General features: G+C 58.6%; 51 protein-coding genes and 1 other annotated feature (1 of these 52 cut by a window edge). Of the genes, 19 read left to right on the top strand and 32 right to left on the bottom strand.

Annotated features, from left to right (window positions below):
• The 5 genes in view from ispH to ribF are tightly spaced (at most 24 nt apart) and all read right to left on the bottom strand, a layout consistent with a single transcriptional unit that may run on beyond the window.
• Window positions 1-286, bottom strand: partial view of a 4-hydroxy-3-methylbut-2-enyl diphosphate reductase gene (ispH, locus tag ACCW71_RS11375; protein WP_436371650.1) — the 5' portion only. It extends 668 nt beyond the left edge of the window; the window shows 286 of its 954 coding nt (coding positions 1-286); the start codon lies at window positions 284-286; the stop codon falls past the left edge of the window.
• Window positions 267-737, bottom strand: a complete 471-nt coding sequence (gene fkpB, locus ACCW71_RS11370; protein WP_436371378.1) for an FKBP-type peptidyl-prolyl cis-trans isomerase — start codon at window positions 735-737, stop codon at window positions 267-269. The genes ispH and fkpB overlap by 20 nt, the downstream gene beginning before the upstream one ends.
• A 3-nt stretch (window positions 738-740) precedes the next feature.
• Window positions 741-1,247 (bottom strand): signal peptidase II, encoded by a 507-nt coding sequence (gene lspA, locus ACCW71_RS11365; RefSeq protein WP_436371376.1) that lies wholly within the window; start codon window positions 1,245-1,247, stop codon window positions 741-743.
• The gene (ileS, locus tag ACCW71_RS11360) at window positions 1,247-4,063 is read right to left on the bottom strand and encodes an isoleucine--tRNA ligase (protein WP_436371374.1); all 2,817 of its coding nucleotides are present in this window, start codon (window positions 4,061-4,063) and stop codon (window positions 1,247-1,249) included. The genes lspA and ileS overlap by 1 nt, the downstream gene beginning before the upstream one ends.
• 24 nt (window positions 4,064-4,087) lie before the next feature.
• Window positions 4,088-5,023 (bottom strand): bifunctional riboflavin kinase/FAD synthetase, encoded by a 936-nt coding sequence (gene ribF, locus ACCW71_RS11355; RefSeq protein WP_436371372.1) that lies wholly within the window; start codon window positions 5,021-5,023, stop codon window positions 4,088-4,090.
• Between the two features lie 306 nt (window positions 5,024-5,329).
• On the opposite strand from ribF, the gene rpsT reads away from it, so the two are divergent.
• Window positions 5,330-5,593, top strand: coding sequence for a 30S ribosomal protein S20 (gene rpsT, locus ACCW71_RS11350; RefSeq protein ID WP_006117633.1), 264 nt, complete (start codon window positions 5,330-5,332; stop codon window positions 5,591-5,593).
• Window positions 5,594-5,631: 38 nt separating this feature from the next.
• Here the strand turns inward: rpsT and nhaR are convergent, their stop codons facing one another.
• From nhaR to dnaK, 4 genes are all read right to left on the bottom strand, one after another.
• Entirely contained in the window at window positions 5,632-6,549 is a 918-nt protein-coding gene (gene nhaR, locus ACCW71_RS11345; protein ID WP_436371370.1) for a transcriptional activator NhaR, read from the bottom strand.
• A gap of 31 nt (window positions 6,550-6,580) precedes the next feature.
• Window positions 6,581-7,759: a Na+/H+ antiporter NhaA gene (nhaA, locus tag ACCW71_RS11340; protein ID WP_436371368.1), complete on the bottom strand. Its 1,179-nt coding sequence runs from the start codon at window positions 7,757-7,759 to the stop codon at window positions 6,581-6,583.
• 217 nt (window positions 7,760-7,976) lie between these two features.
• Window positions 7,977-9,122 (bottom strand): molecular chaperone DnaJ, encoded by a 1,146-nt coding sequence (gene dnaJ / locus ACCW71_RS11335; RefSeq protein ID WP_436371366.1) that lies wholly within the window; start codon window positions 9,120-9,122, stop codon window positions 7,977-7,979.
• A 104-nt stretch (window positions 9,123-9,226) separates the two neighbouring features.
• Window positions 9,227-11,137, bottom strand: a complete 1,911-nt coding sequence (dnaK, locus tag ACCW71_RS11330) for a molecular chaperone DnaK (protein ID WP_436371364.1) — start codon at window positions 11,135-11,137, stop codon at window positions 9,227-9,229.
• 304 nt (window positions 11,138-11,441) lie between these two features.
• Here dnaK and satP point away from each other — a divergent pair, with 304 nt between their 5' ends.
• Complete coding sequence (gene satP / locus ACCW71_RS11325) at window positions 11,442-12,011, top strand: acetate uptake transporter (protein WP_436371362.1); 570 nt, start codon at window positions 11,442-11,444, stop codon at window positions 12,009-12,011.
• A gap of 32 nt (window positions 12,012-12,043) precedes the next feature.
• Here satP and ACCW71_RS11320 read toward each other — a convergent pair whose 3' ends face one another.
• From ACCW71_RS11320 to tal, 3 genes are all read right to left on the bottom strand, one after another.
• Window positions 12,044-13,357 (bottom strand): MFS transporter, encoded by a 1,314-nt coding sequence (locus ACCW71_RS11320; protein WP_436371360.1) that lies wholly within the window; start codon window positions 13,355-13,357, stop codon window positions 12,044-12,046.
• Window positions 13,358-13,463: 106 nt separating this feature from the next.
• Window positions 13,464-14,051 (bottom strand): molybdopterin adenylyltransferase, encoded by a 588-nt coding sequence (gene mog / locus ACCW71_RS11315; protein WP_436371358.1) that lies wholly within the window; start codon window positions 14,049-14,051, stop codon window positions 13,464-13,466.
• A 125-nt stretch (window positions 14,052-14,176) separates the two neighbouring features.
• The gene (tal, locus tag ACCW71_RS11310; protein WP_436371357.1) at window positions 14,177-15,130 is read right to left on the bottom strand and encodes a transaldolase; all 954 of its coding nucleotides are present in this window, start codon (window positions 15,128-15,130) and stop codon (window positions 14,177-14,179) included.
• A gap of 209 nt (window positions 15,131-15,339) precedes the next feature.
• Between tal and yaaA the strand changes: the two genes are divergently transcribed.
• A complete protein-coding gene (yaaA, locus tag ACCW71_RS11305; protein WP_436371355.1) occupies window positions 15,340-16,113 on the top strand; it encodes a peroxide stress protein YaaA in 774 nt (257 codons plus the stop codon).
• A 50-nt stretch (window positions 16,114-16,163) separates the two neighbouring features.
• Here yaaA and thrC read toward each other — a convergent pair whose 3' ends face one another.
• From thrC to ACCW71_RS11280, 5 genes are all read right to left on the bottom strand, one after another.
• Window positions 16,164-17,447: a threonine synthase gene (gene thrC, locus ACCW71_RS11300; protein ID WP_436371353.1), complete on the bottom strand. Its 1,284-nt coding sequence runs from the start codon at window positions 17,445-17,447 to the stop codon at window positions 16,164-16,166.
• Window positions 17,448-17,450: 3 nt separating this feature from the next.
• Window positions 17,451-18,380, bottom strand: a complete 930-nt coding sequence (gene thrB / locus ACCW71_RS11295) for a homoserine kinase (RefSeq protein ID WP_436371351.1) — start codon at window positions 18,378-18,380, stop codon at window positions 17,451-17,453.
• A 2-nt stretch (window positions 18,381-18,382) separates the two neighbouring features.
• Window positions 18,383-20,845, bottom strand: a complete 2,463-nt coding sequence (gene thrA, locus ACCW71_RS11290; RefSeq protein ID WP_436371349.1) for a bifunctional aspartate kinase/homoserine dehydrogenase I — start codon at window positions 20,843-20,845, stop codon at window positions 18,383-18,385.
• A 26-nt stretch (window positions 20,846-20,871) separates the two neighbouring features.
• Window positions 20,872-20,989 (bottom strand) — a sequence feature (Thr leader region).
• Window positions 20,928-20,996 (bottom strand): thr operon leader peptide, encoded by a 69-nt coding sequence (gene thrL / locus ACCW71_RS11285; RefSeq protein WP_071591720.1) that lies wholly within the window; start codon window positions 20,994-20,996, stop codon window positions 20,928-20,930. It overlaps the preceding feature by 62 nt.
• Before the next feature lie 188 nt (window positions 20,997-21,184).
• Complete coding sequence (locus tag ACCW71_RS11280; RefSeq protein WP_436371347.1) at window positions 21,185-21,889, bottom strand: tRNA/rRNA methyltransferase; 705 nt, start codon at window positions 21,887-21,889, stop codon at window positions 21,185-21,187.
• Between the two features lie 609 nt (window positions 21,890-22,498).
• On the opposite strand from ACCW71_RS11280, the gene arcA reads away from it, so the two are divergent.
• Window positions 22,499-23,215: a two-component system response regulator ArcA gene (gene arcA, locus ACCW71_RS11275; RefSeq protein ID WP_010253677.1), complete on the top strand. Its 717-nt coding sequence runs from the start codon at window positions 22,499-22,501 to the stop codon at window positions 23,213-23,215.
• Between the two features lie 60 nt (window positions 23,216-23,275).
• Here the strand turns inward: arcA and creA are convergent, their stop codons facing one another.
• On the bottom strand, window positions 23,276-23,749 hold the full coding sequence (gene creA, locus ACCW71_RS11270) for a protein CreA (RefSeq protein WP_436371344.1): 474 nt from the start codon (window positions 23,747-23,749) through the stop codon (window positions 23,276-23,278).
• A gap of 195 nt (window positions 23,750-23,944) precedes the next feature.
• Between creA and robA the strand changes: the two genes are divergently transcribed.
• Window positions 23,945-24,823 (top strand): MDR efflux pump AcrAB transcriptional activator RobA, encoded by an 879-nt coding sequence (robA, locus tag ACCW71_RS11265; protein WP_436371342.1) that lies wholly within the window; start codon window positions 23,945-23,947, stop codon window positions 24,821-24,823.
• A 41-nt stretch (window positions 24,824-24,864) separates the two neighbouring features.
• Here robA and gpmB read toward each other — a convergent pair whose 3' ends face one another.
• Complete coding sequence (gene gpmB / locus ACCW71_RS11260; protein ID WP_436371340.1) at window positions 24,865-25,512, bottom strand: 2,3-diphosphoglycerate-dependent phosphoglycerate mutase GpmB; 648 nt, start codon at window positions 25,510-25,512, stop codon at window positions 24,865-24,867.
• 206 nt (window positions 25,513-25,718) lie between these two features.
• Between gpmB and yjjX the strand changes: the two genes are divergently transcribed.
• Entirely contained in the window at window positions 25,719-26,237 is a 519-nt protein-coding gene (yjjX, locus tag ACCW71_RS11255) for an inosine/xanthosine triphosphatase (RefSeq protein WP_436371339.1), read from the top strand.
• Here the strand turns inward: yjjX and trpR are convergent, their stop codons facing one another.
• Both trpR and sltY read right to left on the bottom strand, forming a co-directional pair.
• On the bottom strand, window positions 26,238-26,558 hold the full coding sequence (gene trpR, locus ACCW71_RS11250; protein WP_436371337.1) for a trp operon repressor: 321 nt from the start codon (window positions 26,556-26,558) through the stop codon (window positions 26,238-26,240).
• A gap of 45 nt (window positions 26,559-26,603) precedes the next feature.
• Complete coding sequence (gene sltY, locus ACCW71_RS11245; protein WP_436371335.1) at window positions 26,604-28,523, bottom strand: murein transglycosylase; 1,920 nt, start codon at window positions 28,521-28,523, stop codon at window positions 26,604-26,606.
• A gap of 270 nt (window positions 28,524-28,793) precedes the next feature.
• Between sltY and atzF the strand changes: the two genes are divergently transcribed.
• From atzF to urtE, 8 genes are all read left to right on the top strand, one after another.
• Window positions 28,794-30,590 (top strand): allophanate hydrolase, encoded by a 1,797-nt coding sequence (gene atzF, locus ACCW71_RS11240; protein WP_436371333.1) that lies wholly within the window; start codon window positions 28,794-28,796, stop codon window positions 30,588-30,590.
• 2 nt (window positions 30,591-30,592) lie between these two features.
• Window positions 30,593-34,207 carry an urea carboxylase gene (gene uca / locus ACCW71_RS11235; RefSeq protein ID WP_436371331.1) on the top strand — a complete coding sequence of 1,205 codons (3,615 nt, stop codon included), beginning with the start codon at window positions 30,593-30,595 and terminating at the stop codon, window positions 34,205-34,207.
• 9 nt (window positions 34,208-34,216) lie between these two features.
• Complete coding sequence (locus ACCW71_RS11230; protein WP_436371330.1) at window positions 34,217-34,942, top strand: GntR family transcriptional regulator; 726 nt, start codon at window positions 34,217-34,219, stop codon at window positions 34,940-34,942.
• A 4-nt stretch (window positions 34,943-34,946) separates the two neighbouring features.
• Window positions 34,947-36,215 (top strand): urea ABC transporter substrate-binding protein, encoded by a 1,269-nt coding sequence (urtA, locus tag ACCW71_RS11225; protein ID WP_436371329.1) that lies wholly within the window; start codon window positions 34,947-34,949, stop codon window positions 36,213-36,215.
• A gap of 101 nt (window positions 36,216-36,316) precedes the next feature.
• Complete coding sequence (gene urtB, locus ACCW71_RS11220; protein WP_436371327.1) at window positions 36,317-37,882, top strand: urea ABC transporter permease subunit UrtB; 1,566 nt, start codon at window positions 36,317-36,319, stop codon at window positions 37,880-37,882.
• Window positions 37,882-38,958 (top strand): urea ABC transporter permease subunit UrtC, encoded by a 1,077-nt coding sequence (gene urtC, locus ACCW71_RS11215; RefSeq protein ID WP_436371324.1) that lies wholly within the window; start codon window positions 37,882-37,884, stop codon window positions 38,956-38,958. Before urtB ends, urtC begins: the two co-directional genes overlap by 1 nt.
• Window positions 38,951-39,742: an urea ABC transporter ATP-binding protein UrtD gene (gene urtD, locus ACCW71_RS11210; protein ID WP_436371322.1), complete on the top strand. Its 792-nt coding sequence runs from the start codon at window positions 38,951-38,953 to the stop codon at window positions 39,740-39,742. Before urtC ends, urtD begins: the two co-directional genes overlap by 8 nt.
• A gap of 1 nt (window position 39,743) precedes the next feature.
• Window positions 39,744-40,442: an urea ABC transporter ATP-binding subunit UrtE gene (gene urtE / locus ACCW71_RS11205; RefSeq protein WP_436371320.1), complete on the top strand. Its 699-nt coding sequence runs from the start codon at window positions 39,744-39,746 to the stop codon at window positions 40,440-40,442.
• Between the two features lie 7 nt (window positions 40,443-40,449).
• Here urtE and ACCW71_RS11200 read toward each other — a convergent pair whose 3' ends face one another.
• From ACCW71_RS11200 to rbsK, 3 genes are read right to left on the bottom strand one after another with little or no spacing between them, the layout of a single operon-like run.
• Entirely contained in the window at window positions 40,450-41,463 is a 1,014-nt protein-coding gene (locus ACCW71_RS11200; RefSeq protein WP_436371319.1) for an aldose 1-epimerase family protein, read from the bottom strand.
• Window positions 41,460-42,785, bottom strand: coding sequence for an L-fucose:H+ symporter permease (fucP, locus tag ACCW71_RS11195; protein WP_436371317.1), 1,326 nt, complete (start codon window positions 42,783-42,785; stop codon window positions 41,460-41,462). The genes ACCW71_RS11200 and fucP overlap by 4 nt, the downstream gene beginning before the upstream one ends.
• Window positions 42,786-42,794: 9 nt before the next feature.
• Complete coding sequence (gene rbsK, locus ACCW71_RS11190; RefSeq protein ID WP_436371316.1) at window positions 42,795-43,712, bottom strand: ribokinase; 918 nt, start codon at window positions 43,710-43,712, stop codon at window positions 42,795-42,797.
• Window positions 43,713-44,116: 404 nt separating this feature from the next.
• Between rbsK and deoR the strand changes: the two genes are divergently transcribed.
• Together deoR and ettA are read left to right on the top strand one after the other, a co-directional pair.
• Window positions 44,117-44,881, top strand: a complete 765-nt coding sequence (gene deoR, locus ACCW71_RS11185) for a DNA-binding transcriptional repressor DeoR (protein WP_436371648.1) — start codon at window positions 44,117-44,119, stop codon at window positions 44,879-44,881.
• Window positions 44,882-45,069: 188 nt separating this feature from the next.
• A complete protein-coding gene (ettA, locus tag ACCW71_RS11180) occupies window positions 45,070-46,737 on the top strand; it encodes an energy-dependent translational throttle protein EttA (protein ID WP_436371314.1) in 1,668 nt (555 codons plus the stop codon).
• A 50-nt stretch (window positions 46,738-46,787) separates the two neighbouring features.
• Here the strand turns inward: ettA and ACCW71_RS11175 are convergent, their stop codons facing one another.
• Together ACCW71_RS11175 and ACCW71_RS11170 are read right to left on the bottom strand one after the other, a co-directional pair.
• Complete coding sequence (locus ACCW71_RS11175) at window positions 46,788-47,168, bottom strand: type II restriction endonuclease (protein WP_436371312.1); 381 nt, start codon at window positions 47,166-47,168, stop codon at window positions 46,788-46,790.
• A gap of 111 nt (window positions 47,169-47,279) precedes the next feature.
• Window positions 47,280-48,176: a LysR family transcriptional regulator gene (locus tag ACCW71_RS11170; RefSeq protein WP_436371311.1), complete on the bottom strand. Its 897-nt coding sequence runs from the start codon at window positions 48,174-48,176 to the stop codon at window positions 47,280-47,282.
• Window positions 48,177-48,359: 183 nt separating this feature from the next.
• On the opposite strand from ACCW71_RS11170, the gene ACCW71_RS11165 reads away from it, so the two are divergent.
• Window positions 48,360-49,361, top strand: a complete 1,002-nt coding sequence (locus ACCW71_RS11165) for a zinc-binding alcohol dehydrogenase family protein (RefSeq protein ID WP_436371309.1) — start codon at window positions 48,360-48,362, stop codon at window positions 49,359-49,361.
• Window positions 49,362-49,406: 45 nt separating this feature from the next.
• Here ACCW71_RS11165 and nadR read toward each other — a convergent pair whose 3' ends face one another.
• The 3 genes from nadR to serB all read right to left on the bottom strand — a co-directional run bounded on the left by nadR (window position 49,407) and on the right by serB (window position 53,097).
• Window positions 49,407-50,648, bottom strand: coding sequence for a multifunctional transcriptional regulator/nicotinamide-nucleotide adenylyltransferase/ribosylnicotinamide kinase NadR (gene nadR / locus ACCW71_RS11160; protein WP_436371307.1), 1,242 nt, complete (start codon window positions 50,646-50,648; stop codon window positions 49,407-49,409).
• 75 nt (window positions 50,649-50,723) lie between these two features.
• Window positions 50,724-52,106, bottom strand: coding sequence for a DNA repair protein RadA (gene radA, locus ACCW71_RS11155; protein WP_003854897.1), 1,383 nt, complete (start codon window positions 52,104-52,106; stop codon window positions 50,724-50,726).
• Window positions 52,107-52,119: 13 nt separating this feature from the next.
• Window positions 52,120-53,097: a phosphoserine phosphatase gene (serB, locus tag ACCW71_RS11150; RefSeq protein ID WP_436371305.1), complete on the bottom strand. Its 978-nt coding sequence runs from the start codon at window positions 53,095-53,097 to the stop codon at window positions 52,120-52,122.
• 107 nt (window positions 53,098-53,204) lie between these two features.
• Here serB and ACCW71_RS11145 point away from each other — a divergent pair, with 107 nt between their 5' ends.
• Window positions 53,205-53,849 (top strand): YtjB family periplasmic protein, encoded by a 645-nt coding sequence (locus ACCW71_RS11145; RefSeq protein ID WP_436371303.1) that lies wholly within the window; start codon window positions 53,205-53,207, stop codon window positions 53,847-53,849.
• 88 nt (window positions 53,850-53,937) lie between these two features.
• On the opposite strand, the gene yjjG is transcribed toward ACCW71_RS11145, so the two are convergent.
• From yjjG to ACCW71_RS11130, 3 genes are read right to left on the bottom strand one after another with little or no spacing between them, the layout of a single operon-like run.
• On the bottom strand, window positions 53,938-54,618 hold the full coding sequence (gene yjjG, locus ACCW71_RS11140; RefSeq protein ID WP_436371301.1) for a pyrimidine 5'-nucleotidase: 681 nt from the start codon (window positions 54,616-54,618) through the stop codon (window positions 53,938-53,940).
• Between the two features lie 18 nt (window positions 54,619-54,636).
• Window positions 54,637-55,077 carry a ribosomal protein S18-alanine N-acetyltransferase gene (gene rimI / locus ACCW71_RS11135; protein WP_436371299.1) on the bottom strand — a complete coding sequence of 147 codons (441 nt, stop codon included), beginning with the start codon at window positions 55,075-55,077 and terminating at the stop codon, window positions 54,637-54,639.
• On the bottom strand, window positions 55,049-55,459 hold the full coding sequence (locus tag ACCW71_RS11130; RefSeq protein ID WP_436371297.1) for a DNA polymerase III subunit psi: 411 nt from the start codon (window positions 55,457-55,459) through the stop codon (window positions 55,049-55,051). Before ACCW71_RS11130 ends, rimI begins: the two co-directional genes overlap by 29 nt.
• 106 nt (window positions 55,460-55,565) lie before the next feature.
• Between ACCW71_RS11130 and rsmC the strand changes: the two genes are divergently transcribed.
• A complete protein-coding gene (gene rsmC / locus ACCW71_RS11125) occupies window positions 55,566-56,597 on the top strand; it encodes a 16S rRNA (guanine(1207)-N(2))-methyltransferase RsmC (RefSeq protein ID WP_436371295.1) in 1,032 nt (343 codons plus the stop codon).
• Window positions 56,598-56,812 lie beyond the last annotated feature (215 nt).

Genomic DNA, 56,812 nt, shown 5'->3' with positions numbered 1-56,812 from the left:
TGGCATCAAACAGCATGGTCAGGTTGCGCGATTTGGCTTCTGCCCGCACCGCCTGAGAGACGCCGTGCGCCGAGAAGATCAGGATGGCGTTATCCGGCACTTCACTGATCTGCTCAATAAAAATAGCGCCGCGCTCGCGCAGGCTGTTCACCACGTAACGGTTATGCACCACTTCGTGACGGACGTAGATCGGTGCGCCATACATCTCCAGCGCCCGTTCAACAATGCTGATCGCCCGATCAACGCCAGCGCAGAATCCGCGTGGATTAGCTAACAGGATTTGCATCATTCGCCTCCAGCGCCGGATCAATCTCCAGCACCTCTACGTCAAACTGAATGCGATGACCTGCCAGCGGATGGTTGAAATCAACGGTGATAGAGTCACCGGAGACCTCACGGATCACCCCTGGCATTTCACTGCCGCCCATGCCGCTGAACAGCATGATCGCACCCACTTCAGGTTCGCCTGCGTCGATAAAATCGCGCCGCGAGAAATACTGGATCAGATCCGGGCTGACGCCGCCAAAGGCCTCTTCCGGTGCCAGCGTAAACTGTCTGGTCTCGCCGGCTTTCAGTCCCAGCAGCGCCTGCTCCAGAGCCGCAGAGAGGCTGCCATCACCGAGACGGAACAGCGCAGGCTTGCCGTTTGCACGGGTCGATTCCGCCGTCGAGCCATCTTCCAGCTTCAGCGTAAAATGCACCAACACCGCGCTGTCGCGCTGTACGGACTCAGTCATTACTTACCCTTTCTGTTTAGCCTGTTTGCCGTTCGGGCTGAAGAAGCCCTCCAGCACCACCAGTGCGGCACCAATACAGATGCCGCAGTCAGCGATATTAAATGTAGCGAAGTGCCAGTTACCGACATAAAAATCGATAAAGTCGACCACAAAGCCATGATATGAGCGATCGAACAGGTTGCCGACCGCGCCGCCGATAATCAGGGCATACGCGATGTTGGCGATCTTCTGGCTGGCCCGGTTGCGATACATCATTACCAGCAGCGAGATCACAATCGCCAGCGCGATACCGGCAAAGAACCAGCGCTGCCAGCCACCTTTATCCGCCAGGAAACTGAACGCCGCGCCATAGTTATGGGCGTAGAACAGGTTCAGAAACGGGATCAGCGGCTGCGTTTCATGCAGCATCATGTTGTTCATCACCCACTGCTTACTGGCGAAGTCGACAACAATTACCACCAGCACCAGCCACAGCCAGCGCAATCCGGTTGAAAGAATAGGTTTACGCATCAGGCAAATTCACGCTGTTCGCCTTCACCGGCTACGTTAGTGTAACAACGACCACAGACCGCAGCGTGCTCCGGGTTCTGTCCGACATCGGTAGTGTAATGCCAGCAGCGCTGACATTTCTCGCCTTCCGCCTTGTGCAGCGCGATTTTCAGACCTTTCAGCAGCTCGCTCTGCTGCGCTTCGTCATTCGCCAGCGCGTAATCCGTCACCTGCGCGCCCGAGGTCAGCAGCACAAAGCGTAGCTCATTACCCAGCGCCTGGAGTTTAGCCGCCAGTTCAGGATCGGCGTAGAGCGTCACCGTGGCTTCCAGCGCGCCACCGATACGTTTATCCGCGCGCGCCTGCTCAATCACCTTGTTGACTTCGCCACGCACTTTCAGCAGCTCGGCCCAGTAGGCGTCATTCAGCGCTTCATCTTCAGCCAGGCCAAACAGTCCCTGATACCACTCTTCAGTAAAGACATACTGCGCGCGTTCACCTGGCAGGTAGCCCCAGATCTCATCCGCGGTAAAGGACATGATCGGCGCCATCCAGCGCACCAGCGCTTCAACGATATGCCACAGCGCGGTCTGGCAGCTGCGACGCGCCAGGCTATCCCCTTTGGCGGTGTACTGGCGATCCTTGATGATGTCGAGATAGAAGCTGCCCATCTCAATCGAGCAGAACTGCATCAGACGCTGGATCACTTCGTGGAAATCGTAGTTTTCATAGGAGGCGACAATATCCGCCTGCGCCGCCTGCGCACGGCCCACAGCCCAGCGATCCACCACCACCATCTCTTCCGGTTTCACCAGATCGGTGGCCGGATTGAAGCCGCTGAGGTTAGCCAGCAGGAAACGGGCGGTGTTACGGATACGGCGATAGGCATCGGCGGAACGCTTGAGGATCTCATCCGAGACCGCCATTTCGCCGGAGTAGTCGGTTGAAGCCACCCACAGGCGCAGAATATCGGCACCCAGCTTGTTCATCACATCCTGCGGCGACACGGTGTTGCCGATCGATTTCGACATTTTGCGGCCCTGACCATCGACGGTGAAACCGTGCGTCAGTACCTGACGATAAGGCGCTTTGCCCTTCATCGCCGTCGAGATCATCAGCGAGGACATAAACCAGCCGCGATGCTGATCGGAGCCTTCCAGGTAAAGGTCAGGCGCATGGCCGCCAAACTCCGGGCGCGCGTCTACGACAGAGTAGCTGGTTGAGCCGGAGTCGAACCAGACATCCAGCGTATCCGGCACTTTAACGTAGTGATCGGCGTCGTCGCCCATCAGCTCGCGCGGGTCGAGATCCCACCACGCCTGAATACCCTCCTGCTCCACGCGCTGCGCCACTTTTTCCATCAGCGCCAGCGTATCCGGGTGCAGCTCTTCGCTCTCTTTATGCACGAACAGCGCCATTGGCACGCCCCAGGTACGCTGACGTGAGATACACCAGTCGGGACGGTTTGCCACCATGGACTCAATACGCGCCTGGCCCCAGTCCGGGATCCACTGCACGCCTTTGATCTCCTGCAACGACTGGGCACGCAGACCTTTCTGATCCATGCTGATGAACCACTGCGGTGTGGCACGGAAGATGATCGGCGTTTTATGACGCCAGCAGTGCGGGTAGCTGTGCAGCAGTTTCTCAACGTGCAGCAGCGCGCCCTTCTCTTTCAGCAGCTCAACGATCATGTCGTTGGCTTTAAAGACGTTAACTCCATCCAGCGTCGGATAAGTGCCTGGCAGATAAGCACCATCCGGTCCCACCGGATTGGCGGTTTCGATGCCATATTTCTGGCCGATCACATAGTCATCCGGGCCGTGGCCAGGCGCGGTGTGCACCGCACCGGTACCCGCGTCCAGCGTGACGTGATCGCCCAGCACCACCAGCGACTCAATCGCCAGGAACGGATGCTGGAATTTTTGCAGCTCCAGCGCCGCGCCTTTGCATTCGCCCAGCACCTGCCATTCGCTGACACCGGCGCGCTTCATCACGCTTTCCACCAGCTCTTTCGCCAGGATCAGGGCACGGCCCTCGATCTGGATCAGCTGATACTCAAATTCAGGATGCAGGGAGATAGCGCGGTTAGCTGGCAGTGTCCACGGCGTGGTAGTCCAGATCACCAGTGAAATCGGGCCGTTCACCTGCGTCACGCCAAACGCCTGACGCACCGCGTCGGCATCAATGGCGTTGAACATCACATCAATTGACGGGGAGGTTTTGTCGTAATATTCGACTTCCGCTTCCGCCAGGGCAGAGCGGCAATCCAGGCACCAGTGCACCGGCTTCGCGCCTTTATGCAGGTGGCCGTTGCCGATGATTTTGCCCAGCGCACGAATGATGTTGGCTTCAGTGCCGAAGTCCATGGTCAGGTAAGGACGATCCCAGTCGCCCAGCACGCCCAGACGGATAAAGTCCGCCTTCTGGCCTTCAACCTGTTCAGCGGCGTATTTACGGCACGCTTCGCGGAACTCAGCGGGGGTGACTTTCTCACCTGGCTTGCCGATCATCTGCTCAACTTTGTGTTCGATAGGCAGACCGTGGCAATCCCAGCCCGGCACATACGGCGCGTCATAACCCGCCATGCCTTTCGACTTGACGATAATGTCTTTCAGAATCTTGTTAACTGAGTGACCAATATGAATGCTGCCGTTCGCATAGGGAGGGCCATCATGCAGGATAAAGGTTTTTTTCCCTTTTTTGGCTTCACGGATAACGCGGTACAGATTGTCGGCATACCAGCGTTGCAACATTCCCGGTTCGCGTTTGGCCAGATCGCCACGCATCGGGAATCCCGTTTCCGGCAAATTCAGGGTAGATTTATAGTCACTCATCAGATTCTCGATTCCGTTTTTCGCTCAGGGTAATTGCAGCCCGAAGAACTGCCGGGCCGTTACCACATCATTCGCAATTTGTTCTTTCAACGCCTCCAGTGAGGCAAAGCGCTGCTCGTTTCGTATTTTCTGTTTCAGCACCACATCAATGTGACGACCATAGAGATCCATATTGATGTCGAGCAGGTGAACTTCAAGCTGCTGGCGTAAACCTTTTACCGTCGGGCGGGTGCCGATATTGGCGACACCTGGTAGCGGCGTGGACGTCAGACCATGTACTTCCACCGCATAGACCCCTTTCACCGGCGAAACGCTGCGGCGTAGAGGAAGGTTGGCGGTCGGAAAACCCAGAGTACGGCCCAGCGCATCACCGTGCACCACGCGACCGGAAATAGTGAAAGGGTGACCTAACAGCGACTGCGCCAGCGCTAAATCATCGGCGGCCAGCGCCTGACGAACGGCGGTGCTGCTGATTCGCTTACCGCCGTCACAGAAGGTTTCCGTGCTGACGACCTCGAAGCCATACTCCGCACCGGCTTTCTCTAATAACAGGAAATCGCCCTGGCGACCAGCGCCGAAGCGGAAATCATCGCCCACCGCGAGATACTTCACATCCAGTTTTTCGACCAGCAACTCGCTGATAAAACGCTGCGCGGAGAGCGCCGCGAAGCGACAGTCGAACCGGACGCAGAGCACTTTATCGACACCCGCTTTTTCCAGGTAACGCAGTTTATCACGCAGTCGCGTCAGACGAGCCGGGGCTTTATCACCGGCAAACAGCTCCAGCGGTTGCGGCTCAAAAACCATCACCACTACCGGTAACTGGCGCTTACGCCCCTCTTCACACAGCCGGGCCATCAGCGCCTGATGCCCCCGGTGCACACCATCAAAATTACCAATGGTCAGAACGCAGCCGCGATGCTGCTCGTTAAGATTATGAATGCCGCGGATAAACTTCATGGCTGACCCAAACCGGTGGAAATCGGCGGATTATACCCTTGAAACTGGCTGAGGTTAACCCGTCAGCACGCCTTTCATGCTTAACAAGCCGCATTTACTGGTGCAGAGGCGTCGGTTGAGAATTTTGTCGCGAAATACTGTATTCAGGGAGGCGAAGCTGGTAGAATCTTGCGCCATCAAATACGTAACCGAGTGCTGCTCATAGAGCGACGCTTATTTGCACAAATCCATTGACAAAATCAGGTTAGAAGGGCATAGTCCTCGGCCTTTGATTTGTCTCTATAGAACACATTTGGGAGTTGGACCTTGGCTAATATCAAATCAGCTAAGAAACGCGCCGTAACATCTGAGAAACGCCGTAAGCATAACGCTAGCCGCCGCTCTATGATGCGTACCTTCGTTAAGAAAGTATACGCGGCGATCGCTTCAGGCGACAAAGCTGCTGCGCAGAACGCATTCAATGAAATGCAACCAATCGTGGATCGTCAGGCTGCTAAAGGTCTGATCCACAAAAACAAAGCTGCACGTTATAAAGCAAACCTGACTGCACAGATCAACAAACTGGCTTAATCGCCCGTTGTTCATCGCTTTGTTGAAAGAACCGGCGCTTACGCCGGTTTTTTTTCGTCTGCGATATGGCGGGGAAACAGACCGCTGAAATCGGCGTGGCAGATACGCTGAACCGCCGGATGCTGAATCATCCGTTCCGCAAAGATAATATGATACTCCTCTAACACCGCGTCGAGCCGGCCAATCTCAGCGATGGCATCCCGCTGCCAGAGATCCTGCCGGTCAAGGGCCGGGGCGACAAAGATCGCATGATGCTGCGCACCAAAGGCTTTCATTAACGCCGCGTCGTCAAACTCGCCGAGAATATTTACCTGCAAGCCCTGGCTGCTGATCCAGTTGAGGATTTTACGTCCCAGCATTGAGCGGCGCCCCGGGATCAGCAGCTGCCGTGTCTCCAGACAGGCTGGAAAAGGGAATTCCGGCAGCGGTTGGGTTGACCAGAAGCTGACCGGACACTCGCCCAGCTTGACGGAAAACAGCCCCTCCTGCTGAGTCGAATCGATGGAGCAGTCAGAGATAATCATATCCAGCTTGTGCTGGCTGAGCTGCTCCAGCAGCATTTCGTGAGTCGACTCAAAACAGCGCAGATGGATCTTCTCCTCCGCCACCACCGCCGTCTCCAGCACTTTGCTGACCAGCTGCTTAGAGAGCGCGTCTGCTACCCCCACATCCAGCAGCAGATTGGCCTCTTTGCGGTAGTTCACAATATCCAGCATCTCCTGGCCCAGCATAAACATCCGGTCGGCGTAGCGGAAAACCAGCTGCCCCAGTTCGGTCGGCACCACGCCCCGCCCCTGCCGCCGCAACAACTTGCCCTGCAAACGCTCCTCCAGCGCTTTAATCTGCCCGGTAATGGTCTGCGGCGTCAGATACAACGCCTCCGCCGCGCCCGCCACCGAGCCGCTTTTACAGACCTGCCAGAAGTAGTAGAGATGGTTGAAGTTGAGCTGATTCATCGAAAAAAAGGAGGCTTTCGCCTCCTCTCCATTAACGCAGTTTAATCCGCAACAGGGTGTAGCCGATAACGGCTGACAGCAGAGAACCGGTCAGAATCCCCAGTTTGGAGAAGGTCACCAGCTGTTCATGGGCGGCGTCAAAGGCCAGCGAACTGATAAATATCGACATGGTGAAGCCGATACCACACAGCACGCCAATCGCCATAATATCTCGCAGGGTGGTGCCATGCGGCAGCACAGCCAGCCGCAGCTTGACCGCCAGCCAGCAGAACAGCGTGATCCCGACGGGCTTACCAATTAACAGGCCGAGGATGATGCCGGTAGGTTCAGGCGAAAGGATGTCACCCAGGGTGATGCCCGCGAGCGAGATACCGGCGTTAGCGAATGCGAACAGCGGCAGAATCAGCCAGTTCACCCACGGCATTAAACCGTGCGCCAGATGTTCAGCGGGCGAGTGCCCCTCTTTCTTTTCCAGCGGCACAAAGAAACCGACAATCACACCCGCCAGGGTGGCATGTACGCCCGACTTCAGCACCGCGGTCCACAGCACAATCCCGACCAGCATATAGATGGCGATATTCCGCACATTGCAGCGGTTCAGAATCGCCAGTACCACAATCGCCCCGGCGGCGACGCAGAGCGACAGCACCGACAGATCGCTGGTGTAAAACAGCGCGATAATAACGATCGCGCCGAGGTCATCGATAATCGCCAGCGCCATCAGAAATACTTTCAGCGCGGTCGGCACGCGGCTGCCGAGCAGGGCCAGCACCCCCAGCGCAAAGGCAATATCGGTGGCGGTGGGGATCGCCCAGCCGTTACGCGCAATCTCATTGTCGTGGTTAAAAAACAGGAAGATCAGGGCCGGTATCGCCATGCCGCCCAGCGCAGCGATAACCGGGAAGATGGCGCGATCGCGACTGGCCAGCTCGCCGACCATCAGTTCACGCTTCACTTCCAGGCCGATTAACAGGAAAAACAGCGCCATCAGTGCATCATTGATCCACAGCAGCAGGTTTTTACTGATATCCAGCGCACCAAAGCGGATCTGTACCGGTTCATTCAGCAACGCCTGATAGCCCTGGGCAGTGGCGGCGTTGTTAGCGAGGATCATGGCAGCGACCGCCGCCAGGATTAATACGACGCCATTGCTGGCGTCACTCTCAATAAAGCTTTTAAGCAGGTTTTTGAGTTTGCGCGGCTTGTTCAACGTTCTTCTTCCTAAACAGAGACAGAATGTTAAACAGTGTAACCGCGGATATACTTCGTTAAAAGTAGCTTATTCCGCGCTATCTGTTCGGTTTAACCGAGCATTAATGAAAAAGGTGAGCAGGAAATGGCGGCCTGGCATCCGGCTGAAAAGCCCAGGCCCGCAGCAGGGAGGCCAAAAAAAACGGAGCACGCGGCTCCGTTTTTCATCAGCTGACTTAGCGGGTCAGATCGTCAAAGAACTTTTTTACACCGTCAAAGAAGCTCTTGGAACGCGGGCTGTTATGCTCACCGCTCGGACCGCCAAAGCTCTCTTCCAGCTCACGCAGCAGCGCTTTCTGTTTCTCATTGAGGCTGACAGGCGTCTCCACCACCACACGGCAGAGTAAATCACCCACCGCGCCGCCGCGCACCGATTTCACACCGCGTCCACGCATACGGAACAGCTTGCCGGTCTGCGTCTCAGACGGCACTTTCAGCTTCACGCGACCATCCAGCGTCGGCACTTCAATCTCACCGCCCAGCGCCGCCATTGCAAAGTTGATCGGCACTTCACAGTAGAGGTTGTTCTCTTCACGCTCGAAGATCGGGTGTTTCTTCACCGACACCTGAACATAGAGATCGCCCGCCGGTGCGCCCTGCTCGCCCGCTTCACCTTCACCGCTCAGACGAATACGATCGCCGGTATCGACCCCTGCCGGGATTTTTACTGACAGCGTTTTCGACTTCTCAACCCGGCCATGACCATGACAGGCGTTGCACGGATCTTTAATCACCGAGCCGCGACCATGACAGGTCGGACAGGGTTGCTGCACGGTGAAGAAGCCCTGGCGCATCTGCACCTGACCGGCACCGTGACAGGTAGAACAGGTTTGTGGCTGGGTGCCCGCTTTCGCGCCGCTGCCGTGGCAGACGTCACACTCTTCCAGCGTCGGAATGCGGATCTCTTTGGTCACGCCGCGTACCGCTTCTTCCAGCGACAGCTCCATGTTGTAGCGTAAATCGGCGCCACGGGAGGCGCGCTGACGGCGTCCACCACCAAAGATGTCACCGAATACGTCGCCAAAGATATCGCTGAAGTCTGCACCGCCGCCACCAAAGCCGCCGCCGCCGAATCCACCACCGCCCATGCCGCCCTGTTCAAAGGCTGCATGACCATATTGATCGTAGGCCGCACGCTTCTGCGCATCGGTCAGAATTTCGTAGGCTTCCTTGGCCTCTTTGAATTTGGCTTCGGCCTCTTTATCCCCGGGGTTACGGTCTGGGTGAAATTTCATTGCCAGGCGTTTATAAGCCTTTTTGATTTCACGCTCGTCCGCGGATTTGGCGACGCCTAAAATCTCGTAGTAATCACTCTTCGCCATATTTATTTAGCCCTTAACATGATCGCACGGGCGTGGAGAGATCTCCTACGCCCGTGCTGGTTTCAACGGCTGTCAGGCCAGCCGTCGCGCCCGGTCAGGGGCAATTATTTCTTGTTGTCTTTCACTTCTTCGAATTCAGCGTCGACAACGTCGTCATCTTTCTTCGCTGACGCATCACCGGCATCCGCTGCACCCGCCTGAGACTGCTGTGCCGCTTCCATCAGCTTGCCGGAGACTTCCATCAGCGCCTGCATTTTGGCGTCGATTTCCGCTTTATCTTCGCCTTTCAGCGCAGTTTCCAGCGCGGCCAGTGCGGCTTCGATTGGCGCTTTGTCATCAGCGGAGAGTTTGTCACCCGCTTCTTCCAGCTGCTTGCGCGTGCTGTGGGCAATCTGATCGCCCTGGTTGCGCGTCTGTACCAGCTCTTCGAACTTGCGGTCAGACTCTGCGTTCGCTTCCGCGTCGCGCACCATTTTTTCGATCTCTTCATCGTTCAGACCAGAAGAGGCTTTGATGGTGATTTTCTGCTCTTTACCGCTGTTCTTATCTTTCGCTGACACGTGCAGGATACCATCCGCATCGATGTCGAAGGTGACTTCGATCTGCGGCATACCGCGCGGCGCAGCCTGGATACCGTCGAGGTTGAACTGGCCCAGTGATTTGTTATCCCCTGCGCGTTTACGCTCACCCTGCAACACGTGAATGGTCACGGCTGACTGGTTATCTTCCGCAGTCGAGAAGACCTGGCTGTGCTTGGTTGGGATGGTGGTGTTCTTGCTGATCAGCGAAGTCATCACGCCACCCATGGTTTCGATACCCAGTGACAGCGGAGTCACGTCCAGCAGCAGCACGTCTTTCACGTCGCCACCCAGTACGCCCCCCTGAACCGCCGCACCCACTGCTACCGCTTCGTCCGGGTTCACATCTTTACGTGGCTCTTTACCAAAGAACTCGGTCACTTTGGCCTGAACCAGTGGCATACGAGTCTGACCACCCACCAGGATAACGTCGTTAATGTCTGATACCGACAGACCCGCATCCTGTAACGCCACTTTCAGTGGTGCGATTGAACGGGCAACCAGATCTTCAACCAGTGACTCCAGTTTCGCACGGGTCACTTTGATGTTCAGGTGCTTAGGACCGGTCGCGTCTGCCGTGATGTATGGCAGGTTAACGTCGGTCTGCTGCGCAGAAGAGAGTTCGATTTTCGCTTTCTCTGCCGCTTCTTTCAGACGCTGCATCGCCAGCGGATCGTTGTGCAGATCGATGCCCTGGTCTTTCTTGAATTCAGCAACCAGATAGTTAATCAGGCGGCTATCGAAGTCTTCACCACCCAGGTGGGTGTCACCGTTGGTCGCCAGTACTTCAAAGGTTTTTTCGCCGTCAACTTCGTCGATCTCAATGATTGAGATGTCGAAAGTACCGCCACCCAGGTCATAAACCGCGATGGTGCGGTTGCCCTGGCCTTTGTCCAGACCATAAGCCAGCGCCGCAGCGGTCGGTTCGTTGATGATACGCTTCACTTCCAGACCGGCGATGCGGCCTGCATCTTTGGTCGCCTGACGCTGTGCATCGTTAAAGTAAGCAGGTACGGTAATTACCGCTTCAGTCACCGGCTCACCAAGATAATCTTCGGCGGTCTTTTTCATTTTTTTCAGCACTTCAGCAGAGATCTGCGGAGGCGCCATTTTCTGACCTTTCACTTCCAGCCAGGCGTCGCCATTGTCAGCGCTGGTGATTTTGTATGGCATGATTTTAATATCACGCTGCACTTCTTCATCCTGGAAGCGGCGACCGATCAGACGCTTAATCGCAAACAGGGTGTTCTGCGGGTTGGTCACTGCCTGACGTTTAGCCGGTTGACCGACCAGCGTTTCGCCATCCTGCGTGTAAGCAATAATTGAAGGCGTGGTGCGATCGCCCTCGGCATTTTCCAGCACACGTGCTTTAGTGCCATCCATGATCGCAACACAAGAGTTGGTTGTACCCAGGTCAATACCAATAATCTTACCCATCTAAACATCTCCCACTTAAATTCGTTACCAGTTTGGGTTGTGAACCTTTTATGTGGGCGAGTTGTTTGCATTCAACCTGCCAGCACACGCTTTTTTTTCAACGTTCACAACGCTCGATGAGAAGTAAATGGGGACCGCTTCGATGCGCATCAAGGGTTAAATTAAAAAAAATTTTTCCACATTGGCCCGGTCGGGATCAAAGACCGGCAGCATGACGCTGAATATGATGCGGCGCTCTCTTTGCCTCCCGGATTGAAACGGGGGCCTTTTTCTCATTAACGACGACTTTTACCGCCGAGGAACTATGGCAAATTCTACGCTGGCTAACCCCGCCCCATTGGGATTAATGGGGTTTGGCATGACAACTATTTTGCTGAATCTGTACAACACAGGCTTATTCGCGATGGACGTGACCATTTTAGCGATGGGCATTTTTTATGGCGGCATCGCGCAGCTGCTGGCTGGCCTGCTTGAGTTCAAAAAGGGGAATACCTTCGGGCTGACCGCCTTTACCTCGTACGGCATGTTCTGGCTGAGCTTTGTGGCGATCCTGCTGCTGCCGGAAACGGGTCTGGCGAAGGCCAGCGACCCGCGCTTTCTCGGTGCCTGGCTGGCCCTGTGGGGAATTTTCACGCTGTTCATGTTTGTCGGGACGCTGAAGGGCGCACGGATGTTGCAGTTTGTCTTTGCCTCACTGACGCTGCTGTTTGCGCTGCTGGCGGTGGCACACCTTTGCGCTCTGCCGACGCTGGTGCCAGTCGCCGGCTGGGTGGGCATAATCTGCGGTGCCAGCGCCTGTTATCTGGCGATGGGTGAAGTGCTGAACGAAACCTTTGGTCGCACCATTCTGCCGATTGGCGCAAAAGCGATCTGATCTGAGTCAAACGCGGAGCCCGCCTCCGCGTTCTATCCCTGCGCCTGTTTCACTTCTTTACGCTCTTCAGGGGCATGGCTGATGTCACGTCGCAGCCAGATCCCCGTCACCAGCCCGACCAGCGCCAGCGCCATCACATACCAGCAGGGAGCCATCTTTGAGATCGGCATCAGCAGGGAGACAAAGACAGGCGTCAGCCCACCGAAGATCGCATAGGAAAGATTGTAGGAAAAAGAGAGCCCGGTGAAACGCACTTCGGCAGGAAAGGCGCGCACCATCACGAACGGCACCGTGCCCACAACGCCGACGCTGAGACCGGCCAGCCCATAGAGCAGAAACAGCTGCTGCGGATAGAGGGCGGTCAGATGATAAAACTGCCAGCTACAGAGCGCCAGCAGCAGGCTACCGACACACAGCGTCCGGCTGGCACCAAAGCGATCGGCGGCCAGCCCGGCAACGATGCAGCCCAGGCAGAGCATGACGGTCGCGATGCTGTTGGCCTGCAACGTCAGCGCTGGCGCAAAGCCTTGCTGCTTTTGCAGCCAGACCGGCGACATCAGGATCACCACCACAATGCAGGCCGAGAGCAGCCAGGTCAGCAGCATGGAGATCACCACCGACTTTTTATGATCGGCCAGCACGGTTTTCAGCGGCAGCGTCTGCGCCAGCGCCTTTCGCTGTTGCATCTCAACAAACACCGGCGTTTCATGCAGCCAGCGACGCAGAACCATCGCGCCAAGCCCAAACAGGCCACCGAGGAAAAAGGGAATACGCCAGCCGCCATCATGAATCGCCTGCTGCGACATCGAGCTATTGATCAGCGTCGCCACCAGCGAACCCAGCAGAATGCCGACGGTCAACCCGGCCGTCAGCGTGCCGCAGGCGATGCCAATCCGTTTATAGGGCACATGCTCAGCGACAAACACCCAGGCGCCTGGCACTTCACCGCCAATCGCCGCCCCCTGCAACATGCGCAGCAGCAACATCAGCAGCGGCGCGGCAAGGCCAATCGTCTGCCAGGTGGGCAGCGCGCCCATCATTAAGGTCGGCAGCGCCATCAGCAGAATACTCAGGCTGAACATCTTCTTGCGCCCCAGCTTATCGCCAAAGTGCGCCATGATAATGCCGCCCAGCGGACGGGCCAGATAGCCTGCGGCAAAAATGGCGAAGGTCTGCAACTGACGCAGCCATTCCGGGATGTCAGCGGGGAAAAAGAGTTCGCCGATTACCGCGGCAAAAAAGACAAAGATGATGAAGTCGTAGAATTCCAGCGCGCCGCCCAGCGCGGCCAGCGCCAGGGTTTTGTAATCCTTACCGGTCAGACGCTGCGTAGGAGTCAGGTTCATAATAGTCCAGAGGCAAAAGAGACAAAGTTGTAAAGCTGGGCTTACTATACCGTCAATCTTTTGCCACACCAGCAAGGCTGTAGCTTATGCCTGAAATGGGGAATATTCAGTTATTTATCTCACGTATCGCGCTTTTAGGCCGAAATGCTGCTACCACCGCCGGATGCGTTTCGACGTATGGCCCTTCCAGCAGCTGTAAACAATAAGGTACAGAGGCGAAGATGCCGTGGACTATCACTTTGCCCTGCTCATCTTTCAGCCCTTCCAGCGTCTCTTTAATCGACTTCGGCTGACCCGGCAGATTGAGGATCAGCGACTGTTTGCGGATCACCCCCACCTGGCGCGATAGAATCGCTGTCGGCACAAATTGCAGGCTGATCTGGCGCATCTGCTCACCAAACCCTGGCATCTCGCGGTCGGCGACCGCTAAGGTCGCATCGGGCGTAACGTCGCGTCGCGCCGGACCGGTGCCGCCGGTGGTTAACACCAGATGGCAAAAGCGTTCATCGACCAGTTCACAAATCGCCTGCTCGATCATCGGCTGTTCGTCGGGCACCAGCCGGGACTCAATTTCAAACGGACTGCTGATGGCGCTGCTGAGCCAGCTCTCCAGCGCGGGAATACCCTGATCCTGATAGATGCCGTTCGCGGCGCGGTCAGATACCGAGATCAGGCCAATGCGTAATGTGTTCATGATGAGCTTCGCTGTGGTTTACCGCGGTGCGGTAGCGTCAAAAGGGGAATAGCAGAAAGGATAATATAAAGTGAAAGTGTGGCAAAAGGGAAAACCGTGACGGCCTGCGCCGCCACGGTAAGCGATTACAGCAGTTCTGCCAGCATCTTCTCAAGTTTGCCCTGATCGACGGCAAAATTGCGGATACCTTCCGCCAGCTTGGCCACCGCCATCGGATCCTGGTTGTGCTGCCACAGGAACTCAGACTCGGTCATACGGGCCGGACGCGCTTTCACTTCACCGCTGTAGCTCAGTTTACGCTCCAGGCTGCCTTCGCTCTCTGCCAGCTCTTTCAGCAGCGCAGGCGAAATGGTCAGGCGGTCGCAGCCCGCCAGCTCGATGATTTCGCCGGTGTTACGGAAGCTGGCGCCCATCACCACGGTTTCATAGCCGTGCTGCTTGTAGTAGTTGTAGATTTCAGAGACAGAAATCACGCCCGGATCTTCATGCGCGGCATACTCTTTTTTGTCGGTATTGGCTTTGTACCAGTCGAGGATACGGCCAACAAACGGCGAAATCAGATAGACGCCCGCTTCGGCACAGGCACGCGCCTGCGCAAAGGAGAACAGCAGCGTCAGGTTACAGTTGATACCCTCTTTTTCCAGCTGCTCCGCCGCACGGATGCCCTGCCAGGTTGAAGCCAGTTTGATCAGGATGCGGTCGTTGCTGATACCGGCGTCGTTGTAGAGTTTGATCAGGCTACGGGCTTTAGCGATGCTGCCTTCGGTGTCATAAGAGAGACGGGCATCCACTTCAGTCGAGATACGACCTGGGATCAGCTTAAGAATTTCCAGACCAATGTTCACAGCCAGCTTGTCAGAAACCAGCTGTAACTGCTCTTCTTTGTTGCTGCTCTGCTCACGCGCCCAGCCGATCGCTTCATCGATCAGTTTGCGGTATTCAGGGATTTGTGCGGCGTTGAGGATCAGAGAAGGGTTGGTGGTGGCATCCTGCGGCTGATAGAGCTTCATGGCCGCAATATCACCGGTGTCAGCGACCACGGTAGTGAGCTGACGCAGGGAGGTAAGTTTGTCCGTCATGTTCTTTTCTCTTAGTTAACTGTCAGGGTGAAAAAAGGCTGTTGCGATAATATCACGCGCCAACGGTGGCGCAAGGTCAGGGAATGCCGTTTACCATAGCGGCAACAAATCGGTGTGATTCGTCATTCTTTGCGGCTTTTTTGTTACACTGCCAGGCCAGATAAGCAGCCAACGCCCTGTAAAACCAGGTATTAACCGAGGAAGCAACTATGTTGATGGTGATCTCGCCCGCCAAGACGCTGGATTATGAAAGCCCGCTGGCGACAACCCGTTTCACTCAGCCTGCGCTGTTAGAAAAATCACAACAGCTGATTGAGATTGCGCGTGAACTGTCGCCCGCCAGCCTCGCCTCGTTAATGAGCATCAGTGACAAACTGGCGCACCTGAATGCTGAGCGGTTTAACAGCTGGCAGCCTGACTTTTCACCGCACAACTCCCGTCAGGCGATCCTGGCGTTTAAAGGCGATGTCTACACCGGTTTGCAGGCAGAGACCTTCAGCGAGGGCGATTTTGATTTTGCTCAGCAGCATCTGCGCATGCTCTCCGGGCTGTATGGCGTGCTGCGCCCGCTCGATTTGATGCAGCCCTACCGGCTGGAGATGGGCATTCGTCTGGCGAACCCAGCGGGCAACGATCTCTACAGCTTCTGGGGCGATGTGATCACCGACACCCTGAATGCGGCGCTGGCGCAACAGGGCGATGAGGTGCTGATTAACCTCGCCTCAGATGAATATTTCAAAGCGGTCAGGCCGAAGAAATTACAGGCGCGGCTGATTAAGCCGGTGTTTCTTGATGAGAAGAACGGCAGCTACAAAGTGATTAGCTTCTATGCCAAAAAGGCGCGTGGGTTGATGAGTCGCTACATCATTCAGCAGCAGCTGACAGAGCCGGAGCAGCTGAAAGCGTTTGATTGCGATGGCTATCGCTTTGACGCCGCCAGCAGCAGCGAGAATGAACTGGTCTACAGGCGCGCAGCGCAGTAAGCGCCACGCGCACTGAACCGGCTTCCCGCCGTCGGGAAGCCAGTACCCCACTACTTCAGCAGAAACGCCCGCAGCTGAGCGAAGTCAGCCGGCATCAGGTGCGACAGCAGCGGCAGGTCAGCGCGCTCCGCTAACTCTGGTGGCAGCGTCAGCGTCTGCTTCAGGATCGCTTCCACGCTTTCGCGGAATTTCGCCGGATGCGCGGTGCCGAGGAACAGACCATACTCCCCCTCCTGCAACTGATCGCGCAGCAGACGCCAGGCGATCGCCGCATGTGGCTCAGAAATATAACCAATCTCCGCCAGCTCACGCATCGCCGCGCGCGTGGTTTCATCAGAAACCGCCCCATAGGCGAGATCGGTTAAGCGCCAGGTTTTACGGCGGAACAGCTCTTCCACCCGCGGCCAGTTGTTAGGCTGGCTCACATCCATCGCGTTCGACAGCGTAGAGACGGTGAGATTTGGCTGCCACTCGCCGTTGCCGAGAAAGCGCGGCACCGTGTCGTTGGCGTTGGTGGCGGCGATAAAGCGTTTGATCGGCAGGCCGAGGGATTTCGCCAGCAGACCGGCGGTTAAATCACCGAAGTTCCCGCTGGGAACCGACACCACCAGCTGATTGCGTTTTTCCTGTGGCAGCTGCGCCACCGCTTCAAAGTAGTAACAGATCTGCGCCAGCAGACGGCTGATATTGATGGAGTTGGCCGAGTTCAGGCCGATGGTGCGCTTCAGCTCCTCATCATCAAACGCCTGCTTCACCAGCGACTGACAGGCATCAAAATCGCCGTCGATCGCGATGGTTTCGATGTTGCCGCCCAGGGTACAGAAGAGTTTCTCCTGCAACGGGCTGATTTTGCCCTGCGGGTAGAGGATCACCACGCGCACGTTCTTCATGCCGTAGAAAGCGTGGGCCACAGCCGCACCGGTATCGCCCGAGGTGGCGGTCAGGATGGTGATCTGCTCATCGGAACCGGAGACGTAAGAGAGCATCTGCGCCATAAAACGGCCGCCGAAATCTTTGAACGCCAGCGTCGGGCCGTGGAACAGCTCCAGACAGGCCACATCTTCGCTGACGGCTTTCACCGGAGCCGGAAAAGCAAACGCGGCTTTCACCCGCTCATGCAGCTGCTGGGCCGGGATCTCGTCGCCAATGTAAGCCGAGAGAATTTTGCTGCTGCGGCTGACAAAATCCATCTCCAGCATCGCGTCGATGTCGGTCAGTTCAAACTCCGGCAGTTCCAGCGGAAAGAAGAGACCCTGCTGCGACCCCAGACCCTGTTTCACCGCCTGGGCGAAGCTGACCTGCTCGTTGTGATCCTTAAGATTATAGAGTTTCATGCGTTATCCCAGTTGTCGTGCGCCAGCCGTGTCGAGACGGCAGATATGGACGAAGCCTTCATCATTTTGCAGATAGTGCTGGCTCAGCCAGTCAGCCATCCGCTGTGCCGTTTCCATCTGGTTGCAAACGGCGAAAAGTGTCGGACCGGAGCCAGAGATACCACAGGCCAGTGCGCCGGTATCTTTAGCCGCCTGCCGCGCCTCCGCGAAGCCTGGCAGCAGCCGGGTGCGGTAGGGTTCGGCAATCACATCCTGCATCAGTTTAGCGGCCAGCAGCGGCTGACGGGTATGACAGGCGTGAACAAAGCCGGCCAGCAGGCGGCCATGCTTGATGCAATCCTCTTTGCGGTACTGCGCCGGTAAAATGGCGCGGGCTTCCGCGGTCGAGACTTTGATGCCCGGATAGGCCATCACCCACAGCCAGTCGTCAAAGCCCGGCACCGCCTGACTGATAATGTCGTTCTCCTCCAGCATCAGCTGAATCCCGCCGAGGAAGCAGGGAGCCACGTTATCATAATGCACGCTGCCGGAGATCCGCCCTTCCAGCTCGCCCATCAGCGTCAGTAAGGCGCTGTCGCTGAGCGGCTTGCCGCAGAACTCGTTCATCGCCATTAAACCAGCCACCACCGAGCAGGCGCTGGAACCGAGGCCGGAGCCGATCGGCATGTTCTTCTCCAGCGTCATCGCCACCGGGATCTCTTTACCAACCGCTTCGCAGAACCGCTGCCAGCACTGATAGACGATGTTGTCCTGCGGATTAGCGGGCAGCTTACTGACGAAACGTCCGGCGTTGGTCAGTGAAAAACGATCGGCCGCTTCCACCGAGACGCAGTCACCCAGCAATGAACCATCCACCGGCGACACCGCCGCGCCCAGCACATCGAAGCCGACGCTGACGTTACCAATTGAGGCCGGTGCGTAAATTTTTACCATTATTAAACTCCCAACTTCCATGACAGCGTGCGCAGCAGGTCGGCAAACACACCGGCCGCCGTCACATCATTTCCTGCACCGTATCCGCGCAGCACCAGCGGAATCGGCTGATAGTAGCGGCTGTAAAACGCCAGCGCGTTCTCGCCGTTTTTCACTTTATAGAGCGGATCGTTGCTGTCTACGGCGTCGATCTTCACTTTGCAGAGACCGCCCTCTTCAATCACGCCGACGTAGCGCAACACTTTATCTTCATCACGCGCCTGCGCCACCCGGGCGGCAAAGGCGTTATCCAGCTCCGGCAGACGTTGCATAAACTGCTCTACATCCTGGATGCCGGTCAGGCTGGCGGGCAGCAGCGGCTCAATCTCAATATCACTCAGCTCCAGCTGATAACCCGCTTCACGCGCCAGAATCAGCAGCTTACGCGCCACATCGGTGCCGGCGAGGTCGTCACGCGGATCGGGCTCGGTAAAGCCCATTTCGCGTGCCATCTTCGTCGCCTGTGACAGCGACATCCCTTCATCCAGCTTGCCGAAGATAAACGACAGCGATCCCGACAGGATGCCGGAGAAGCGCAGCAGTTCATCCCCTGCGCTCATCAGGTTTTGCAGGTTTTCGATCACCGGCAGTCCGGCGCCGACGTTGGTATCATAAAGGAATTTGCGCCGCGATTTAGCGGCGGCGGCCCGCATCTGCTGATAGTAATTCCAGGGGGATGTGTTGGCCTTTTTATTCGGCGTCACCACGTGGAAGCCTTCGCTGAGGAAATCCGCATACTGGTCGGCCACCGCCTGGCTCGAAGTACAATCGACAATCACCGGATTCAGCAGATGATACTCTTTCACCAGTCGGGTCAGCCGTCCCAGGTTAAACGGCTCTTTGGCTTCGCTGAGTTCAGACTGCCAGTTGCTGAGATCGATGCCGTGCACATGGGTTAACAGCGCCCGTGAGTTGGCGATACCACAGACCCGCAGATCAATATGCTTCTTCTTAAGCCACGCCTGCTGACGGTGTAACTGATCCAGCAGCGCGCCGCCGACGCCGCCGACGCCGACCACAAACACTTCAATCACCTGATCGGTGGCGAACAGCATCTGATGCACCACGCGCACGCCGGTGATCACCTCGTCGTTGTTCACCACCACCGAGATCGAACGCTCAGAGGAGCCCTGGGCAATCGCCACAATATTGATATTGGCGCGCGCCAGCGCCGAGAAGAATTTGGCTGAGATGCCGCGCAGCGTGCGCATGCCATCGCCCACCACCGAGATCACCGCGAGGTTTTCAATGATGTCCAGCGGGTCGAGCAGGCCATCTTTCAGCTCCAGATAGAACTCCTCTTCCAGCACCTGACGCGCCCGCGCCAGCTCGCTCTGCGGCACGCAGAAGCTGATGCTGTATTCAGAAGAGGACTGGGTGATCAGCACCACAGAGATGCCGGTGCGTGACATCGCCGCAAAGACTCTGGCCGCCATCCCCACCATCCCTTTCATGCCGGGACCGGAGACGTTGACCATCGCCATATTATTCAGGTTGGTGATGCCTTTCACCGGGCTCTCATCCGGCTCACTTTCGGCCCCAATCAGGGTGCCGGGTGCCTGCGGATTGGCGGTGTTTTTGATCAGGCACGGGATCTGGAACTGGGCAATGGGCGCGATGGTGCGGGGATGCAGCACTTTCGCGCCAAAATAGGAGAGTTCCATCGCCTCCTGATAGGACATTGACTTCAGCAGACGCGCATCCGGTACCTGGCGCGGGTCACAGGTATAGACGCCATCGACGTCGGTCCAGATTTCACAGCAGTCGGCGCGCAGACAGGCGGCCAGCACCGCCGCCGAGTAGTCGGAGCCATTACGTCCCAGCACCACCAGCTCACCGCGTTCGTTACCGGCGGTGAAGCCGGCCATCAGGATCATATTCTGCGGCGGGATCTGACTGGCTTCAATGCGGCGGGTTGATTCAGCAATATCCACGGTCGATTCGAGGTAGTGGCCCACCGCCAGCAATTTTTCCACCGGGTCGATCACGCTTACCTCATGGCCGCGCGCCTGCAACAGCGCTTCCATGATCGCAATGGAGAGTTTCTCACCGCGGCAGATAATCGCCGCGTTGACGCTGTCCGGGCACTGTCCCAGCAGGCTGATGCCGTGCAGCACCTGTTTCAGCTGGGCAAACTCCAGCGCCACGCGGGTGGTCAGCCGGTCATACTCAAAGCCTGGCTGCGCTTCCGCCAGTCCGTGCAGCAGTTCGCTGAAGATGCGTTCGGCGTCGCTGATATTCGGCAAAGCATCCTGACCACTGATGGTTTTTTCGATCATCGCCACCAGATGGTTAGTGATCTTTGCTGGCGCAGAGAGCACGGTTGCAACCTGTCCTTGTTGCGCATTACTTTCCAGAATATCGGCGACGCGAAGAAACCGTTCCGCATTCGCCACCGAGGTCCCGCCGAATTTCAGCACTCGCATAATATCAACTCTCCTGAATTTAAGCCGAAAAAAAAGCCCGCACTGTTTAGGTGCGGGCTTATTTCTGTTTTTCCTGTATGCGTCAGCCCGCACCGTTACCTGTGGTAATGGTGGTGGTAATAATTGTGGTGTTCAGGCTGATTTTACGCATTGAGATTTATTTTCTGTCTGTTTTTGTCTGTCCGTCTGGCTCTCAGAAGTAAAGCAAAGCGCACATTAAGTCAACCCGATTTGTCCGGTGGACAGATTTTCACCACTGCGCACAGCCACCGGGGAACAGGCAAAAGGGTGTTCGATCGTTTGCGATGCGGAAACTCTCTGCGATCTGTTGCTGGAAAATCAGATTTTTGCCGAGGATTTATCTGCGAGTTTTTTTTCAATATCGTGCAGCAGACGATGCAGCATCGCACTGTCGCGCTGCTCCAGCAGACCGACCCGCTGATCGATCCAGTCTGCCAGCTTCTCATCATCACTGACTTCAAGCTGCGCCAGCAGCTGGTGGAAACGCTGACGCAGCGCCTGCAACTGTTGCCCATCGGCAGCAGAGGCGACCGGCGCCTCAACCTGATTCAGCGCCGACAGCTGATAGCAGTAAACCATCACCGCCTGACCGAGATTCAGCGAAGGATAGTCATTCGCCATCGGAATGCCGGTCAGCAGGTCGACCTGCTCCAGCTCCTCATTGGTCAATCCGCTATCCTCGCGGCCAAACACCAGCGCCATGCTGTTGACCCACTGACGCTTCTCCCGCAGCTGTGTTTCAACCTGCTGCGGCGTGGCGTAGTAGCGAAACTTCGCCCGGCTGCGCGCGGTGGTCGCCACGGAAAAGTCGATGTCCGCCAGCGCCTCAGCCAGAGTGTCAAAGGTCTGGAGGTTATCGAGGATCTCACCCGCGCCATGCGCCACCCGGCGCGCAGCCGGATCGCGCCAGGCGTCGCTGGCGACGATCCGCAGCTGGCTGAACCCCATGGTTTTCATGGCGCGGGCCGCCGCGCCGATATTTTCTGGCCGTGCTGGCGAGACAAGAATCAGGGGAAAAAGCATATTTAGTCCATTGAGCTATTTATATAACGCCATATTAACACGCCTGTTAATGATTCATTGGCAACATGGCAATAAGAAAACAGCATGTTATTGATGTTAAAACCCGTGAAAAGCGGTAGCCGGAATCTTTTTATCACCGAAGCGAGCCTTATTAAAGAAAATATTATAAAACCATTTATTTTCAATAAGATAAAATGTAATTTCGTGCTGATTTTACTTTGCCCGATCGCGGCAGAATTTGTAACTAAAATGATGCTTTTTGTGAGCTAAGCAGGCAATCTGCGAGAAGTTTTTCACAAAAGTGTTAACGTGCTACAATTGCACTTGATGTAAGTCAACGAAGCGTTGTTTTTATGCTTATCGGTTGTAGTTGGTGCTGTTAGGTTGCTGTTAATGCAGTTAGGATATGCGCCATAATCATTCTCGCCTGGGGCATGCAATTTTCATCCTGACTGGCTGAGCTAAACCTGTTGTTGACACTGATAGTTCGCTTATCAAAATATGATTTTGTACAACGGTTCAGCGCGGTCCGCCGCTCTCGATGATGGAGAATGCCACACCGCTGTACGCCCTGTTTTCAATTTGTTGGCAAATTTTAGGTAGCTAAACATGCAGACCCCGCACATTCTTATCGTTGAAGATGAACTGGTCACGCGAAATACCCTCAAAAGCATTTTTGAGGCGGAAGGTTATGTGGTGTATGAGGCGACTGATGGTGCTGAAATGCATCAGGTGCTGACTGACAACGACGTTAACCTGGTCATCATGGACATCAACCTGCCAGGTAAAAATGGCCTGTTGCTGGCCCGTGAACTGCGCGAGCAGGCCAATGTCGCACTGATGTTCCTGACCGGCCGTGACAACGAAGTCGATAAAATTCTTGGTCTGGAAATTGGCGCTGACGACTACATCACCAAACCTTTTAATCCGCGTGAGCTGACCATTCGTGCCCGCAACCTGCTGTCGCGCACCATGAATCTGGCGATGCCAGGTGAAGAGCGTCGTCAGGTTGAGAGCTACAAGTTCAACGGCTGGGAGCTGGATATTAACAGCCGCTCGCTGATCAACCCGAACGGTGAGCACTATAAACTGCCCCGCAGTGAGTTCCGCGCCATGCTGCACTTCTGCGAAAATCCGGGCAAGATCCAGACCCGCGCCGATCTGCTGAAAAAGATGACCGGCCGTGACCTGAAACCGCACGACCGTACCGTCGACGTGACCATCCGCCGCATTCGTAAACATTTCGAATCCACGCCGGACACGCCAGAGATCATCGCCACCATCCATGGTGAAGGCTATCGCTTCTGCGGCGACCTACAGGACTGACCTGGCAGCAGAGACTTCCGGCCAGTAAAAAAAAACGCCCCGAGGGGCGTTTTTTTATGGTTAATGCCACGGCATAATCGGCACCGCGCTCAGCGCGTTTTTCGGCGAGCCGTCGACCACCTTATCGGAGTAGGTCAGATAGACCAGGGCGTTGCGCTTTTGGTCGAAGAAGCGTACAACCTGGAGCTTCTTGAAGATCAACGACGTGCGCTGGCGGAAAACCACTTCGCCCTGCGCTTTGCCCTGCGCAATTTTCTCGCTCAGCTCGACCGGACCAATCTGCTGACAGGAAATGGCCGCATCAGAGGTATCTTCTGCCAGGCCCAGCCCACCTTTAATACCACCGGTTTTTGCCCGGCTGATATAACAGGTTACATTTTTAACGTCGGGGTCGTCGAACGCCTCAACCACAATCTTGTGGTCGGGTCCGAATATCTTGAACACCGTATCCACCGAGCCTATCTGCTCCGCAAGCAGCGGTGTGGAGAAGGTCAGTGTGGTCAGCGCGGCGATCATAAGGCGGGATATTGTCATGGAGTTACCATTGCAAATTGAATAGATGAGAATGTAATGTACTGTTAATCGATATAATGACCAAACCAAAAACGGGATTAAACCCGCCCAGATTTAGCACAATCTTCCCAGGAAAGCTGCCCACGTATTTTGAGCAATCAGTGCTAATATCCTTCGAATGCGTTTAGCTGCGCCACCAGAGTATGAGGATGTTTTATGGACCAAGCCGGTATCATTCGCGATTTGCTTGTCTGGCTGGAGAGCCATCTGGATCAACCGCTTTCACTGGACCACGTTGCCCTGAAAGCGGGTTACTCCAAGTGGCATCTGCAAAGGATGTTTAAGGACGTAACCGGACATGCGATCGGCGCCTATATTCGTGCGCGGCGTCTGTCGAAAGCCGCAGTGGCGCTGCGCCTGACCAGCCGCCCGATTCTGGATATTGCCCTGCAATATCGTTTTGATTCACAGCAGACGTTTACCCGCGCGTTTAAAAAGCAGTTTGCTCAGACGCCAGCCTGGTATCGTCGCGCCTCCGACTGGAACTCCTTCGGCATTCGTCCGCCGATTCGCCTTGACGATGAGACGCAACCGGAACCCGCTTTCGTCACGTTACCGGAAACGGTACTGGTCGGTCAGACTCAGAACTACACCTGTATTCTGGAGCAGATTTCCAGTTATCGCGACGAAATGCGCATCCATTTCTGGAAACAGTTTCTGCTGGAGACCGACACGGTGCCACCGGTGCTCTACGGTCTGCATCAGGTGCGCGCCAGCCAGGATAAAGATGATGAGCAGGAGATCCTCTACACCACCGCCGTCCCGGCGGACAGCGCGATGAACCTGCACTCCGGCCAGCGTGTGATTCTGGAGGCGGGCGACTATGTGCAGTTCACCTACACCGGGCCGCGCGTCAATCTCCAGGAGTTTATTCTGCTGCTCTATGGCACCTGTATGCCAACGCTGGGCCTCACCCGCCGTCAGGGACAGGATATTGAACGTTTCTACACCCATGGTGGCAAAAAGCGCAGCGAGCCACCGACCGATATTCGTTGCGAATATCTGATCCCGATTCGCCGCCAGACCCCAGCCTGATCGCTCCGGCTGCCGTCATCACGACGGCAGCCGCCTCTCTGTCAGCGTTGCAGCTCGTCGAGCGCTGGCGCATCCAGATGGGAAATATCACCCGCCGTTTCCACCACCCAGCCTTCAGCCAGCCAGGCGCTCTGCTGATGATCGACCCGCGAGATCGAGCAGTTACGCAGGCGCAGACGACGTTCCGCATAGGCGGGCAGACCGAGAATGGTACTGACCAGCGACCCCAGCGCCATGCCGTGGCTGACCAGCAGCGGACGGCTGCCGGCGGGTAATGCGAGGCAGGCGTTCAGCGCCTGGTGCATCCGGGCAGCCATTTCGCTCATCGACTCGCCTTCGGGAATGCGTCCTCCCTCCGTGCCGTTGACCAGGGTGGCGCGCCACTGCTCCTCCTCGGCGGTTAAGCCATCGAGCGGACGCTTCTCCAGCACCCCCATATTCAGCTCACGCAGCCGGGGATCGAGCGTCACCGTGCAGCCGCAGGCATCCGCGATAATTTCCGCGGTGCGGCGCGTACGCCCCAGATCGCTGGCGATAATGTGCGTAATGCCGAGATGTTTCACGCGCTCACCCACCTGGCGGGCTTGCTGCTCACCTTTTTCCGTCAGCGGACTGTCGGACTGACCCTGAATGCGGCGTTCCGCATTCCATACCGTTTCACCGTGACGAACAAGATAGACCTGTAGCATGCTTAGTTTCCGTTATACTGCGACAAAAATCGCCTTAGAGCCCGTCCCATCAGGCGTTATGGTTGCAGGCAGTCTGGAGAGCAACAGCGCGGAACAACCGGCGCGTACCGCGAGTACGCGAGGAGTGTGAGCACTGCCAGGTCCAGACCAGCCCGTAAAATCACCTGATGGGCCAGGCCCTTAATCATCTGAAGGTTCAATCAATTATGTACCATGTTGTCGCAGCCACCACCAACCCAGCGAAGATTCACGCGATTGCTCAGGCTTTCAACGACGTTTTCGGCGAAGGATCCTGCCATATCGAAGGGGTCGAGGTCGATAGCGGCGTGGCCGCTCAGCCCTTAACCCATCTGGAAACGCGAACTGGCGCACGTCAGCGGGTGATGAATGCCCGACAGGTCCGGCCTGAAGCGGCCTTCTGGGTGGCGATTGAGGCGGGCATTGAAGATGACAGCGCCTTTGCCTGGATGGTCATTGAGAATCAGAAACAGCGCGGCGAGTCGCGTTCAGCCAGTTTCACCCTGCCGCCGGTGGTGCTGGCGGGCCTGCGTGAAGGGCGTGAACTGGGGGAAGAGATGGCGCGCTTAACCGGCATCGAAAATATCAAACAGCAGGGCGGCGCGATCGGGGCGTTCACCCACGGCCTGCTCAGCCGCTCCAGCGTCTATCATCAGGCACTGATTCTGGCGCTCTGTCCCTTTGTTCATCCGCTTTATCAGCAGTAATCAGGATCGTTTCAGTTGCCCTTCCAGCCAGCGTTTCAGCTCGGGTGGCGCCTCTTTCAGGCTATTCGAGCCGCGGGTAATGGTGGCGATGCCGACGCCGAGCTCATTTTTCAGCTCGCGCTGGCTCATCTCGCCATTCATTAACTCTTCAATAATACGCAGACGGGTACCAAAGGCTTCACGCTCATCTGCCGTCATCATCAGCTGCATCAGCGGCAGCGCGTGGCCGTCGGCGAAAGCCTGCTGCATCAACGCGATAAAGCGTTGCCAGCTATCTTCTGTCGGATGCGCACCGGCAGCGGGGGAATCAGAATGGGTCATGAAGGGGCTTCCGTACTCGCTAAAGAGTACGGAAGCTTAGCACAGCTAGTAATGGCGATTCCACTCAGCATCTGACAGGATCTTGTCAGGCTGGCCCATGAAGTGACGATAGTAGGCGTCATACGCCAGCACATTCTTCACGTAACCGCGCGTCTCTGAGAAGGGAATGGTCTCGATAAACGCCACCGCGTCGAGATTACCCGCACTGATTTTCTGCCAGCTGCGTACCCGTCCCGGTCCGGCGTTATAGGCCGCCGACGCGAAGATCCGGTTCTGGCCGAACTGCTGATAGACATACTCCAGATACTGGGTGCCGATCTGAATATTGGTTTCAGGGTCCAGCAGCTGACTGCTGTTGCTGTAGCCAGGGATGCTGTACATCTGCACGGTGTGAGCCGCGGTGGCGGGCATGATCTGCATCAGGCCGCTGGCCCCAACCGGCGAACGCGCTTTCGGGTTCCAGGCGCTCTCCTGCCGCGAAATCGCCATCGCATAGCTCGGCGGGATCTGCTTCACCGCGGTGTTACGCTGATAGACGCTCTGCCACGCCAGCGGGAAACGCTCTTTCAGGCTGTCCCACATCTTCGCGGTGATGGTCGCCTGCACGCTGAGATCCCACCAGTCCTGCTCGTTGGCGTAGCGCGCCAGCATCTGCTGCTGCGTGTGCGTGCGGCTGGCGATCAGATTGCTCCACTCACTGCGCGCCAGATTATCCAGCCCCCAGTACATCAGCTCACGCACCCTGGCCAGCTCCGGTCCCTGCACCGTGGCGCTATCGGGCTTCGGCGCCTCATCCACCTGAAGCAGATAGTCCACCCCGAGCCGCTGGGCCGCCACCATCGGATAGAAACCTCGCTGCTGCATCAGCTTATTCAGGATCTCTTCCGCCTCCTCTTTACGCCCCTTCTCAAACAGCAGGTCAGCCTGCCAGTATTGCCACTCATCTTTCTCTTTGGCTTCCAGCGGCAGACGAGCGATCCAGGTGTTCAGGCCACGGCGGTCATGCTCGGTCAGCGCCAGTCGTACCCGACGCTCCACCAGCGCGGTGGACTCGCTGTTCATCACCACCGCATCGCGCCAGCGCGCCTGCTCCGAGGTGAGATCGCTGCCCATCATGCGCCACACCACAATCTCTTTCAGCGCCTGCTCATCTTCCGGGCCCATTTTCTGCGCCCGCACCAGAATCGGGATCAGACTGCGGGCGTTCTCCATATCCTGCCGCGCCACGCGCGTAAAGGCATAGAGGGTCGCCTGACGGGTAAAATCGGTCGGCCCGACGGCGCTGGCAAAGGTGCTGACCGTCAGCGGATCCTGTTGCAGCGTCTGGATCGCGTCAGCCATGGTCTGGTAATCGGTGGGCAGCGTCTTCGCCAGGTAGCTCACCAGGCTGTCGTTACCCGCTTTCATCGCCAGCCGGATACGCTCCAGGGTGGTGATCGGCGACAGCTGGCCTGACGCCTGCCACACCGAGAAGAGTTTATCGCAGTCATTGGGCAGCGCCGTGCCGCGCAGCCAGATCTGTTTTGCGCCATCAAAGGCGGCCTGCTGCTGGCCGGTGGCCCACTTCGCGTAGTACCAGTTACAGCGCGCCTGCACCGGTTTAGGTTCGGTCGGGCTGAAGTTGAGCACGCCCTGCCAGTCCTGGCGGTAGGCCAGCACATTGATAAAGCGGGTGCTGAGCGACCGCGCCGGCGGCAGGGTCGGATACTGGCGAATAAAGTTCTGTACCGCCAGCGAGGTCTCCTGATCGAGATCCTGCGCCAGCAGCCGGTATTGCAGATAAGGATAGAGCGGATAATCCTGTAGCGTCGGCAACAGCTGCTCCACCGTCGCCATCTGGTTACTGTCCCACGCCTGTTTAATTTGTTGATAACGTTGCCGTTGTTGATCCAGCGAATCGGCCCATGCGCTGCTGGCCATGCCGGCCAGACAGATCCCTATCATCCAGTTACGCCACTTCACCACGTAAATCTCCTCTGTTGCTGGGCGCCGGCGGGTTGCCAGACTGTCTTCATGCTAACCAGGCCATCGGACTCTTGCCATGTTCTTCACAAAATTTACGCACAGCGTCCTTAAACGCACCGTCATCGTTCAGTGTGTGCGCCGCGATTGTGCAAATTATCATCACAAAATCTTATTACTCAACTGTTTAACCCATTGAATCAGCCCGTTAAAAATCTGGCATACCCTTTGCTCTGTTGAATGCCATCTTGTATACCAGCTGGAATTCATCCTATGACTTCAACCTTTGGCCTGACGCTGCACGCATGGCAGCAGCGTTACCAGCAGGCACCGCAACAGATCACCACGCTGCTGGCCGCGCACCTGGCGGCCCTTGACCCGCAGGATAACGCCTGGCTCTATCTGGCGACACCAGAGCAGCTGGCGGCACAGATTGAACCGCTGCTGGCGCACTATCAGCGCGATCCCGACTCGCTGCCGCTGTTTGGGGTGCCGTTCGCCGTCAAAGATAATATTGATGTAGCGGGCTGGCCCACCAGCGCCGCCTGCCCCGCTTTTACCTATACCGCCAGCGAAGACGCGGTGGCGGTGGCCCGGCTGAAAGCGGCGGGTGCGGTGGTGATCGGCAAAACCAACCTCGATCAGTTCGCCACCGGCCTGGTGGGCACCCGCTCGCCCTTTGGTGCGGTGAGTAACACCTTTGATGCCGATTACGTCAGCGGCGGCTCCAGCTCCGGCTCTGCGTCGGTGCTGGCGCGCGGTCTGGTCGCCTTTTCACTCGGCACCGATACCGCGGGATCGGGTCGCGTCCCAGCGGGTTTCAACAATATTGTCGGCCTGAAACCGACCAAAGGCTGGTTCTCCGCGCGGGGCGTGGTCCCGGCCTGCCGTCTCAACGACACTATTTCGGTGTTTGCGCTGACGGTGGAAGATGCCTTTAGCGTCGCCAGCGTCATGGGCGGCTATGACGCCGGTGATCCCTATTCGCGGATAAATCCGCGTACCGCCCCGGCCAGCCTGCCCGCCCACCCCCATTTTGCCATTCCGGCCAACCCTGAGTTTTTTGATGATGCCGCCGCGGAAGCGGCCTGGGATCGGGCACTGGAAGCGCTGCTGGCCGCTGGCGTCACGCTGCAACCGATCGACTTCACCCCGTTCCGGCAGCTGGCCGAACAGCTCTATTACGGTGCCTGGGTCGCCGAGCGCACGGCGGCGGTGGGTGCGATGCTCGATCGTCCGGCGGAGATGGACCCGGTGGTCCACGGCATTATCGCCAGCGGCCTGCAATACAGCGCGGTCGACGCTTATAAAGCGGAATACCTGCGCGCCACGCTGACCCGTCAGATCCAGCAGACGCTGGCGCAGTTTGACGCACTGGTGGTGCCGACCTCGCCCACCATCCATACCCTGGCGGAGATGAAACAGGAGCCGGTGCACTACAACTCGCAGTTCGGCACCTACACCAACTTTACCAATCTCGCCGATCTCGCCGCGCTGGCGCTGCCCGGCCCGTTCCGCAATGACGATCTGCCGGCCGGCATCACGCTGATCGCCCCCGCCTGGCACGATCGCGCACTGGCGGAATTTGGCGTGCGCTGGCAGCAGCAGCTGGCCCTGCCGCTGGGCGTGACCGGCCAGCCCTCTCCGGCGCAGCGAGCCGCCCTCCCCGTCTCGCCCGACCACGTCCGGCTGGCGGTGGTGGGCGCGCACCTGACCGGCATGCCGCTCAACTTTCAGCTCACCGAGCGTCAGGCGGTGTGGGTGGAAGAGACGCAGACCGCGCCGCACTACCGCCTGTTCGCCCTGCTGGAAGGGGCGATTAAAAAGCCCGGCCTGATGCGTGACGCGCATGGCGCGGCGATCGCCGTGGAGCTGTGGGACATCCCGCTGGCGCGTTTTGGCGAGTTTGTGGCGGAAATTCCCGCCCCGCTGGGGATTGGCAGCCTGACGCTGGCTGACGGCCGGGTGGTGAAAGGCTTTATCTGCGAAGGCGCGGCGCTGCATAACGCGCTGGAGATTACTGAGACGGGCGGCTGGCGCAACTGGCTGGCATCACAGGGGAGTCACTGATCATGTTCACCACCGTACTGATTGCTAACCGCGGCGAAATAGCCTGCCGCGCCATACGTACCCTGAAACGCCTCGGCGTGAAGAGCGTCGCGGTCTACTCTGACGCCGACCGCAATGCGCAGCATGTGAAACAGGCTGATGTGGCGATTGCGCTGGGCGGCGACAAAGCCAGCGACAGCTATCTGCGCATCGACAAAATTCTGGCGGCGGCGCAGCAGAGCGGCGCTGAGGCGATCTGGCCCGGCTACGGCTTCCTGTCAGAGAGCCTGCCGTTCGCCGAAGCCTGTGAGCAGGCGGGGATCGCTTTTGTGGGTCCCACCGCGCAGCAGATTGGTGAGTTCGGCCTCAAGCACCGCGCCCGCGAGCTGGCGGCCAGTGCCGGTGTGCCAATGACGCCCGGCACCCCGCTGCTCGCCTCGCTGGAGGAGGCGCTGCGGGCGGCTGAAGAGATTGGCTATCCGGTGATGCTGAAAAGTACCGCGGGCGGCGGCGGCATTGGCCTGACGCGCTGCGCCGATGCCGACGCGCTCACCCACGCCTGGGAGAGCGTACGACGGCTGGGCCAGCAGTTCTTCAGCGACGCCGGGGTGTTTCTGGAGCGCTGCATCGATCGCGCCCGCCATGTTGAAGTGCAGATTTTTGGTGACGGTCACGGCACGGTGGTGGCGCTGGGCGAACGCGACTGCTCCTTACAGCGCCGCAACCAGAAGGTGGTGGAGGAGACGCCCGCCCCCGGCCTGTCACCGGCCATCCGTGAAGCGCTGCTGGCGTCAGCGGTGCGTCTTGGCCAGCTGGTCAATTACCGCAGTGCCGGTACGGTGGAGTATATCTATGACGAGACCCAGCAGGCGTTTTACTTCCTTGAAGTCAACACCCGGTTACAGGTGGAGCACCCGGTCACGGAGTGCGTCACCGGACTCGATCTGGTGGAGTGCATGTTGCAGGTCGCCGCTGGTGACCCCGTTGACTGGGCGCGGTTGCAGCAGCCACCGCAGGGCGCGGCCATCGAGGTGCGCCTCTACGCCGAAGATCCGCTGAAAAACTTCCAGCCCAGCCCCGGCGTGCTGACCGGCGTCACCTTTCCTGAGGGGGTGCGCATCGACAGCGGGGTGGAAACCGGCAGCGAGGTCTCCAGCTTCTACGATCCGATGATAGCGAAACTGATTGTGCACGCGGAGAGCCGGGAGGCGGCGCTGACCCGACTCCGGCAGGCGCTGGATGCCACGCAGCTGCATGGCATCGCCACCAATCTCGACTACCTGCGCCAGATTGTGGCGACCGATACCTTTCGCAGCGGCAACGTCTGGACCCGCTATCTCGACAGTTTCACCCCCAGCGCGCCGGTGGTGGAGGTGCTGCAACCCGGCACCTTCAGTACGGTGCAGGACTATCCTGGCCGGCTCGGCTACTGGGATATTGGCGTGCCGCCCTCCGGCCCGATGGATGATTTCGCCTTCCGGCTGGCTAACCGTCTGGTCGGCAACCACGAATCGGCGGCAGGCCTGGAGTTTACCCTGCAAGGCCCGACGCTGCGTTTCCACTGTGCGGCGGTTCTGGCGCTGACCGGCGCGGACTGCGGCGCGACGCTAGATGGCGAGCCTGTCAGCCCGTGGCGCCCCCTGGCGGTGAAAGCGGGACAGACCCTGACGCTGGGCCGGGCGCAGCAGGGCTGCCGCAGCTATCTGGCGGTACGCAACGGTTTCGACGTGCCGGAGTACCTGGGCAGCCGCAGTACCTTTTCGCTGGGTCAGTTCGGCGGCCACGCCGGACGCACGCTGCGCGTCGCCGATATGCTCGCCATCTCACAGCCTGAGCGGGCGGCCTGCACTACGCCCGCCCCGATCAGCGCCCCGCAGCCGCTCGATCCGGCGCTGATCCCCCACTACAGCAACCAATGGCGTATCGGGGTGCTCTACGGCCCGCATGGCGCGCCGGACTTTTTCACCCAAGCCGCTATCGACGAATTTTTCGCCAGCGACTGGCAGGTGCACTACAACTCCAACCGTCTCGGTGTACGGCTGGTGGGGCCGAAACCGGCCTGGACCCGCGCCAACGGCGGCGAGGCGGGTCTGCATCCCTCCAACGTTCATGACTGTGAATATGCCATCGGCGCGATCAACTTTACCGGCGACTTTCCGGTGATCCTGACGCATGACGGCCCCAGCCTCGGCGGTTTTGTCTGCCCTGTCACCATCGCCAAAGCGGAGCTGTGGAAAGTGGGCCAGCTGAAACCTGGCGACACCCTCCGTTTTCATCCGATCGGTGCTGACGAGGCGCTGGCGCGGGAAAAGGCGCAGATGCAGACCCTCGCCACCCTGCGCCCGGCGCATCCGCCAGCCTTTGCCGTGCCCTCTCTGGCCGAAACCGCCCACGGCTCCGCGACGCTGCTGGCCGCCCTCGACGCCACGCACAGCACGCCAAAAGTGCTCTACCGCCAGGCGGGCGACAAATATGTGCTGATTGAATATGGCGACAACGTCCTGGATCTGGCGCTGCGCCTGCGGGTGCATCTGCTGATGAACGCGCTGACGGCGCGGGCGGAGCCGGGCGTGGAGGAGCTGTCACCCGGCGTGCGTTCGCTCCAGGTGCGCTACGACAGCCGCATCATCAGCCAGGCGGATCTGATGTCACTGCTGCTGGCGCTGGAGACGACGCTGGGGGATGTCAGCACGCTGAAGGTGCCGTCACGCGTGGTCTGGATGCCGATGGCGTTTGAGGACAGCGCCACGCTTGGCGCGGTCAGCCGCTATCAGGAGACGGTCTGCGCCAGCGCGCCCTGGCTGCCCAACAACGTGGACTTTATCCAGCGGATTAACGGCTTAGCCAGCCGGGAGCAGGTGCGCGACACCCTGTTCAGCGCCAGCTATCTGGTGCTGGGACTGGGCGATGTCTACCTCGGCGCGCCCTGCGCGGTGCCGGTCGATCCGCGCCATCGCCTGCTGAGCTCCAAATACAGTCCGGCGCGCACCTTCACCGCGGAAGGCACGGTTGGCATCGGCGGCATGTATATGTGCATCTACGGCATGGACTCCCCCGGCGGCTATCAGCTGGTGGGCCGCACGCTGCCCATCTGGAATACCTTCCTGAAAAACCCGCAGTTCGCCGCCGGCGAGCCGTGGCTGCTGCGCTTCTTCGATCAGGTGCGCTTCTATCCGGTGAGTGAAAGCGAGCTGACGCAACTGCGGGAGGATTTCCGCGAAGGCCGGGCCAGCCTGCGGATTGAAGAGACGCTGTTTGATTTTGCCGCCCACCAGCAGTTCCTGCGGGAGAACGCCGATGAGATCGCGACGTTCCGTCAGCGTCAGGCCGCCGCGTTTGAGCAGGAGGTGCAGCGCTGGGCTGAACAGGAGGAGCCCGCCCCGCTCACTCAGGCGCCGGTCCATTCAGCAGACGAGGATGAGGGCGCGCTGGCGGTGCAGGCGGACCTCAACGGCAACATCTGGAAAGTGCTGGTGCAGCCCGGCGACGACGTCAGCGCCGGGCAGACGCTGATTATCGTCGAGGCGATGAAGATGGAGCTGGCGATTGTCGCCCCGCAGGCCGGTCGGGTGACGCGCATCGCCTGTCAGGCGGGCCGCCCGGTCAGCCCCGGCGATAACCTGCTGTGGCTGGCATAAGGAGCGACGATGACGATGCAATCTCACCCCCCTAAAGCGCGCCCGGAAGCGCTGGCTGAACGGGTCTATCAGACGCTGAAGGCGGACATTTTCGACTTTCGTCTGATGCCGGGCGACCGCTTCAGCGAAAGCGAAATCGCCGGGCGCATGGCGGTCAGCCGCACCCCGGTGCGTCAGGCGCTGTTCCGGCTGGAGCGCGAAGGCTTTGTCGAAGTCTGGTTCCGCAGCGGCTGGCAGATCAGAAATTTCGATTTTGCCTGGTTCGAATCGCTGTATGACCTGCGCACCGTGCTGGAGTGCGAGGCGGTGAAACGCCTCTGCGCCCTGCCCGCGCCGCAGTGTGCCGCGCTGTTAACCGAACTGAACCAGTTCTGGTGTGAGTCGGAGGCGCTGACCGAGGGACGGGTGGTGTCACAGCACGACGAGGCATTTCACATGACGCTGGTGGCGGCGGCAGGCAACCCGGAGATGGCCCGCATTCACGCCGAGCTGACCGAGAAGATCCGTATTATCCGCCGGCTCGACTTTACTCGCGACGATCGCATCGCGGCGACCTATCAGGAACACGCACAGATTTTACAGGCGATTTTTCAGCAGCAGAGCATGGAGGCGCAAACCATCCTGACCGATCACATCGCCGTCAGCAGAGCGGAAGTCAGGAAAATCACGTTACACAGATTACAGCAGGCCCGGCTCCAGCCCATTGAATCACACACCAATCATTTAGGGGTTTAAAACGATGAAAAGACGTTCGTTGATCAAGGCTTTCGCCCTCTCCGCTTCCGTTATCAGCATGGGCTTCGCCTGGAGTGCCCAGGCGGCTGACACCATCAAAGTAGGGATCATGCATTCGCTCTCCGGCACCATGGCGATCTCTGAAACGCCGCTGAAAGATGTGGCGCTGATGACCATTGATGAGATCAACGCCAAAGGCGGGGTGCTGGGGAAAAAGCTGGAGCCGGTGGTGGTCGATCCCGCCTCTAACTGGCCGCTGTTTGCGGAGAAAGCGCGGCAGCTGCTGACCCAGGATAAAGCGGCGGTGGTGTTTGGCTGCTGGACCTCGGTGTCGCGCAAATCGGTGCTGCCGGTGTTTGAGGAGCTGAACGGCCTGCTGTTCTATCCAGTGCAGTATGAAGGGGAAGAGATGTCGCCGAACGTCTTCTACACCGGCGCGGCGCCTAACCAGCAGGCGATCCCGGCGGTGGAGTACCTGATGAGTGAGGATGGCGGCAGCGCGAAACGCTTCTTCCTGCTCGGCACCGACTATGTCTATCCGCGCACCACCAACAAGATCCTGCGCGCCTTCCTGCACAGTAAAGGAGTGCAGGATAAAGATATTGAAGAGGTCTATACGCCGTTTGGCTACAGCGACTACCAGACCATTGTCTCCAACATCAAAAAGTTTGCGGCGGGCGGCAAAACCGCGGTGGTCTCGACCATCAACGGCGACTCCAACGTACCGTTCTACAAAGAGCTGGCTAACCAGGGCATCAAGGCCACTGACATTCCGGTGGTTGCCTTCTCGGTGGGCGAAGAGGAGCTGCGCGGCATCGATACCAAACCGCTGGTGGGTCAGTTAGCCGCCTGGAACTATTTCGAGTCGATCGATAATCCGACCAACGCGAAATTCGTTGCCGATTATCGCGCCTGGGCCAAAGCACACAACCTGCCGAATGCCGCCACTGTGGTCACCAACGACCCGATGGAGGCGACCTATGTCGGCATCCATATGTGGGCGCAGGCAGTGGAAAAAGCGGGCAGTACCGACGTGGATAAAGTGCGGGCGGCGATGGCCGGTCAGACCTTTAAAGCGCCGGACGGCTTTACCCTGACCATGGACCAGACCAACCACCATCTGCACAAGCCGGTGATGATTGGCGAAGTAGAGGAGAACGGCCAGTTTAACGTGGTGTGGCAGACCGATCAGCCGGTGCGCGCGCAGCCGTGGAGCCCCTACATTGCGGGCAACGACAAGAAGCCCGACCACCCGGTGAAAAGCGCGCAGTAAGCGCGTGATGCGCCGGTCTGCGACCTGGCAGACCGGCGTGCGGGGCGCGACGGTGCCGCCTGCCCGAACGCCCGCTTCATCCATTTAACGAGGTCCTCTCTATGAACCTTTGCCGCCTCCTTTTCAGCCTGCTGCTGTGGCTGCCGCTGTTTGCCAGTGCCGGACCGGCGGCAGACTTCGCCACCGCCAGTCGCAGCCAGCAGGCGACGCTGCTGCAACAGTGGGCCGCCGCGCCCGACCCTCATCGCCTGCCGCTGCTGGAAGCGCTGCACGCCGAAAGCGTGGTCATCGACCAGAACAGACAGCCGTTCAGCCAGCAGGGTAATCGCCTGCTGCCGCTGGACGCGGCGGCAAACCCCACGGGCAGCGTTAAAAAGCTGTTTATGAACAACCGGCTGCGGGTGCTGGTGAACGGCGCGCTGGCGGCGCAGCAGCTGGTGAGTGACGACGCCGGGCTGCGGCTGCGCGCGGCGCAACAGCTGCAAAACGACGGTGCCGCCGATCAGCTGCCACTGATTGAACAGCGGCTGGCGGCCGAAAAGGATAGCCGGGTGCATGCCGCATTAGCGCTGGCGCTGGCCAATCTGCAACTGGCGGATGGCGAGCCGATGGTGCGCCTGCGTGCGGTGCAGCTGCTGGGCGACTCCAGCGATCCCAATACCCAGGCCAGCCTGCAACGCCTGACGCAACCGGCGAATGAGCCGGACGCCACGGTGCGGGCCGCCGCCGCGCAGAGCCTGCAACAGATCCAGAAGCGGCTGATGTGGGGCGATCTGCTGGGGCAGGCGTTCAGTGGTCTGTCGCTGGGATCGATTCTGCTGCTGGCCGCGCTCGGCCTGGCGATCACCTATGGTCTGCTGGGGGTGATCAATATGGCGCACGGTGAAATGCTGATGCTTGGTGCCTATGCCACCTGGTGGGTGCAGAGTCTGTTTCAGCAGTTTGCACCGCACTATTTAGCCTGGTATCCGCTGCTGGCGCTGCCGGTCGCCTTTCTGGTGACGGCCGCCATCGGCATGGCGCTGGAGCGCACGGTGATCCGCCATCTCTATGGTCGTCCGCTGGAGACGCTGCTCGCCACCTGGGGGATCAGCCTGATGCTGATTCAGGCGGTGCGGATGCTGTTTGGCGCGCAAAACCTGGAGGTGGCGAATCCATCGTGGCTTTCCGGTGGCTTGCAGCTGCTGCCCAATCTGGTGCTGCCGTGGAACCGCATCGCGGTGATCCTGTTTGTGGTGTTTGTGCTGGCGCTCACCTGGCTGCTGCTGAACCGTACCCGCCTCGGCATGAACGTGCGCGCTGTCACCCAGAACCGCGCGATGGCGGAGTGCTGTGGGGTGCCGACCGGCCGCGTCGATATGCTGGCCTTTGGCCTCGGTTCCGGCATCGCCGGGCTGGGTGGCGTGGCGCTGTCGCAGCTCGGCAACGTCGGGCCGGAACTGGGCCAGGGCTACATCATCGACTCGTTTCTGGTGGTGGTGCTGGGTGGCGTCGGCCAGCTGGCGGGCACCGTGGTCGCCGCGTTCAGCCTCGGCATTCTCAACAAAGTGCTGGAGCCGCAGATTGGCGCGGTGTTGGGTAAAATCCTGATCCTGCTGCTTATCGTGTTGTTTATCCAGAAACGTCCGCAGGGACTGTTTGCGGTGAAAGGAAGGGTGACTGACTGATGACGCAACCTCTCACACTCCGGGTGGCGCGCAAAGCGCCGCGCCTGACCCTCAGCCTCGGCATGGTGGCGGTGGTGGCCCTGCTGCTGCTGCCGTTTCTGGCGCTGCTGCCCGCCACGCATCCGCTGGCGATCTCCACCTATACCCTGACGCTGATCGGCAAAATCCTCTGCTATGCGGTGGTCGCGGTGGCGCTGGATCTGGTGTGGGGCTACGCCGGACTGCTGTCGCTGGGTCACGGCCTGTTTTTTGCCCTCGGCGGCTACGCCATGGGGATGTATCTGATGCGCCAGGCGGCGGGCGAAGGTTTACCCGCCTTTATGTCCTTTCTCTCCTGGCGTGAGCTGCCCTGGTTCTGGACCGGCACCGAACATTTCGCCTGGGCGCTCTGCCTGAGCATGCTGGTGCCGGGCCTGCTGGCGCTGCTGTTTGGCTTCTTCGCCTTTCGCTCGAAGATCAAAGGGGTCTACTTCTCCATCATGACCCAGGCGCTGACCTACGCCGGTATGCTGCTGTTCTTCCGCAACGAGACCGGCTTTGGCGGCAACAATGGCTTTACCGGCTTCACCACCCTGCTCGGCTTTTCGGTGACGGCGACCGCAACCCGCATCGGGCTGTTTATCGCCACCGTCGGGCTGCTGCTGCTGAGCCTGGCGATCGGCTTTGCGCTGGCGCGCAGCAAATTTGGCCGGGTGCTGACCGCGGTGCGCGACGCGGAGAACCGCCTGATGTTCTGCGGTTACGACCCGCGCGGCTTCAAGCTGTTTGTCTGGACGCTCTCCGCCGTGCTGTGCGGCCTGGCCGGAGCGCTCTATGTGCCGCAGGTCGGCATTATCAATCCCGGCGAGATGTCACCCGCCAACTCGATTGAAGCGGCCATCTGGGTGGCGCTGGGCGGACGCGGCACGCTGATTGGCCCGCTGCTGGGCGCGGCGATTGTTAACGGCGCGCGCAGCTTTTTCACCGTCGCCTTCCCGGAGTACTGGCTCTTTTTCCTGGGCCTGATGTTTATCCTGGTGACACTATTTCTGCCGCACGGCGTGATTGGCCTGCTGCGCCGGAGGAAAGATGACTGACGCACTCTTTACCCAGTCCCATCCGGCGGATCGCCACCGGGCGCAGCGCGATCCGGTGCTGCAACTGGAACGGATCAATGTCTCGTTCGATGGCTTCCGCGCCCTCACCGATCTCTCGTTACAGATCGGGGTCGGCGAGCTGCGCTGCGTGATCGGGCCAAACGGCGCGGGCAAAACCACGCTGATGGATGTGATCACCGGCAAGACGCGGCCCGACAGCGGCCGGGTGATCTACGACCAGGACAGCGATCTCACCCGCCTCACCCCGGTTGAGATCGCCCGCGCCGGGATCGGCCGTAAGTTCCAGAAGCCCACGGTGTTTGAAGCGTTAACCGTGTCTGAAAATCTGGAGATCGCCCTGAAGGCGGATAAATCGGTCTGGGCCAGCCTGCACGCCCGCCTCAACAGTGAACAGCGCGATCGGATTGATGAAGTGCTGAAACTGCTGCGGCTGGGCGGCGAACGCCAGCGTCGCGCGGGCCTGCTGTCACACGGTCAGAAGCAGTTTCTGGAGATTGGCATGCTGCTGGTACAGGAGCCGCACCTGCTGCTGCTGGATGAGCCCGCCGCTGGCATGACCGACGCCGAAACCGACTATACCGCCGAGCTGTTTCGCAGTCTGGCGGGCAAACATTCCCTGATGGTGGTGGAGCACGACATGGGCTTTGTCGAGACCATCGCTGACCATGTGACGGTGCTGCATCAGGGCCAGGTACTGGCCGAGGGTTCGCTGCGCGAAGTCCAGGCCAATGAGCAGGTTATCGACGTTTATCTGGGGCGCTGAGATGTTACAGGTTACTGAACTAAATCAATATTATGGCGGCAGTCATATCCTGCGCGGCCTCTCCTTTGAGGTGAAGATTGGCGAAATCACCTGTCTGCTGGGGCGCAATGGTGTGGGAAAAACCACGCTGCTGAAGTGTCTGATGGGGCTGATCCCGGCGAAGTCGGGGGAGATCCACTGGCAGCAGCAGCGGATTAACGGCCGCAAGCCGCACCAGCGGGTGCAGGCTGGCATCGCCTATGTGCCGCAGGGACGGGAAATCTTTCCGCGCCTGACGGTGGAAGAGAACCTGCTGATGGGCTTGTCACGCTTTCCGGCGACGCAGGCGCGTGAGGTGCCGGAGGAGATCTATCAGCTCTTTCCGGTGCTGCTGGCGATGAAGTCACGGCGCGGCGGCGATCTCTCCGGCGGTCAGCAGCAGCAGCTGGCGATCGGCCGGGCGCTGGCCTGTCGGCCACAGCTGTTGATCCTCGATGAGCCGACTGAAGGGATCCAGCCTTCGGTGATCAAAGAGATCGGCGCGGTGATCCGCCAGCTGGCGCAGCGGGGCGATATGGCGATCCTGCTGGTGGAGCAGTTTTATGACTTCGCGGCGGAGCTGGCCGACAGCTATCTGGTGATGTCGCGCGGTGAGATCATCCAGCGCGGCCGCGGCGACACCATGGAAGCTGAGGGTGTGCGCGGCCTGGTGGCGATTTAATCCCGGCTCAGAGCAAGCCGGTCTCGACAGAGAAGTGGCGCTGTTCGCCGCTCGCCAGGGTGATCAGCGTACCGGCCTGCTGCGCGGCCAGAAAGCCCTCTGGCTGACAGGTGGCGGGCAGAATATAGGCCGCCACCTGCTGGTCGTGGTTGTGCAGCAGCCAGCGGGTGGCGTGCGGGAACTGCGCGGTCGAAAAGCGCGTCATCAGCGCGTAGCCCTGCGGCGAGTGCAGCTCAAACTGCACCTCATCACCATACTGCGGCAGATCGTCGGCGAAGAAGACGATCTCCGGGTCGCAGAGCTGCGGCTGATCGAGCTGCTGTAACGACTGCGGATCGCGCGCCAGCCGATCGGTGTAGTCGCGCCAGGCGGGCGTGGGTTTCAGATGCGCCGGGATCGAGCGGCGCAGCTGGAATGCCGCCTCAGGGATCGACTGCCGGAAGCGCCCCTGGTCGATCCACGCGCTGTTGAGATGACACATATACTGCAATGGCATCGAAGCGCCCGACAGATTGGTCACCGTCATCTCAATCTTCAGCCGCGGTTGATCGGCCTGAATGCGAACGGCGGGGGCGGCAAGGTAGTGAGGGCCGAAGCCTTTAACATATTCACACTCCCCTTCCAGCGACAGCGTCTGATCCTCCAGCACCAGCCAGGCGCTGTCCATGCGGGCGCAGGCCATCTCGCCGTGCAACGGATGATCGTCCTCCGGTGACGGGCAGCCGTTGGCCAGCAGCCCTGAATGGAAGGCAAAGCAGCCATAGGTGTCGATGATCGAACGGGCGGGCAGCGGCTGCTTAAAGCTGTGGCCCATGGTCAGGTTATGCTCGTCAAACTGCACCTCCCAGATCATCTGGCCGAGAAACGGCAGCAGGGTCACGCTGCCGCGCCGGTTATGAATGCGCACCGCCTCAATCCCCGCCGGGTAGCGGAACAGCTCCACCCGGAAATCGTCGCTCTGTAACAGCACCCAGGGCGTGGCGGAAAACTGCTCACGGGCTAAGGGTAAACGGGTTTTCATGGCAGCTCCTCCACCAGACGACCGGCTGCAACCGGCTGCTTTTTATGGCGCAGTTCGCCATAGAAGTAGAAGCCGACCCAGGCGAAGCAGAGCAGCGAGACGCCAAACGCCAGCTGCATTGAGCCGAGCGTGTCTGACACCAGTCCCTGAAGCGCCGGAACAAAGGCCGCGCCGACAATCGCCATCACGATAAACGCCCCCGCCACCTCGGTGTATTTGTTATCGACCGTCGCCAGCGTACCGGCGTAGATCGTTGCCCAGCAAGGACCAAACAGCACGCTGACAAACACGGCGGCATAGACGGCGGTAAAGTTCGGCATCAGCATCACATAGGCCAGCGTCAGCACACCCAGTACCGAATAGGCGATCAGCACCTTCTCAGCCCGGAAGCGGGTCATCAGGAAGTTCGCCACAAATTTGCCGATAAAGAAGCAGACGAAGCTGTAGATCATGAAGTTAGAGGCGTGACGCTCATTGGCCGCCCCCAGCGTCAGCGCCAGACGGATGGTAAAGGACCAGACCGCCACCTGCATGCCGACATAGAGAAACTGGGTGACGATGCCGCGTTTAAAGTGCCGGTTGGCCGCCAGATACCGAAAGGTTTCGCCCAGCGACGGCAGGGATTTCTCGCTGCTTTGCGGTTTACAGCGCGGATAGCGGGTGAACATAAACAGCAGCATCACCACCACTAACACCATCACCAGATATTTATACGGCTCCAGCGTGTGTTCCAGCATCGTCAGGCGGAAGGCGTGGGCCTGCTCTGCCGTCATGGTCGCCATCTGGCTCTCCAGGCTGTCGCCATCCTGAAACACCAGATATTTACCCAGCACAATCCCCATCAGCGCCCCGATCGGGTAGAAGGTCTGGCTGACGTTGAGGCGCAGCGTGGCATGGTCACGGTGGCCAATCATCGAGCTGTAGGTGTTGGCGGCGGTTTCCAGAAAACTCAGGCCAATGGCGATGGCGAAGATCGCCGCCAGGAACATGGTGTAGGTCGCCATGTGCGACGCGGGATAGAAGGCGATGCAGCCTGCGATATAGAGCGCCAGCCCGATCATGATCGCCATCTTGTAACTGGTTTTGCGGATCACCAGCGAGGCAGGGATCGCAATCAGAAAATAGCCGCCATAAAAGGCGCTCTGCACCAGCGCACTGGCGAAGTCGCTCAGGGCAAATACGCTTTTAAACTGGGTGATCAGAATATCATTGAGACTCGCCGCACAGCCCCACAGCGGGAAGAGGCACGACAGCAGAATGAACTGGAACAGCGGCGTTTTATTCAGATAGCCATCAGATTGCTGAACAATTTTCTGTTGCATAGCAGAACCTCAGTGAAGGTTAAGAAAACGCTGGAAACTCTCCGCGTCGGGATAGGCGCACTGCGTGCCACGGCCGGTCACGCTACAGGCGGCATAGGCGGAGGCCTGAGTCATGGCGGCGGCGACATCGCCGGTTTTCACCAGCAGAAAGGCAAAGCAGCCGATAAAGGCGTCGCCCGCTCCGCTGGTATCCACCGCCTGCACCGGCGTGGCGGCCACGCGATGGATCTCGTTGCCGCTCATCCAGACCGATCCCCGGCTGCCCAGGGTGATGATCAGATTTTTAAGGCCGCGTTTCAGCAGCGACTCTCCGGCGGCGATCACCTCTTCGTCGGTAGAAACCGGCAGGCCGGTGAGGATCTCCAGCTCGGTTTCGTTGGGCATAAAGAAGTCACATTTGCAGGCGTAGTGAATATCGAGCGAGGCCACGGCTGGCGCCGGATTGAGGATCACTTTGATCTGATGCTGGCGGGCAAAATCGATGGCGTAATAGACCGTCTCCAGCGGGATCTCCAGTTGCAGGATGATCAGCTCGCAGGCTTTCAGCGCCTCTGCCGCGTCGTCGATGTCGGTCGGCTTCAGCTGCTGGTTCGCGCCTTTGATGATCAGAATGCGGTTCTGCGACTGATCATCGACAAAAATCGGTGCCACGCCGCTGGAGGTGCCGGGCGCGGTTGTGACAAAGCGGGTGTCCACGCCCTGCTGTTGCAGGTTGGCGACGGTGTTCGGGGCGAAGAGATCGTCGCCGACCTTGCTGACCATCATCACCTTGCCGCCCATTTTCGCCGCGGCAACCGCCTGATTCGCCCCTTTGCCGCCGCAGCCAATGGCGAAGTCAGGCGCCTCAAGGGTTTCACCCGCTTTCGGCAGGCTGTTGGTATAGGTAATCAGATCGACCATATTTGAGCCGATGACCGCAATCGTCATGACAAATCTCCTGGATGTTTTTTAATCTTTAAATGTTACTTTTTTAATCTTTAAATGTTATTAAAGTAACAATAACAGTTCTTAAAGGTTAAATATGTGACAAAAACCACATCCTGAGACGCCAGACAGCGGCAAAACAGGGCAATCAGGCCCGGCTGGCGTGTTATTATTATAACAAGTTAACATCATCGGCGATGGCGCAGGGTGGCGGCGATCCCTGCCCTTTCTGGCGGGTGACGAGACGGATGCTGAGGTTTGCGGCCCCCACAGATTGCGGGTAAGATGAAACGCCAGCCTGGCGGATGAGACGCAACTCATTAAAATCTGTGAGGTTTGTCGCGATACCACGCCGATTCCGGCACCCTTTCTCCGCACTGAAGAAAACGGAACAGACAGAGATGACCATGGAAACCCGGCGCGACGAACGTATTCACAAGCTGACACAGGCGCTTAAACGCACCGATAAACTGCATCTTAAAGATGCGGCGCAGCTGCTGGGCGTGTCAGAGATGACGGTGCGCCGTGATTTAACCGAGCCAGCCTCCAGCGTGGTGCTGCTGGGCGGTTATATCGTCAGCGATCCGAAAAACCACGCCAGCCACTACTTCGTCAGCGATCAGCACGGGCAGAATGCCGCCAGGAAGCAGCGACTGGCGCAGGCGGCGGCCAGCCTGATCAATGAAAACGACACGGTCTTTTTCGACTGCGGCACCACCCTGCCCTACATCGTCGACGCGATCCCCGATGCGCTGTCGTTTACCGCCATCTGCTGCGCCATGAACACTTTTCTCACCCTGAAAGAGAAGCCCGCCTGCAACGTGATCCTGAGCGGCGGTGAATTCCACGCCGACAACGCGCTGTTTACGCCGATTGGCGCGCATACCATTCTCGACGATCTCTGCCCGACGCTGGCCTTTATCTCTGCGGCGGGGATCGACAAAGATCAGGGCGCGACCTGCTACAACACCAACGAGCTGGCGATGAAGCATCACGCCATGCTGCGTGCCCGTCAATCGGTGCTGGTGGCCGACAGCAGTAAATATGGCAAGGTGCTGCCCGCCCGCATCGCCGAGCTGCGCCGCTTCGATCTGCTGGTGAGTGACAGCGCGCCCGACCCGGCGTTGCAGCACTGGCTGACACAGCAGGCGATTCCGCTGCGTCTGCCCTGATCCCGGCTCCTCCCGCCTTCGCGCGTTGCGTTGCCACGCTGCGCGCAAATCAGTGCGTTGCCCGGCACCTTCTGCTGCCTGCTGTGCGGTGCCGCACTATTCACCCTCCCCGGCTGGGATTAGACGGTGAAAAAGGCTAAACTTCGACATCATTCCAACGACCAACAGACCCAGAGGCTCAAACCAACGTGGCTCAATTCGTCTATAGCATGCATCGCGTCGGCAAAGTGGTTCCGCCGAAGCGACATATCCTGAAGAACATCTCGCTCAGCTTCTTCCCAGGCGCAAAAATCGGCGTACTCGGCCTGAACGGCGCGGGTAAATCGACCCTGCTGCGCATCATGGCCGGCATCGATAAAGATATTGAAGGGGAAGCGCGCCCGCAGCCCGGCATCAAGATTGGCTATCTGCCGCAGGAGCCGCAGCTGAACCTGGAACACACCGTACGTGAGTCGGTGGAAGAGGCGCTGTCCGAAGTGGTTGGCGCGCTGAAACGTCTGGATGAAGTCTATGCGCTCTATGCTGAAGAGGACGCAGACTTCGACAAACTGGCCGCTGAGCAGGGCCGTCTGGAAGAGATTATCCAGGCGCACGATGGTCACAACCTCAATACCCAGCTGGAGCGTGCTGCCGATGCGCTTCGCCTGCCCGAGTGGGACGCGAAAATCGCCAACCTCTCCGGTGGTGAACGTCGCCGTGTCGCCCTCTGCCGCCTGCTGCTGGAAAAACCAGACATGCTGCTGCTGGACGAACCGACTAACCACCTGGATGCGGAATCTGTCGCCTGGCTGGAGCGCTTCCTGCACGACTTCGAAGGCACCGTGGTGGCGATCACCCATGACCGTTACTTCCTGGATAACGTTGCAGGCTGGATCCTGGAGCTGGACCGCGGTGAAGGGATTCCGTGGGAAGGCAACTACTCCTCCTGGCTGGAGCAGAAAGATGCACGTCTGGCGCAGGAAGCCTCCTCTGAAGCGGCCCGTCGCAAGTCGATTGAGAAAGAGCTGGAGTGGGTGCGCAAAGGGCCTAAGGGCCAGCAGTCTAAAGGCAAAGCCCGTCTGGCACGCTTTGAAGAGCTGAACAACACCGACTACCAGAAGCGTAACGAAACCAACGAACTGTTTATTCCGCCAGGTGCCCGTCTGGGTGACAAAGTGCTGGAAGTGAGCAATCTGCGTAAATCTTACGGCGACCGCGTGCTGATCGACGATCTCTCGTTCTCAGTGCCGAAAGGCGCGATTGTCGGGATTATCGGTCCGAACGGCGCGGGTAAATCCACCCTGTTCCGCATGATGTCCGGTCAGGAGCAGCCTGATTCCGGCAGCATCGTGCTGGGTGAGACGGTGAAGCTGGCGTCGGTCGATCAGTTCCGCGACAGCATGGATAATTCCAAAACCGTCTGGGAAGAGGTCTCCGGTGGTCAGGATATTATGCGTATCGGTAACACCGAGATGCCAAGCCGCGCCTATGTCGGCCGCTTTAACTTTAAAGGCGTTGACCAGGGCAAGCGTGTCGGCGAACTCTCTGGGGGTGAGCGTGGTCGTCTGCACCTCGCCAAACTGCTCCAGGTGGGCGGTAACATGCTGTTGCTCGATGAACCGACCAACGACCTGGACATCGAAACCCTGCGCGCGCTGGAAAACGCCCTGCTGGAGTTCCCGGGCTGCGCGATGGTGATCTCGCATGACCGCTGGTTCCTTGACCGTATCGCCACCCACATTCTCGATTATCAGGATGAGGGTAAGATTGAATTCTTTGAAGGTAACTTCACCGAATACGAAGAGTACAAGAAGCGTACCCTCGGCGCGGAAGCGCTGGAGCCGAAGCGCATCAAGTATAAGCGTATGAGTAAGTAATTTTTGTTTTTTTGATGTTAAAAAAGGGAAGCTCATGCTTCCCTTTTTCATTAATAAAGCGGAGTCCATTGCTCTATGAGCCCTTGATGCTCCTCATCATTTGTTTTAAACAAAATACAGGTTAATTTATTCTTTTTATCAAAGCCAATGACAATATTATCTCCAGGAACCGCCAGTTCTGTTACCGGATTGCTTTCGTAGTAAAGTCGAAACTCGGAACGAGTCCCATGTGATTCTCTGGCATCATACCAGGTCACAGAAGCATCCCAGCTAACGTTACTGCCGCGAAGGATGAAGGTAGTTTCGAACACCTTATTTTCATTACCCAGAATATTTTTAAGGGCTGTTACACCATTAAACTCTCTCTGATCAAAAAGTTCACTTTTTGATAAAGTTTTGATACATGCTGACTTCAAATTTTGAGCTTTCATTAAATTCTCTTCCTCTGAGAAAAAGTAGAATTAACATAATAATTAACTCAATCTGATTTTCTGCTACTTGTATCAAATTTGTACAATTATAGAATTCAGTTTATCGGTAAGTCAGCGATAAAACTCCCTGAACGCCGGTGATTGCAGCGCGAACTCAATAAAGCGTGCCAGCGCCGGTGAATTCAGCTTACGGCCCGGATAGACCAGCCACAGCTCATTACCTTCGATTTCCCACTCCGGCAGCACCTGCACCAGTCGCGGATCCGCCATCACGCCGTCAGTCAGAAAGCGCGGCAGCAGCGTAATCCCGGCATCACCCAGCGCCGACTCCCGCGCGTAGAGTAAATTGTCGGTCAGATGGCCCGGCGGCAGCAGCCAGCGGTAGAAGGCATCATCGCGCTGTAAGATCCACTCATTCCAGGCGCGATGGGCAATGCAGCGGTGCGCCGACAGCTGTTGCGGATGGCGCAGCGGCGGATGCTGATCCAGATAGCGCTGCGAGGCGACCAGCATCCGCGGGCAGTTGCCGATACGGCGACCGATCAATGACGACTCCTGCGGCTGGCCGGTGCGTAACGCCACGTCAAATCCCTCCTGCACCAGGTCGAGAATGTCGTCGGAGATGGCGACATCCAGTGTCACATCGGGATAGAGCCGTAAAAACTCCGCATTACAGCGCGCCAGCAGCGTCGCGCCAATTCCCGCCGGACTGGTGATGCGCAATCGGCCGCTGGGGTTTTCACGCAGGCTGGCGATCGCCTGGTCGGCGCGTTCGCTGGCCAGCATCATCTCCTGGCAATGCAGCAGATAGCGCTCACCGGCAAAGGTCAGGTTAAGCTGGCGGGTGGTGCGATTCAGCAGCCGGATCCCCAGCCGCTGCTCCAGCTGGCTGATGCGCTGACTGACGCTCGACTTCGGCAGGTCCGCGCGCGCTGCCGCGCCGGTAAAGCTGCCACACTCCGCCACCAGCGCGAAAAGCGCCATATCCTGCCACTGACGAAAGGCCATTGTTCACCTCAGACGAACACTCTATGAAAGATTGTCCATCTTATCATCGTTAAAACCAGGTTCTACACTTAGAGACAGACCGCCATTCTGGTCGCCGGCCGTGCGGCGCGACGCGAGCATGATGCACAGCGCCCCGGCGCAGAGTGGCAGATAAAAGGCAAAATAACTCAACAGGATAACTTTATGTCTATTCGCGCTATTGCTGTTAATCCAGAAAATCCTGAGAACTTCACTGAAATTTTCCCTGAAACCCCAACCCCAGGCGAGTATGATCTGCGGGTCGAAGTCAAAGCGGCGTCGGTGAACCCGGTCGATACCAAAGTTCACAAAGGGGCGATCAAAAACGGCTTGCAGGCCCCGCGCATTCTGGGCTGGGACGCCAGCGGCGTGGTGCTGGAAGTGGGCAGCAAAGTCAGCAACTTTAAGCCGGGTGACGAAGTTTTCTATGCGGGCGACCTGACCCGTCCTGGCAGTAACAGCACCGAGCAGCTGGTTGACTCACGCATTACCGGCCACAAGCCAGAGAGCCTGGACTGGGCGCAGTCGGCGGCGATCCCGCTCACCGCGCTGACCGCCTGGGAAGGCCTGTTTGAGCGGCTGAATCTTGAGTCAGCGAAGGAGGATCAGACGCTGCTGATCGTCGGCGGCGCGGGCGGTGTCGGATCGCTGGCGATCCCGCTGGCGAAACTGCGCAGCAAGGTGAAGATCATTGCGACAGCCTCACGTGAAGATTCCGCGCAGTGGTGCCGCGATCGCGGTGCCGACCTGGTGATCAACTACAAAGATATGGTGGGTGAACTGGAGAAACAGGGGATTAAGCAGGTCGATTATATCTTCTGCCTGAATGATACCGACGGGCACTGGGAGACGATGGCAAAACTGATCGCTCCGCAGGGCCATATCTGCACCATCGTGGAAAACGAACATCCGCTGTCGATGGATCAGCTGAAACTGAAAAGTGCCGCCCTGCACTTTGAGCTGATGTATACCCGCAGCATGTTTAATACCCCGGATATGGCACGCCAGGGCGAGATTCTTGATGCCGTCGCGGCGTTACTGGATGAAGGCAAGCTGCAAACCACCCTGAGCGAGACGCTGCACGGCCTGAGCGTTGAGACGCTGACCGCCGCCCATCAGCGGGTGCTGGAAGGCCATATGCGCGGCAAAGTGGTGATGGTTTACTAAGGCGCTAACCCGGCTGCCCTGCGGCAGACCGGGCCACAGCAGACGTTACGGCTGGGCGTTTTTCTCGCCCAGCATCGCCTTCACCAGCTCAATGCAGCGCAGAAAGCGGGTGTCGTAATCATCTTCCTGCACATGCAGGAAATCGATGTTATTTTCCCGCAGCATCGTCACCAGCATCGACTGAAATTCGCGCCGATCCACCGAGCTGCCCAAACTGCGCAAGCCATCCGCCACCCAGGGCACATTGTTCTCCAGCAGAATCACCAGATCGAAACGATATTCGTCGATCAGTGCCTGCACAAACGGATGTTCCCGCCCCTCATACTTCAGGCAAAACGCCTGGGTGGTCACGAAATCGGTGTCGATAAACGCCACTTTATTGGCATATTTGACCGCGAAATCGATGTACTGCGCCTGACCCAGCGCGATCTTGTCGTAATCAGAATATTGCAGCGCCATTTCGTCACCGCCCAGATGGGAAAAGACGTAGTCGCGGCCATATTCCCAGGCGCTGGTGGTGTTAAAGATGTTGGCGAGTTTATTCACCAGCGTCGATTTCCCGCTCGACTCTCCGCCGAGGATCGCCACGGTGCGCACAAAGAAGGGCTTCACTTCGGTCGGAATATAGTCCCAGAAGCGGAACGGGTCCTGGCGGATCTGCGCACCACTGATGCTCATAAAGGATCGGCTGGGATCGACCAGTACCGTCTGAATGCCCAGGTGCTGCTGATACATCTCCGCGTCGGGCGCTTCGCTGGTATAGATGCAGTCCGCTGCAATGCCGTGCTCGCTGAGAAAATTGCTGACGCCTTCACTCCAGACATCCCAGCCGTGCGGATAGGGCTCAATCCCCTCCTCGTTAAAGGCGTGGATGCGGATATTCTTCTGGTATTTAAAGGTCTGTAACAGCCAGCGCAGCCGGTCGCTGACCGTCGGCTGCTGGGACATGGCGCTGTTCTCGAACAGTTCGCGGTCACGCGGCTCGTCATAGCCCATGATGATATGCAGCTCATCCACCTGGCTACAGGCGCGCTGAATCAGATAGATATGGCCGGTGTGCAGCGGATAAAACTTACCAAATACTACGCCAACCGTTTTATTCCGGCGCGGAAACTCCAGTCCGAGAAAACGGTGCAGCGCTTCCAGCTTCTGCGCGCTGGGACTTTTGATTTTGGCATTGAGCAACTGGCTCAGATAGCCCTTGGTCATGCCGCTGGCATCAGCCACCTGTTGCAGCGTATGGCCCTGCTGGCGAATAGCCGTTTTCAGATAATCAAACGACGACATGTCGTGCCTCCTGCATCAATGCGGTTAAGGTGGAGCGGCCTGCCAGCGGCGATCTGCCAGCAGGCGTCAGGCGCGTTACAGATCGTCCAGAATCGCCAGCGCGTCGGCCAGCTTTTTCGCGCTGAAAACCTGCATTCCGGCGATCGGTTTTTTCGGTGCATTGCCTGCCGGTACAATGGCGCGTTTAAAGCCATGCTTCGCCGCTTCAGAGATGCGCTCCTGACCGCTGGGTACCGGACGGATCTCACCGGCCAGACCCACTTCGCCGAAGATCACCAGATCCTGCGGCAGCGGACGATCGCGCAGGCTCGACACCATCGACAGCATCAGCGCCAGATCGGCACTGGTCTCCGTGACTTTAACGCCGCCCACCACGTTGACGAACACATCCTGATCGGCCATCTGCAAGCCGCCGTGACGGTGCAGCACCGCCAGCAGAATCGCCAGGCGGTTCTGCTCCAGCCCCACCGCCACGCGGCGCGGGTTGCCCATCATCGAATGATCAACCAGCGCCTGAATCTCCACCAGCAGCGGGCGCGTTCCTTCCCACAGCACCATCACCGAGCTGCCTGAGGTCACCTCTTCGCCCCGCGACAGGAAGATCGCGGACGGGTTGCTGACTTCACGCATGCCCTGCTCTGTCATGGCGAACACGCCTAATTCATTCACCGCGCCGAAGCGGTTTTTATGACTGCGCAGAGTACGGAAACGGGAATCGGCGTCGCCATCCAGCAGCACCGAACAGTCGATACAGTGCTCCAGTACCTTCGGTCCGGCCAGTGAACCATCTTTGGTGACGTGGCCGACCATGATGATCGCCACGCCGCGCGTCTTGGCAAAGCGCGTCAGGTAGGCGGCGGTTTCCCGCACCTGGGCGACGCTGCCCGGCGAGGACTGGATCTCCGCCATGTGCATCACCTGGATCGAGTCGATCACCATCAGCTGCGGCTGCTCCTGCTCGGCGATCAGGCAGATCTGCTCGATGCTGGTTTCCGACAGCATATTGACGTTTTCGGTGGGTAATCCCAGCCGATGGGCGCGCATCGCCACCTGTTGCAGCGACTCTTCACCGGTGACGTAGAGGGTTTTCATCCCTTCCGACAGGCGACACATCACCTGCAACAGCAGGGTCGATTTACCCGCGCCGGGGCTGCCGCCAATCAGGATGGCGCTGCCTGGCACCACACCGCCGCCCAGCACCCGATCAAACTCTTTAAAGCTGGTCGAGAAGCGCGGCAGCGCTTCCAGGCTGATCTCTGACAGCTTCTGCACCCGACTGGTGCCGGCGCTGCCGGCATAACCGCTGAGTCGCTCATTACGTGCAGCCGCGGGCGAGGCGGCAATCCGCACCTCGGTAATGGTGTTCCAGGCGTGACAGGCGCTGCATTGCCCCTGCCAGCGTGGGTAGTCTGCGCCGCATTCGTTACAGACAAATGCGCGTTTTGCCGCTTTGGCCAAATCAATTCCTCAGTTAACGCTCTTCGTGGATCAGGCTGCCGGTGAGGATGCAGAACACCCCCATTAAATCGGCGTGGCGAATGGTGACCGCGGTCTGCTCATTCACCTTAGGTTTAGCATGGAACGCAATGCCCAGCGCGGAGGCTTTGATCATCAACAGATCATTGGCACCGTCGCCAATCGCCACCGTCTGTTCCGGCGCGATACCAAAACGCTGCGCCAGCTTCTTCAGCGTATCGGCTTTATATTGTGCATCGACAATCGGACCCAGCACGTTGCCGGTCAGCTTGCCGTCGCGGATTTCGAGTTCGTTGGCCGCTACCGCCGACAGATGCAGCTTATCGCGCAGATATTCGGCGAAGTAGGTAAAGCCACCAGAGGCGATCGCCACCTGCCAGCCCAGCGCCTGCAACTTCTGCGTCAGGGTGGTTAAGCCCGGCATCAGCGGCAGCGCATCGCGTACCTGTTTCAGAATATTGGCGTCCGCCCCCTGCAATGTCGCCACCCGCTGACGCAGACTGGCGCTGAAGTCGAGTTCGCCGCGCATCGCGCGCTCCGTCACTTCCGCCACCAGCTCGCCGCTGCCCGCCAGTTTGGCGATCTCGTCGATGCATTCGATCTGAATCGCGGTGGAGTCCATATCCATCACCAGCAGGCCTGGGGTTTTCAGGTGCGGAATGTTGCCGAGCGGCGCAACGTCCATCCCGGCGTCGTGCGCCAGCTTGCTGGCAAACGGCGTCAGTGAGCCCGCCAGACGGATCACCTGATACTCATCGACGTTCCAGGCGCTGACGATCACCATAGCGGCACCCAGCTGATGCTGGTAATCGGTCAGCCGCTGCTTATCCAGCCCGCGGCCATACAGCAGCCAGCCGGTTCGGCCAGCGCGATAATCCAGCGGCATCACTTCATCACCGCTAAGAGAAAGGGGCAAACCCGGCCAGAGAGAGACATCGGCGGGCAGATCGCACCAGGTTAAACGATTTGGCATCACAGCTCCTGTAGGGACAACAAAACCACGCAAGAGGCTACCTTGTCTGCGCCGCTTCTGGCAACATAATCTCCAGGCTTTCTGTTGTGCTATCCCCCGGATGATTAATGGCTAAAACCGCACTGAAATTTCGCTTGCATCGCACGGTGATCGTTCTCATCGCTATGGCGCTGCTGGTCGTTCTGATGCAGGGCGCCTCCTGGTTCAGCCTCGGCCACCAGATGGCGCGTTCTGAACAGGTTGAGGAGCTGGCGCATACGCTGACCAGTCAGGTCGCGTTCAGCCTGAAGCCGCTGATGGATAACAGCGAAAATAACCGCAACCAGATTGAAGCCATCCTGAATCAGATGACATCCAACAGCCGTATCCTGGATGCCTCGGTGTATGACGGTGACGGCAGCCTGGTGGCGCACAGCGGTGAGAACATCAACGTGCGCGATCGGCTGGCGCTCGACGGGCAGCGCGCCGGCAGCTATTTCAACCATCAGATTGTGCAGCCGCTGAACGGCAACGAGGGCCCGCTGGGCTTTTTGCGCGTGACGCTCGATACCCATGTGCTGGTCACCGATTCCCGTCAGGTCGATAACACCACCAATATTCTGCGGCTGATGATGCTGCTGGCGCTGGCGATCGGCATTATCCTCTCGCGGACGCTGCTGCGTCACCGTCGCACCCGCTGGCAGCAGTCGCCGTTTCTGCTCACCGCCAGCACGCCGGTGAAAGAGGATGAGGACGACGAAAAGAAAGCGTAGCGCGCTGTCCGCCCCTCCTCCGCGGTGAGAATAAAACAAAAGGCCCGTTATCCGGGCCTTTTTTATGGGGTTTGCGAGGCGGCTTCCGTCAGCCGACCAGCAGCGCTTCCAGCTCAGCCAGCGACTTCACCTGCCAGGTCGGCTTGATATGTTCCGGCAGCGGGCGGGTGCCATGATCGAGCCAGCAGGTTTTCAGCCCGGCGTTCATGCCGCCGAGAATATCGGACTCTGGCGTATCGCCGACCATCAGCACACGCTGACGATCGGGATTGCCCATCTGCTCCAGCGCATAGTCAAAAATTTCCACCGCCGGTTTCGGTACCCCGACCTGCTCGGAGATCACCAGCGCCGAGAAGTAATCGCGGAAACCGGTGCGCTCCAGGCGCGTCTGCTGCAACGCGGTGAAGCCGTTGGTGATAATGCCCATCTTTACCTGGCCGTGCAGGCGGCGCATCAGGCTGACCGCGCCCGGCAGCGGCGTGCAGATCTCCCCCATCGCGGTGAGAAAGCCGCTGTTGAGGATCTCCGGCGCGACGCTGAGCTTTTCGCTCCAGTGGTGAAAACGCCGGGTCTGCAACTGTAACGCCGAGATGGTGCCGTTCTGGTAATCGACCCAGAGCGGTTTGTTGATCGCCTGGTAGTCGCTGTAATCCTGGTCGGTGAACTGCACGTCGTAACCGGCGAACAGCCGCTGCAAACCGGCGTAGGCGTCGAAATGAAAAAGGGTATCGTCCGCATCAAACAGGATGCAGTCCCAGTTATCTGACATTAAAGCTCCTTAACACCGCTACAGCGTCAGCGCCATGATAATGGCGTCTTCACGACCGCTGGCGGTGGGATAGTAATTGGGGCGACAGCTGACCTGATTGAATTCAAGCTGCTCATAGAGCGCAATGGCGGGCAGGTTTGAGGCCCGCACTTCCAGCCACAGCGTCAGCACGTCGCGTTTGATCAGTTCATCAATCAGATGCCGCAGCAGCTGACGGCCAAATCCCCGCCGCTGAAAGGCGGGATCGACCGCGATGTTAAACAGCGAGGCTTCGTCCAGTACCACCTGGGTAATCGCAAAGGCGGCCATCTGGCCGTCGGCGTCGAGCCGCAGATTAAGGAAGCGCTCGCCCTGATTGCTGGCAAAGGTCTGTTCACTCCAGGGAAAGGCGTGACTGCGACGCTCGATGGCGAAAGCCTGCGCACGATCGTCAGGGGTGAGTAAAGAGATGGCTGTCATGGTTACACATCTGTTGCCAGAGCGCGCGTTTGGCAACGCCGCTGCTGATCAGTTCATTGAAAGAGGCGCTGGTCAGCGCCACGCCATTAAAAGTCTGTTCGCTCTCGACGCCCAGTAGCCAGCCGGCACAGTTCAGCGTTTCCGGCAGCATTTGCAGCTGGTCCGGGGTGACTGTCATCACCTGGGTCGGTTGCAGATTGAGCGTATGCAGCACATCGCGCATCAGCGGTTCATGCAGGCCGGGTAAAACCTCAGCGACGATAATTAACTGCGTGTCCGGTGCCAGCGTGACGGCAATTTCGCCCTGTAGCACGCGCGGACGGCGCAGCTGATACTGCGTAATGCCCATTTGCTGTAAAAGCCAGTCGCGCCTGGAGGTCATGCGGTTACCTGTTCTGCTGCCTGAATGCGACGCTATGCTAGCAAACCCATCGAACATGCGCCAACAAACCACTATAATCGCCGTTCAGATCTTACAGGAGCCCTACATGTCTGCTTTTACCCCGGCCAGCGAAGTCATTCTGCGCCACAGTGATGAATTTACCGCCCGCCATGTTTTATTTGCTGGCGATTTGCAGGATGACCTGCCCGCTCAGCTGGAAACCGCTTCGTCGCGGGTGCATACCCAGCAATATCATCACTGGCAAAACCTGAGCCACCGCATGGGTGAACAGGCGCGTTATGGCATGGTTGCGCAGGCGGAAGATGTGCAGGGCTGCGATACGCTGGTCTACTTCTGGACCAAAAATAAGCCGGAAGTGCAGTTTCAGCTGCAAAACCTGCTGTCGCTGCTGCCGGTGGGTTGTGACGTGTTCGTGGTCGGTGAAAACCGCAGCGGCGTGCGCAGCGCCGAAGGAATGGTTGAGGAGTGGGCGACGCTGGAAAAAATCGACAGCGCCCGTCGCTGTGGCCTTTACCACGGCCGCCTCGACAAGCGGCCTGACTTCGATGCCAGCACCTTTGGTCACCAGTATCAGCTGGACGGTTTGACCATTCACACCCTGCCTGGCGTCTTCAGCCGTGACGGTCTGGATAGCGGCAGCGCCCTGCTGCTCTCAACCTTTACCCCGCACACCAAAGGCAAAGTGCTGGATATGGGCTGTGGCGCGGGTGTGATTGCCGCCGCCCTCGCGACCCGCTCACCGAAGGTGCGTCTGTGGCTGTGCGACGTCCATGCCGCGGCGATTGAGGCGAGTAAAGCGACGCTGGCCGCCAATGGCATCGAAGGCGAGGTGTTCGCCAGCAACGTCTTCTCAGACGTGACCGGCCGCTTCGATATGATTATCTCTAACCCGCCGTTCCATGAAGGCACCCAGACCAGTCTCGACGCGGCGCAGACGCTGATCCGCGGCGCGGTGAAGCACCTGAACACCGGCGGCGAGTTGCGTATCGTCGCTAACGCCTTCCTGCCCTATCCGCAGGCGCTGGATGAAGCCTTTGGCAGCCACGAAGTGCTGGCGCAGACCGGCCGCTTCAAAGTCTATCGCGCCGTTTATGGCCGCGGAGCCAAAAGCCGTTAAGCCCTTAACCCGCTCGCCGGGCTGAAAATGTTGTTTTTTGCAGCGATCGTTTCAGCCCGACGAAATAGTTGTTGACGCAAAGAGTAAAATCTCTAGAATGCGCCTCCGTGGTTGTAACATTCTCAGGATGTTACGGGTATGCGAAGGTGGCGGAATTGGTAGACGCGCTAGCTTCAGGTGTTAGTGTCTTAACGGACGTGAGGGTTCAAGTCCCT

The organism is Pantoea sp. C2G6 (genome assembly GCF_051336815.1).
In the GTDB taxonomy this organism is placed as follows: Bacteria; Pseudomonadota; Gammaproteobacteria; order Enterobacterales; family Enterobacteriaceae; genus Pantoea.
This window is presented reverse-complemented; position numbering and strand designations above follow the sequence as displayed.

What these genes read in the sequence shown, in the direction of transcription:
- fkpB (WP_436371378.1), bottom strand. Translation starts at nt 737, where the DNA reads ATGACTGAGTCCGTACAGCGCGACAGCGCGGTGTTGGTGCATTTTACG.
- lspA (WP_436371376.1), bottom strand. Translation starts at nt 1,247, where the DNA reads ATGCGTAAACCTATTCTTTCAACCGGATTGCGCTGGCTGTGGCTGGTG.
- ileS (WP_436371374.1), bottom strand. Translation starts at nt 4,063, where the DNA reads ATGAGTGACTATAAATCTACCCTGAATTTGCCGGAAACGGGATTCCCG.
- ribF (WP_436371372.1), bottom strand. Translation starts at nt 5,023, where the DNA reads ATGAAGTTTATCCGCGGCATTCATAATCTTAACGAGCAGCATCGCGGC.
- nhaR (WP_436371370.1), bottom strand. Translation starts at nt 6,549, where the DNA reads ATGAATCAGCTCAACTTCAACCATCTCTACTACTTCTGGCAGGTCTGT.
- dnaJ (WP_436371366.1), bottom strand. Translation starts at nt 9,122, where the DNA reads ATGGCGAAGAGTGATTACTACGAGATTTTAGGCGTCGCCAAATCCGCG.
- dnaK (WP_436371364.1), bottom strand. Translation starts at nt 11,137, where the DNA reads ATGGGTAAGATTATTGGTATTGACCTGGGTACAACCAACTCTTGTGTT.
- satP (WP_436371362.1), top strand. Translation starts at nt 11,442, where the DNA reads ATGGCAAATTCTACGCTGGCTAACCCCGCCCCATTGGGATTAATGGGG.
- ACCW71_RS11320 (WP_436371360.1), bottom strand. Translation starts at nt 13,357, where the DNA reads ATGAACCTGACTCCTACGCAGCGTCTGACCGGTAAGGATTACAAAACC.
- mog (WP_436371358.1), bottom strand. Translation starts at nt 14,051, where the DNA reads ATGAACACATTACGCATTGGCCTGATCTCGGTATCTGACCGCGCCGCG.
- tal (WP_436371357.1), bottom strand. Translation starts at nt 15,130, where the DNA reads ATGACGGACAAACTTACCTCCCTGCGTCAGCTCACTACCGTGGTCGCT.
- yaaA (WP_436371355.1), top strand. Translation starts at nt 15,340, where the DNA reads ATGTTGATGGTGATCTCGCCCGCCAAGACGCTGGATTATGAAAGCCCG.
- thrC (WP_436371353.1), bottom strand. Translation starts at nt 17,447, where the DNA reads ATGAAACTCTATAATCTTAAGGATCACAACGAGCAGGTCAGCTTCGCC.
- thrB (WP_436371351.1), bottom strand. Translation starts at nt 18,380, where the DNA reads ATGGTAAAAATTTACGCACCGGCCTCAATTGGTAACGTCAGCGTCGGC.
- thrA (WP_436371349.1), bottom strand. Translation starts at nt 20,845, where the DNA reads ATGCGAGTGCTGAAATTCGGCGGGACCTCGGTGGCGAATGCGGAACGG.
- ACCW71_RS11280 (WP_436371347.1), bottom strand. Translation starts at nt 21,889, where the DNA reads ATGCTTTTTCCCCTGATTCTTGTCTCGCCAGCACGGCCAGAAAATATC.
- arcA (WP_010253677.1), top strand. Translation starts at nt 22,499, where the DNA reads ATGCAGACCCCGCACATTCTTATCGTTGAAGATGAACTGGTCACGCGA.
- creA (WP_436371344.1), bottom strand. Translation starts at nt 23,749, where the DNA reads ATGACAATATCCCGCCTTATGATCGCCGCGCTGACCACACTGACCTTC.
- robA (WP_436371342.1), top strand. Translation starts at nt 23,945, where the DNA reads ATGGACCAAGCCGGTATCATTCGCGATTTGCTTGTCTGGCTGGAGAGC.
- gpmB (WP_436371340.1), bottom strand. Translation starts at nt 25,512, where the DNA reads ATGCTACAGGTCTATCTTGTTCGTCACGGTGAAACGGTATGGAATGCG.
- yjjX (WP_436371339.1), top strand. Translation starts at nt 25,719, where the DNA reads ATGTACCATGTTGTCGCAGCCACCACCAACCCAGCGAAGATTCACGCG.
- trpR (WP_436371337.1), bottom strand. Translation starts at nt 26,558, where the DNA reads ATGACCCATTCTGATTCCCCCGCTGCCGGTGCGCATCCGACAGAAGAT.
- atzF (WP_436371333.1), top strand. Translation starts at nt 28,794, where the DNA reads ATGACTTCAACCTTTGGCCTGACGCTGCACGCATGGCAGCAGCGTTAC.
- uca (WP_436371331.1), top strand. Translation starts at nt 30,593, where the DNA reads ATGTTCACCACCGTACTGATTGCTAACCGCGGCGAAATAGCCTGCCGC.
- ACCW71_RS11230 (WP_436371330.1), top strand. Translation starts at nt 34,217, where the DNA reads ATGACGATGCAATCTCACCCCCCTAAAGCGCGCCCGGAAGCGCTGGCT.
- urtA (WP_436371329.1), top strand. Translation starts at nt 34,947, where the DNA reads ATGAAAAGACGTTCGTTGATCAAGGCTTTCGCCCTCTCCGCTTCCGTT.
- urtB (WP_436371327.1), top strand. Translation starts at nt 36,317, where the DNA reads ATGAACCTTTGCCGCCTCCTTTTCAGCCTGCTGCTGTGGCTGCCGCTG.
- urtC (WP_436371324.1), top strand. Translation starts at nt 37,882, where the DNA reads ATGACGCAACCTCTCACACTCCGGGTGGCGCGCAAAGCGCCGCGCCTG.
- urtD (WP_436371322.1), top strand. Translation starts at nt 38,951, where the DNA reads ATGACTGACGCACTCTTTACCCAGTCCCATCCGGCGGATCGCCACCGG.
- urtE (WP_436371320.1), top strand. Translation starts at nt 39,744, where the DNA reads ATGTTACAGGTTACTGAACTAAATCAATATTATGGCGGCAGTCATATC.
- ACCW71_RS11200 (WP_436371319.1), bottom strand. Translation starts at nt 41,463, where the DNA reads ATGAAAACCCGTTTACCCTTAGCCCGTGAGCAGTTTTCCGCCACGCCC.
- fucP (WP_436371317.1), bottom strand. Translation starts at nt 42,785, where the DNA reads ATGCAACAGAAAATTGTTCAGCAATCTGATGGCTATCTGAATAAAACG.
- rbsK (WP_436371316.1), bottom strand. Translation starts at nt 43,712, where the DNA reads ATGACGATTGCGGTCATCGGCTCAAATATGGTCGATCTGATTACCTAT.
- deoR (WP_436371648.1), top strand. Translation starts at nt 44,117, where the DNA reads ATGGAAACCCGGCGCGACGAACGTATTCACAAGCTGACACAGGCGCTT.
- ACCW71_RS11175 (WP_436371312.1), bottom strand. Translation starts at nt 47,168, where the DNA reads ATGAAAGCTCAAAATTTGAAGTCAGCATGTATCAAAACTTTATCAAAA.
- ACCW71_RS11170 (WP_436371311.1), bottom strand. Translation starts at nt 48,176, where the DNA reads ATGGCCTTTCGTCAGTGGCAGGATATGGCGCTTTTCGCGCTGGTGGCG.
- ACCW71_RS11165 (WP_436371309.1), top strand. Translation starts at nt 48,360, where the DNA reads ATGTCTATTCGCGCTATTGCTGTTAATCCAGAAAATCCTGAGAACTTC.
- nadR (WP_436371307.1), bottom strand. Translation starts at nt 50,648, where the DNA reads ATGTCGTCGTTTGATTATCTGAAAACGGCTATTCGCCAGCAGGGCCAT.
- serB (WP_436371305.1), bottom strand. Translation starts at nt 53,097, where the DNA reads ATGCCAAATCGTTTAACCTGGTGCGATCTGCCCGCCGATGTCTCTCTC.
- ACCW71_RS11145 (WP_436371303.1), top strand. Translation starts at nt 53,205, where the DNA reads ATGGCTAAAACCGCACTGAAATTTCGCTTGCATCGCACGGTGATCGTT.
- yjjG (WP_436371301.1), bottom strand. Translation starts at nt 54,618, where the DNA reads ATGTCAGATAACTGGGACTGCATCCTGTTTGATGCGGACGATACCCTT.
- rimI (WP_436371299.1), bottom strand. Translation starts at nt 55,077, where the DNA reads ATGACAGCCATCTCTTTACTCACCCCTGACGATCGTGCGCAGGCTTTC.
- ACCW71_RS11130 (WP_436371297.1), bottom strand. Translation starts at nt 55,459, where the DNA reads ATGACCTCCAGGCGCGACTGGCTTTTACAGCAAATGGGCATTACGCAG.
- rsmC (WP_436371295.1), top strand. Translation starts at nt 55,566, where the DNA reads ATGTCTGCTTTTACCCCGGCCAGCGAAGTCATTCTGCGCCACAGTGAT.